The 43039-nt window shown below is 73.2% G+C and carries 35 protein-coding genes; 19 read left to right on the forward strand and 16 right to left on the reverse strand.

The window, feature by feature from the left end; genetic code table 11:
• Nucleotides 1–115: 115 nt before the first annotated feature.
• Nucleotides 116–838 (reverse strand): pyridoxamine 5'-phosphate oxidase, encoded by a 723-nt coding sequence (gene pdxH, locus ACN6LD_RS08330; protein ID WP_319194105.1) that lies wholly within the window; start codon nt 836–838, stop codon nt 116–118.
• 244 nt (nt 839–1082) lie between these two features.
• Between pdxH and ACN6LD_RS08335 the strand changes: the two genes are divergently transcribed.
• The gene (locus tag ACN6LD_RS08335) at nt 1083–2183 is read left to right on the forward strand and encodes a citrate synthase 2 (protein WP_319194107.1); all 1101 of its coding nucleotides are present in this window, start codon (nt 1083–1085) and stop codon (nt 2181–2183) included.
• 49 nt (nt 2184–2232) lie between these two features.
• Here the strand turns inward: ACN6LD_RS08335 and ACN6LD_RS08340 are convergent, their stop codons facing one another.
• Entirely contained in the window at nt 2233–3285 is a 1053-nt protein-coding gene (locus ACN6LD_RS08340) for an isopenicillin N synthase family dioxygenase (protein WP_445042810.1), read from the reverse strand.
• Between the two features lie 817 nt (nt 3286–4102).
• On the opposite strand from ACN6LD_RS08340, the gene ACN6LD_RS08345 reads away from it, so the two are divergent.
• Nucleotides 4103–5599, forward strand: coding sequence for a PAS domain-containing protein (locus ACN6LD_RS08345; protein WP_319197457.1), 1497 nt, complete (start codon nt 4103–4105; stop codon nt 5597–5599).
• Nucleotides 5600–5639: 40 nt separating this feature from the next.
• Here the strand turns inward: ACN6LD_RS08345 and ACN6LD_RS08350 are convergent, their stop codons facing one another.
• Nucleotides 5640–6386, reverse strand: coding sequence for an SIS domain-containing protein (locus tag ACN6LD_RS08350; RefSeq protein WP_319197455.1), 747 nt, complete (start codon nt 6384–6386; stop codon nt 5640–5642).
• A 307-nt stretch (nt 6387–6693) separates the two neighbouring features.
• On the opposite strand from ACN6LD_RS08350, the gene ACN6LD_RS08355 reads away from it, so the two are divergent.
• Both ACN6LD_RS08355 and ACN6LD_RS08360 read left to right on the forward strand, forming a co-directional pair.
• Nucleotides 6694–7386, forward strand: a complete 693-nt coding sequence (locus tag ACN6LD_RS08355; protein ID WP_057579021.1) for a metal-dependent transcriptional regulator — start codon at nt 6694–6696, stop codon at nt 7384–7386.
• 523 nt (nt 7387–7909) lie between these two features.
• On the forward strand, nt 7910–8812 hold the full coding sequence (locus tag ACN6LD_RS08360; RefSeq protein ID WP_319197453.1) for an alpha/beta fold hydrolase: 903 nt from the start codon (nt 7910–7912) through the stop codon (nt 8810–8812).
• 91 nt (nt 8813–8903) lie between these two features.
• On the opposite strand, the gene ACN6LD_RS08365 is transcribed toward ACN6LD_RS08360, so the two are convergent.
• From ACN6LD_RS08365 to ACN6LD_RS08375, 3 genes are read right to left on the reverse strand one after another with little or no spacing between them, the layout of a single operon-like run.
• Nucleotides 8904–10553, reverse strand: coding sequence for a transporter (locus ACN6LD_RS08365; protein ID WP_445042811.1), 1650 nt, complete (start codon nt 10551–10553; stop codon nt 8904–8906).
• On the reverse strand, nt 10550–11320 hold the full coding sequence (locus tag ACN6LD_RS08370; protein WP_445042812.1) for an ABC transporter ATP-binding protein: 771 nt from the start codon (nt 11318–11320) through the stop codon (nt 10550–10552). The genes ACN6LD_RS08365 and ACN6LD_RS08370 overlap by 4 nt, the downstream gene beginning before the upstream one ends.
• Nucleotides 11321–11371: 51 nt before the next feature.
• On the reverse strand, nt 11372–12034 hold the full coding sequence (locus tag ACN6LD_RS08375; RefSeq protein ID WP_445042813.1) for a bifunctional DNA primase/polymerase: 663 nt from the start codon (nt 12032–12034) through the stop codon (nt 11372–11374).
• Nucleotides 12035–12367: 333 nt separating this feature from the next.
• Here ACN6LD_RS08375 and ACN6LD_RS08380 point away from each other — a divergent pair, with 333 nt between their 5' ends.
• Together ACN6LD_RS08380 and ACN6LD_RS08385 are read left to right on the forward strand one after the other, a co-directional pair.
• The gene (locus ACN6LD_RS08380) at nt 12368–13753 is read left to right on the forward strand and encodes a transcriptional regulator (protein WP_445042814.1); all 1386 of its coding nucleotides are present in this window, start codon (nt 12368–12370) and stop codon (nt 13751–13753) included.
• A gap of 223 nt (nt 13754–13976) precedes the next feature.
• Nucleotides 13977–15869: a hypothetical protein gene (locus ACN6LD_RS08385; RefSeq protein WP_445042815.1), complete on the forward strand. Its 1893-nt coding sequence runs from the start codon at nt 13977–13979 to the stop codon at nt 15867–15869.
• A 70-nt stretch (nt 15870–15939) separates the two neighbouring features.
• Here the strand turns inward: ACN6LD_RS08385 and ACN6LD_RS08390 are convergent, their stop codons facing one another.
• Complete coding sequence (locus tag ACN6LD_RS08390; RefSeq protein WP_319196124.1) at nt 15940–17274, reverse strand: ABC transporter substrate-binding protein; 1335 nt, start codon at nt 17272–17274, stop codon at nt 15940–15942.
• Between the two features lie 118 nt (nt 17275–17392).
• Between ACN6LD_RS08390 and ACN6LD_RS08395 the strand changes: the two genes are divergently transcribed.
• Both ACN6LD_RS08395 and purU read left to right on the forward strand, forming a co-directional pair.
• Complete coding sequence (locus tag ACN6LD_RS08395; protein ID WP_319196122.1) at nt 17393–17893, forward strand: SCO4402 family protein; 501 nt, start codon at nt 17393–17395, stop codon at nt 17891–17893.
• Nucleotides 17894–17991: 98 nt separating this feature from the next.
• A complete protein-coding gene (gene purU, locus ACN6LD_RS08400; protein WP_319196120.1) occupies nt 17992–18876 on the forward strand; it encodes a formyltetrahydrofolate deformylase in 885 nt (294 codons plus the stop codon).
• 57 nt (nt 18877–18933) lie between these two features.
• Here the strand turns inward: purU and ACN6LD_RS08405 are convergent, their stop codons facing one another.
• Nucleotides 18934–20496, reverse strand: coding sequence for an immediate early protein (locus ACN6LD_RS08405; protein WP_445042816.1), 1563 nt, complete (start codon nt 20494–20496; stop codon nt 18934–18936).
• Nucleotides 20493–21083 carry an RNA polymerase sigma factor gene (locus ACN6LD_RS08410; protein WP_319193999.1) on the reverse strand — a complete coding sequence of 197 codons (591 nt, stop codon included), beginning with the start codon at nt 21081–21083 and terminating at the stop codon, nt 20493–20495. The genes ACN6LD_RS08405 and ACN6LD_RS08410 overlap by 4 nt, the downstream gene beginning before the upstream one ends.
• 343 nt (nt 21084–21426) lie before the next feature.
• Between ACN6LD_RS08410 and ACN6LD_RS08415 the strand changes: the two genes are divergently transcribed.
• Together ACN6LD_RS08415 and ACN6LD_RS08420 are read left to right on the forward strand one after the other, a co-directional pair.
• The gene (locus tag ACN6LD_RS08415) at nt 21427–21807 is read left to right on the forward strand and encodes an STAS domain-containing protein (RefSeq protein ID WP_319194000.1); all 381 of its coding nucleotides are present in this window, start codon (nt 21427–21429) and stop codon (nt 21805–21807) included.
• Nucleotides 21808–21985: 178 nt separating this feature from the next.
• On the forward strand, nt 21986–22498 hold the full coding sequence (locus ACN6LD_RS08420; RefSeq protein ID WP_319194001.1) for an EF-hand domain-containing protein: 513 nt from the start codon (nt 21986–21988) through the stop codon (nt 22496–22498).
• Here ACN6LD_RS08420 and ACN6LD_RS08425 read toward each other — a convergent pair.
• A complete protein-coding gene (locus ACN6LD_RS08425) occupies nt 22477–23994 on the reverse strand; it encodes a class I adenylate-forming enzyme family protein (RefSeq protein WP_319194002.1) in 1518 nt (505 codons plus the stop codon). The two genes, ACN6LD_RS08420 and ACN6LD_RS08425, sit on opposite strands and share 22 nt — an antisense overlap.
• 177 nt (nt 23995–24171) lie before the next feature.
• Here ACN6LD_RS08425 and ACN6LD_RS08430 point away from each other — a divergent pair, with 177 nt between their 5' ends.
• The 4 genes from ACN6LD_RS08430 (at nt 24172) to ACN6LD_RS08445 (ending at nt 28597) form a co-directional block, all read left to right on the forward strand.
• Nucleotides 24172–25368, forward strand: a complete 1197-nt coding sequence (locus ACN6LD_RS08430; RefSeq protein WP_319194003.1) for an amidohydrolase family protein — start codon at nt 24172–24174, stop codon at nt 25366–25368.
• 136 nt (nt 25369–25504) lie between these two features.
• A complete protein-coding gene (locus ACN6LD_RS08435) occupies nt 25505–26641 on the forward strand; it encodes an acyl-CoA dehydrogenase family protein (protein WP_319194004.1) in 1137 nt (378 codons plus the stop codon).
• Between the two features lie 10 nt (nt 26642–26651).
• Entirely contained in the window at nt 26652–27533 is an 882-nt protein-coding gene (locus tag ACN6LD_RS08440; RefSeq protein ID WP_319194005.1) for an acyl-CoA dehydrogenase family protein, read from the forward strand.
• Between the two features lie 551 nt (nt 27534–28084).
• Nucleotides 28085–28597, forward strand: coding sequence for an ATP-binding protein (locus tag ACN6LD_RS08445; RefSeq protein ID WP_319194016.1), 513 nt, complete (start codon nt 28085–28087; stop codon nt 28595–28597).
• A gap of 463 nt (nt 28598–29060) precedes the next feature.
• Here ACN6LD_RS08445 and ACN6LD_RS08450 read toward each other — a convergent pair whose 3' ends face one another.
• Entirely contained in the window at nt 29061–29987 is a 927-nt protein-coding gene (locus ACN6LD_RS08450; protein ID WP_445042817.1) for a cyclase family protein, read from the reverse strand.
• Nucleotides 29988–30089: 102 nt separating this feature from the next.
• Between ACN6LD_RS08450 and ACN6LD_RS08455 the strand changes: the two genes are divergently transcribed.
• The 3 genes from ACN6LD_RS08455 to ACN6LD_RS08465 all read left to right on the forward strand — a co-directional run bounded on the left by ACN6LD_RS08455 (nt 30090) and on the right by ACN6LD_RS08465 (nt 33396).
• Nucleotides 30090–31007 carry an SDR family oxidoreductase gene (locus ACN6LD_RS08455; RefSeq protein ID WP_319194008.1) on the forward strand — a complete coding sequence of 306 codons (918 nt, stop codon included), beginning with the start codon at nt 30090–30092 and terminating at the stop codon, nt 31005–31007.
• A 171-nt stretch (nt 31008–31178) separates the two neighbouring features.
• Nucleotides 31179–32327 (forward strand): acyl-CoA dehydrogenase family protein, encoded by a 1149-nt coding sequence (locus ACN6LD_RS08460; protein ID WP_319194010.1) that lies wholly within the window; start codon nt 31179–31181, stop codon nt 32325–32327.
• 19 nt (nt 32328–32346) lie between these two features.
• On the forward strand, nt 32347–33396 hold the full coding sequence (locus ACN6LD_RS08465) for a Zn-dependent alcohol dehydrogenase (protein WP_319194012.1): 1050 nt from the start codon (nt 32347–32349) through the stop codon (nt 33394–33396).
• 88 nt (nt 33397–33484) lie between these two features.
• Here ACN6LD_RS08465 and ACN6LD_RS08470 read toward each other — a convergent pair whose 3' ends face one another.
• Nucleotides 33485–34501 carry a GlxA family transcriptional regulator gene (locus tag ACN6LD_RS08470; protein ID WP_319194014.1) on the reverse strand — a complete coding sequence of 339 codons (1017 nt, stop codon included), beginning with the start codon at nt 34499–34501 and terminating at the stop codon, nt 33485–33487.
• Between the two features lie 119 nt (nt 34502–34620).
• Here ACN6LD_RS08470 and ACN6LD_RS08475 point away from each other — a divergent pair, with 119 nt between their 5' ends.
• Nucleotides 34621–35919: an MFS transporter gene (locus tag ACN6LD_RS08475; protein WP_319194017.1), complete on the forward strand. Its 1299-nt coding sequence runs from the start codon at nt 34621–34623 to the stop codon at nt 35917–35919.
• Nucleotides 35920–36132: 213 nt separating this feature from the next.
• On the forward strand, nt 36133–37707 hold the full coding sequence (locus ACN6LD_RS08480; RefSeq protein ID WP_445042818.1) for a multicopper oxidase family protein: 1575 nt from the start codon (nt 36133–36135) through the stop codon (nt 37705–37707).
• Between the two features lie 27 nt (nt 37708–37734).
• Here the strand turns inward: ACN6LD_RS08480 and ACN6LD_RS08485 are convergent, their stop codons facing one another.
• The 4 genes from ACN6LD_RS08485 to ACN6LD_RS08500 all read right to left on the reverse strand — a co-directional run.
• The gene (locus ACN6LD_RS08485) at nt 37735–38328 is read right to left on the reverse strand and encodes a flavin reductase family protein (RefSeq protein ID WP_319193144.1); all 594 of its coding nucleotides are present in this window, start codon (nt 38326–38328) and stop codon (nt 37735–37737) included.
• A 61-nt stretch (nt 38329–38389) separates the two neighbouring features.
• Nucleotides 38390–39181: an enoyl-CoA hydratase/isomerase family protein gene (locus ACN6LD_RS08490; RefSeq protein WP_319193146.1), complete on the reverse strand. Its 792-nt coding sequence runs from the start codon at nt 39179–39181 to the stop codon at nt 38390–38392.
• 103 nt (nt 39182–39284) lie between these two features.
• The gene (locus ACN6LD_RS08495) at nt 39285–41510 is read right to left on the reverse strand and encodes an acetate--CoA ligase family protein (protein WP_319193148.1); all 2226 of its coding nucleotides are present in this window, start codon (nt 41508–41510) and stop codon (nt 39285–39287) included.
• A 193-nt stretch (nt 41511–41703) separates the two neighbouring features.
• A partial coding sequence (locus ACN6LD_RS08500; RefSeq protein WP_445042819.1) for a flavin monoamine oxidase family protein occupies nt 41704–43039 on the reverse strand: 1336 nt, incomplete at its 5' end.

Here is a 43039-nt window from a genome sequence, read left to right on the forward strand (position 1 = left end):
TCGTTCGGCCGGGTCAGGGGCTGAGCTGCTCCACGCTGCAGGTGTCGTCGGGCTCCGCCATGCTCCGGGGGCCGAGCCGCTCTACACGCTCCGGGGGCGGTGTCGTTCGGCCGGGTCAGGGGCTGAGCCGCTCCACGCGCCAGGTGCCGTCCGGCTCCGCCACGTACCGCAGGCGGTCGTGCAGGCGGTTCAGACGGCCCTGCCAGAACTCGACAGACCGCGGCGCCACCCGGAAACCGCCCCAGTGCGGCGGCACCGGCACCTGCTCGCCCTCCGGGTAGCGGGCCGCCAGCTCGGCGTAGGAGGCGTCGAGACCGTCGCGCGAGGCGATCACCGAGGACTGCGCGCTGGCCCACGCGCCGAGCTGGGAGCCGTGCGGCCGGGTGCGGAAGTACGCCGCCGTCTCGTCGCGCCCGGTGCGCCGTGCCACGCCCCGCACGATGACCTGCCGGGCCATCGGATGCCACGGGAAGAGCAGCGAGACATGCGGGTTCGCGGCGAGGTCGCGGGCCTTGCGGGAGTCGTAGTTGGTGTAGAAGACGAAGCCCTGCTCGTCGAACTGCTTCAGCAGCACCGTGCGGGAGCTGGGCCGTCCCTCGGCGTCCGCGGTGGAGACGACCATGGCGTTCGGCTCGAAGAGGTGGGCCTCCACGGCCGCGTCCTTGAACCAGCGGGCGAACTGCTCCACGGGCGTCGCGGCCAGCTCGGCCTCGGCGATTCCCTCGACCCGGTACTGCTGGCGCATGGCGGCGGGGTCGAGCGCGGGACCGGGACCGGCACTGAGGCCCGGTCCGGGGGAGGCGGCGTCTGCGTCGGTCACACGGCCATCCTGCCGCATGGCCCGCGGAGGCGGACGCCCCACCCGGGCGGGCACCCAATGGCACTGAGTGCCGCGGACACTCCCCAAAGGTGGCACTCGCGGATAGGGTGAGATGCCACCCCGGTCGGGTGACCGCCGGCCCTTCGGGGCAACACTGGGGAGAGCGCCAGGACCGCGAGTCCCCGCACGTCGACCGGCTCGACGCGTCCAGGACCGCGGATCCGCCGGCGCCATCCGTCGCACACTCACGAGGAGCCGCCTGATGTCCGACTTCGTACCCGGACTCGAAGGAGTCGTCGCGTTCGAGACGGAGATCGCCGAACCCGACAAGGAGGGCGGCGCCCTGCGGTACCGGGGCGTCGACATCGAGGACCTGGTCGGCCATGTCTCCTTCGGCAACGTCTGGGGCCTGCTCGTGGACGGCGCCTTCAACCCCGGCCTGCCGCCCGCCGAGCCGTTCCCCATCCCCGTCCACTCCGGTGACATCCGCGTCGACGTCCAGTCCGCCCTCGCCATGCTCGCGCCCGTCTGGGGACTCAAGCCCCTGCTCGACATCGACGCCGAGCAGGCCCGCGAGGACCTCGCCCGCGCCGCCGTCATGGCGCTCTCCTACGTCGCCCAGTCGGCGCGCGGCCAGGGCACGCCCATGGTGCCCCAGCGGGAGATCGACAAGGCCGGCTCCGTCGTCGAACGGTTCATGATCCGCTGGCGCGGCGAGCCCGACCCCAAGCACGTGAAGGCGGTCGACGCCTACTGGACGTCCGCGGCCGAGCACGGCATGAACGCGTCCACCTTCACCGCCCGGGTGATCGCCTCGACCGGCGCCGACGTCGCCGCCGCGCTCTCCGGAGCCGTGGGCGCCATGTCCGGCCCGCTGCACGGCGGCGCCCCCTCCCGCGTCCTCGGCATGATCGAGGAGATCGAAAGGACCGGGGACGCCGACGCGTACGTCAAGCGGGCCCTGGACAAGGGCGAACGCCTGATGGGCTTCGGCCACCGCGTCTACCGCGCCGAGGACCCCCGCGCGCGTGTGCTGCGCCGCACCGCCCGCGAGCTCGGCGCACCCCGCTTCGAGATCGCCGAGGCCCTGGAGAAGGCCGCACTCGCCGAGCTCCACGCCCGCCGCCCGGACCGGGTCCTCGCGACGAACGTCGAGTTCTGGGCGGCCATCATGCTGGACTTCGCCGAAGTCCCGGCGCACATGTTCACGTCCATGTTCACCTGTGCCCGCACGGCCGGCTGGTCGGCGCACATCCTGGAGCAGAAGCGCACCGGCCGGCTGGTCCGTCCGTCGGCCCGCTACATCGGCCCCGGCTCCCGCAACCCGCAGGAGATCGAGGGCTACGGGGACATCGCGAACTGAGCCGGGCGGGGTGGCCCGCCCCGCCGCCCGGTGGGGGCCGGGCCGGTGATCACGCGGGGCTGAGCAGCTCCGCGTGATGCCGCTCGGCCACCAGCGGATGGGCGCGCAGCTTGCCCTTCAGCTCGTTGAAGCCGTACTCGGCGAAGAGCGGGTTGGCGGGGTCGTCGGTCACCCCGGGCGCGGCGGAGGCGTGCGGGAAGGGCAGCGGCTCGACGCGGGCGTCTAGGCGCGGGTTGTAGAAGAACGGCACGGAGTACCGCTCGACCGCGCTCGGCGGCGACACCACCCGGTGGTTGGTGGCCAGGAGGTAGCCGTTCGTCGCCACCTCCAGCAGCTCTCCGAGATTCACCACGAAGGCCCCGTCCAGCGGCGGGACGTCATGGAAGCGCCCGTCCTCGCGCTGCACCTGGAGCCCGCCCACCCGGTCCTGGAGGAGCAGGGTCAGGAACCCGTAGTCCTTGTGGGCCCCCACCCCCTGACCGGCCCCGTCCCCCGCACTCCCGGGATACCGCACGAGCTTCAGGTGCGGATGGGCACGCTCCCCGAAGACCGGGTCGTAGAAGTCCGCGGGCGCCCCGATGGCGGCGAGCAGCTCGTGCAGCAGCTTCTCGGCGACGGCGCTCAGCCGCTCGATCCAGGCGAGCGCCGCCGTGCGCAGCGCGGGCAGCCCGCCGGGCCACTGATTGGGTCCCTGCAGCCACCAGTACGCGGGCTCGTCCGGTCCCGGTGTCCGCGCGGGCCGCTCCGCCCCGATGTCGAGCTGGTCCCGCCAGTCCTGCCGGCCGCCGGTCCGCTCGTCGCCGGTCCGCGTGTACCCCCGGAAGTGCGGCGAGTTCACGTTGTCGATCGCGAGCCGCTCGGCCTCGGGCAGCGCGAAGAAGGCCCGCATGGCGGTCAGCAGATCCTCGGTCTCGCGCCGGCCGACCCCGTGGCCGACCAGCTGGAAGAAGCCCACGTCGTGGGCTGCGCCGTGCAGCTGCGCGTGCAGCAGTTTCCGCGCCCGGGGTCCGCGGTCGGCGGCGGAGAGATCGATGATCGGCAGTTGCCGGTAGGAGGGTTCGGCCTGGTCGGCGCGGTGCGGGAGGGGGGTCACGCTCGTCATGGTGCGTCCGTGGGTGTACGGGGCCCGCGGCCGGCGTGGGGTGGGCCGGCCCATGGGTGCCAGGTGGGCAGAGACGGGGAAACGCAGGACCGCGGAAAGATGCGGAGAAACGCGGAGAAACAGCGAGGAACGCGGGCGGCGGTGCGAACCGCGAAGGGGCCGGAAGGCTCAGAGGGAGCGTCGACAGCCCATGCTCGTGACGCGGACGTAGTCCACGTGGCGGCGTCGTACGAGCGAAAGCATGGCGCCAGAGTACTGCGCGACGGGAAATCCGTGCGTGGCGTGGATCACACGCCGAAGGACTTACGGGACGGGGTCGAGGCGCCGCCCCGCTCCGACCGGAGCGCGGACCCGGGCGACCCGCTGCGGACAGGCCGCGAACGCAGGCGACCCGCGAGTCTGGTCCTCTCCGAGGAGGGGCCGGCCGGACGTACCGGCGACTCGCGGGTCGGGTGACTGCGTTGGTCTGGCCGGCTGCGTGCATCGTGCACACGCGGGTCCGGCGCCGAACCGAGTACGACGACGGGCTGCTAGCCCGCAGTCACCTCTTCCGTCCGGTATCCATACATCTGCCGAACCACCTCCTTTCCGAAGTGCAGCCACTCTAAGAAGCCCGCCCGGCAGGCTCAAGCGTTTTTCCGGGACGGCGACGACGGGGCAGGTCCGGCGGGCGGAATGGGCGGACCTGCGGCTCCTGCCCCGAGGTGACCGCGGGCGGCGGCGCGACGATTCCCCGGCAATCTTGCGGGAATCATATGTGGGCTGCGTCACGTTCCAGTTGAATGAGGGCAAGTGAGCGAACCTGCAGGGGGTCCAGGTGAGTGCTTCCCGGCGTAGTGGGACCACCGACGAGCTGGGGCCGGACGAGCCCGAGCAGCCCGGGCGGTCGGGCGAGGACGGCCCGAAGACCCCGGACGGCACGCCGGACGAGGCCGCCCCCGAAGGCCCGGACGGAGCCGATCTGCTCGCCGCGCTGCTGGACGGGATGGACGCGGCGCTGTGCGCCTTCGACGGCGACGGGGTCGTCACCCACTGGAACCGCGAGGCGGAACGCATCCTCGGCTGGACCGCCGCCGAGGCCGTCGGCCGGCACGGGTTCGCCGGCTGGGCCGTGCGCGAGGCCGACGCCGCCGACATCGAGGGCCGGCTGATGTCCGCCATGCATGCGCCGGGCCGCCAGGTGCACGAGTTCGCGCTGGTGACGAAGGACGGCGGACGGGTCCTCGTGCGCACCCAGTCCGCCGCCGTGCCCGGCCCCGACGGCAAGGCCGCCGGACTGTACTGCGCTTTCAGCGAGGTGCACGCCCAGATCGACCTGGAACGCTCCATCGCGCTCAGCGAGGCCCTCTTCGAGGACGCCTCCTGGGGCGTCGTCCTCGTCGACGCCGACCTGCGCCCCGCCGTCGTCAACGCGCACGCCGCCCGCGCGCTCGGCGCCGGGCGCACGGCGGTCCTGGGCCGCCCGCTCGGCGAACTCCTCACCCGGGGCGCGGAGGAGCTGGAGAACGCGCTGACGCACGTCCTCGCCGAAGGCGCCCCGCCCGCGCCCGCCGAACTGTGGGTCGGGGTGCGCACCCCGGACGGCGAGAAACGGCGCTGCTGGCGCAGCGGCTTCCTGCGGCTGGCGTCGCCGCTCGCCGAGGAGCCGGTGCCGCTCGGCGTGGGCTGGATCTTCCAGGACGTCACGGAGGCGAAGCAGGGCGAGCAGGAGGCCTCGCTGCTGCGCTTCCGCGCCAACCAGCTGCACCGGGCGGCCCGCGCGGCCGCCGAGTGCGAGGACCCGTCCGAGGCGGCGACCGTCCACCTCGACTTCGCGCTGGCCGGGTTCGCCGACCATGCGCTGGTGGACCGGCTGATGGGCGGCGCGACCGCCGACCCGGAGGCCGCCGGCCGGCTGCGGCTGATGCGGGTCGCGGCCACGCCGACGGGCGGTCCCGGCCCCAGCGTCCTCACCGGGCACGCGGGTCTGCCGCTGCGCTACGCCGAGGGGCACCCGGCGCTGCAGTGCGTCGCCCGGGCCGGTTCCGTGCGCGCCGGCGCGGGATCGGCGCCGGCCGACGAGGCGCGGGAGTGGGCCCGGGCCCGCCAGTGGCCGGAGGGCACGGTGCACGCCCTGTGCGCGGTGCTGCGCAGCCGCGGCCGCACCCTGGGCGTCGTGACGTTCCTGCGCGGCTCGGGCCGCTCCGCGTTCGAGCGCACCGACGCGACGTACGCCGAGGACGTCGCCGGCCGGATGGCGGCGGCCCTGGACCTGGCGGACCTGGCCGCCGACGCGGCGAAAGCGGCGGGCCGGGGCGACACGGCCGGGGGCTGACCGACGCGCGTGGGTCGGCCGTGCGGCGTCCGCGGGGCGGTCAGCGGCCGTAGAAGATCCGGTCGCGGTACTCCTCCATGATCCGGGCGTTCCAGTCGAGGCCGCCGTCGACGTTGCCGGAACGCAGCAGCGGCGGCTCGATGCCGCGCTCGGCGAGGGCGCCGGCCGCGGTGGCCATGACGGCCTGCAGGAGCGCCGAGGTGACGACGGTGGAGGCGGGGGCGAAGGGCGCGGGAACGGTGTCCAGGGTGAGCTCGCAGTCGCCGACCGCGATCTTCGAGTCCAGGACGACGTCGCAGTGGTCCTTCAGGAACGTCCCGGAGACGTTGCGGGACTCCGTCTGCGAGGCGTAGGCGACCGACGTCACGCCAATGACCTTCACCCCCAGGCCGCGGGCCTTCCTGGCCATCTCCACCGGCAGCGCGTTGCGGCCGGACAGCGAGACGACGACGAGGGCGTCGCCCGCGCGCAGGGGCGAGGTGTCCACGACGGCGCTCGCGAGGCCGTCGACCCGCTCCAGGGTGGAGCCGAGCGGGCCGGACGTGACCTCGACGCCGGGCACCGCGAGGAGGTTCATCAGGGCGAGGCCGCCCGCGCGGTAGACGACGTCCTGGGCGGCCAGCGACGAGTGGCCGGCGCCGAAGGCGAAGAGCCGGCCGCCGGCGGCCACGGTGTCGGCGAGCAGCGCGCCGGCCGCCTCGACGGCGTCGGCCTCCTCGTCGCGGGCCCGCTGCAGCAGGGCGATCGCGGCGTCGAAGAACTGGGCGGCGAGCTTGCGGTCGCTCATCCGAGGGGCCCCTTTGCCGTGTCGGCGCCCGGTGGGTGTCCGGGTCGCTGTCCGGGTTGATGTCCGGGTCGATGTCCGTGCCGCGGATCACGGTGCGGTCTGGACCAGTGCGGTGTCAATACGGCGGGCGACGGCGGCCGACGGGGGCGGTGCGTCCGGGTCCCGCCGGTGTCGGTCGTCCTGAGGCAACCGTCCGGTTTCGACGGCACGGCACGCTTGTCAGTGGTATCCGGCAGAATTGGGTTCAGGGCCAGCGCACGCGCCGATGTGCCGTGGAGCCTTCGGCAGAGCTAATCGAGGGGCATCAATGTCCGGACTGATCGACACCACGGAGATGTATCTCCGCACCATCCTCGAGCTGGAAGAGGAAGGTGTGGTCCCCATGCGTGCCCGGATCGCCGAGCGCCTCGACCAGAGCGGGCCGACGGTCAGCCAGACGGTGGCGCGCATGGAGCGCGACGGCCTGGTCTCGGTCGCCAGCGACCGGCACCTGGAGCTCACGGACGAGGGCAGGCGGCTCGCCACGCGTGTGATGCGCAAGCACCGCCTCGCCGAGTGCCTGCTGGTCGACGTGATCGGCCTGGAGTGGGAGCAGGTGCACGCGGAGGCCTGTCGCTGGGAGCACGTGATGAGCGAGGCGGTCGAGCGGCGCGTGCTGGAGCTGCTGCGGCATCCGACCGAGTCGCCGTACGGCAACCCGATCCCGGGCCTGGAGGAGCTGGGCGAGAAGGACGGCGCCGACCCGTTCCTGGACGCGGGCATGGTCTCGCTGGCCGACCTCGACCCGGGCGCGGAGGGCAAGACGGTCGTCGTCCGCCGCATCGGCGAGCCGATCCAGACGGACGCGCAGCTGATGTACACGCTGCGCCGCGCGGGCGTGCAGCCCGGCTCCGTGGTGAGCGTGACGGAGTCGGCGGGCGGGGTTCTGGTCGGCAGCGGCGGCGAGGCGGCCGAGCTGCAGGCGGAGGTCGCGTCCCACGTGTTCGTCGCCAAGCGCTGAGCTGAGCGCCGTGCTCGCCGCGGTCGCGGCGGTCGCACTGCTCGCCGGGGCGGCCGGTGTTCGTCGCTCGAACGGTGGGCTTTGGCCAACTCCCGAGACGCGTGGGGCAGTTGTGGTGTGGTGTCGATCTCGTCGAATCGGGGATCGCCTGTGTCGAATCGCAGCGATCCGACGCGTCCCGTGCCAGGCTGTCGCGTGGGGCATATGACCTGAGGGGGCGGGATGATGTGCCGCGGAGCAGCGGAGGGCCCCGGCCCCGGGGCCTGTCCTCCCCTGTGCTGACCCGGAGCCCCGAGCTCCCAGGGTCATTCCCCTCGGACCGTTTTCCCCGAGCGGTCCGCCTCCCGGTGAGAATCTCCCCTCGGCGGCGGGGATCATTCCCGGAGGACGGTCACTCGAACGAGCGGTGTTGTGCGCGGAGAGTGCAATTCTCGAAAGGGCATTCGATAGCCTGAGGTGATTGAAGGCAGTACGAAGGCATCGGCAGCGCAGCGGTACGACGGCTAGGGGGGTGCCAGGACCTATGGCGCGACGCATCGACGTGACCGGGGCGGGTGGCGTACGTCTCGCGGCTTGGGAGTTCGGCGACCCGCCCAAGGGGATCCCGACGCAGTCCACCGGCGGGCGCGAGGAGCGCGCCGAGTCCGAGCAGGCCTCCGGCGTGCTGTTACTGCACGGCCTGATGGGCCGGGCCTCGCACTGGGCGTCCACCGCCCGCTGGCTCTCCGAACGGCACCGCGCGGTCGCCCTGGACCAGCGCGGTCACGGGCAGAGCGAGAAGCCGCCGCAGGCCGCCTTCACCCGCGAGGCCTACGTCGAGGACGCGGAGGCGGCGCTCGAGCAGCTCGGACTGGCCCCGGCCGTCCTCGTCGGGCACGCCATGGGAGCGCTCACCGGATGGCAGCTCGCCGCCAAGCGTCCCGACCTGGTGCGCGGCCTGGTGGTCTGCGACATGCGGGCCTCCGCGCTCGGCGCGGCCTCGCAACGGGAGTGGGGCGACTGGTTCGCCTCGTGGCCCGTCCCCTTCGCCACGCTCGCCGACGTCCGCAAGTGGTTCGGCGAGGACGACCCCTGGGTGGAGCGACCCAACCCCTCCCGGGGCGAGTTCTACGCCGAGGTGATGCAGGAGTCGTCCGACGGCTGGCGTCCCGTCTTCGAGCCCGAGCAGATGCTCAAGTCCCGCGAGACCTGGGTCTACGACGCGCACTGGGAGGAGCTGACGCAGGTCCGCTGCCCGGTACTCGTCGTCCGCGGCCTCGACGGCGAACTCGGCCGGGCCGAGGCCCAGGAGATGGTCCGGGTGCTGCCTCGCGGCGAGTACGCGGAGGTGCCCGACGCGGGGCACCTGGTCCACTACGACCAGCCGGAGGGGTGGCGCGCGGCCATCGAGCCGTTCCTGGACGCCGTGCTCGCCGAGTCGGGCTGACCGCTCCGCCGCCCCGCGCACCCCCGCCGCCGGCCCGTCCTCATCGCCGTCGGCCCGCAGGTACGGCCGCCCCCGGGTACCCCCGCCGCCGTCAGCCCTTGCTCACCGCCGTCAGGATCTCCGGCAGGCGGGACGCCGTGCGGGGCGCCGCCAGCCGCAGGCCCAGCAGGGTCACGGCGGCGCCGTAGGCCGTACCGCCCGGCAGCAGCGACCAGGTCCAGGCGGCGCCGCCCTCGGTGACGTGCAGCCAGATCGTCACCGCGAGGACGGGCGCACACAGCAGCGCGGCCGAGACCATCCCGCCGAAGATCGCGATCCAGGCGAGACCGGCCTGGCCGGGGGCGACGTTCTTGTAGCCCTCCTGGGGGATCGAGTAGGGAAAGCGCGCCGACGTCCACGCGCCCGTCGCCAGCATCGCGCCGAGGAGCGCGAAGGACAGGCCGAGCGCCTCGGGGAGCTTCGGCCAGTCGCCGAGCATCGCCGTGGTCAGCACGGTCACCAGCGTCGCGTAGGGCAGGGTGATCACCAGCAGGGCCAGCGCCCGCGCGCGCAGCTCGTCGTAGGCGTCCCGGCGTGAGGAGATGGTCATGGCGACCATCCAGAACGCCGAGGTGTCCTGCCCGAACTGGTTGTACATCTGGATGCCGAGCATCCCTGCGGCGAAGCAGGCGAAGTAGATCGAGCCGGTGCCCTGCAACGCGTTGAAGACGGGCACGATCAGCCCGATCCCCAGCGAGGTCACCCACGCGGCCTTGGTCTTCGGGTCGCGCCAGATGTAGCGCAGGGTGCGTTCCATCACCGTGCCGGTGCGCCCGCCGGGCAGCAGCCGCCCCAGCCCCGCCGACCTCCGCCGCTCGCGTGCGGCCGGCTCAGCCGCCTGCAACGTGGAGCCGTCGGGCGCGGTCATCAGCCGCGTCAGACTGCGCGACCACGCCGTCACCAGCAGCACCAGCGCCGCGACGCTGACGGCGAGCTGGGCGACGGCGACCCCGTACGCGCCCTCGCTCACCGAGTCGACCGCGCCGAGCGCGGAGGCGGGCGGCAGCCAGCGCAGCACCTCCCCGACCGGTTCGAGCTCCCCCAGTCCGGACGTGCCGAGCCGCTGCGCGCCGAAGTTGACGGCCTGCGCCCCGATCGCGATGACGAGACCGCTCAGCACCGCCAGATCGCGGCCCTTGCGGCTGCTCAGCAACCGGATGTTGGCGGCGGCCACGGCCCGCGCGAACGCCACGCACACCAGCAGCGCCAGGGGGACCGCGAGCACCCCGACCGTCCAGGCGGCCGCCCCGTGCGCCACCGAGATCACCGACCCCACCAGCAGCAACAGCGTGAACAGCGGTCCGATGCCCACCAGCGAGGCCGCCAGCAGCGCCCGCACCAGCGGCCGGGGCCGCAGCGGCAGCATCACCAGCCGGGTCGGGTCCAGGGTCTCGTCGCCGCTCGGGAAGAACAGCGGCATCACCGCCCACCCCAGCCCCAGCACCGCCACCAGCAGCACGACCAGGGAGACGGCGTGGTCGTGGCCCCGCAACGCGATCAGTCCGAGCAGCTGCAACGCGGCGAACAGCAGGGTGACGACGGCGGAGGCGACGTACGCGGCCCGCCGCCCGCCCGACTGCCGCAGCCCGTTGCGCAGCAGCGACAGCTTCAGCCGTACGACGGTGGCGACGAGGCCCGGAGCGGGGGAGGGTGCGGAGGAGGCCGGAGCGGGGGAGGCCGGCTCGGGGGTCAGCTCGCTCACCGGCCCGCCCCGCCGCCCAGCCAGTCGAGGTCGGAGCCGGTGACCCGGCCCTGCGCCCCGACGAGTTCGAGGAACGCCTGCTGCAGCGAGGGCGCCGACCCGCGCACCTCCTCCAGCGTCCCGTGTGCCCGGATCCGCCCCGCCGCCATCACCGCCACCCAGTCGCACAGCGACTCCACGAGCTCCATGACGTGCGAGGAGAACACGACCGTCGCCCCGGACGCCGTGTACCGCTCCAGCACGCCCCGGATGATCTGCGCGGAGACCGGATCGACCCCCTCGAACGGCTCGTCGAGGAAGAGCACTTCGGGGTTGTGGAGCAGGGCGGCGGCGAGGCCGATCTTCTTGCGCATACCGGTCGAGTAGTCGACCACGAGCTTGTGCTGGGCGCCGGCCAGATCGAGGACGTCGAGCAGCTGCGTGGCCCGCTTGTCGACCTCGGCGCCGGGCAGCCCCCGCAACCGCCCGCTGTAGCCCAGCAGTTCACGTCCCGACAGCCGCTCGAACAGCCGCAGCCCCTCCGGCAGCACCCCGATCCGGGCCTTCACCTCGACCGGGTCCTGCCACACGTCGTGCCCGACGATCTCGACGGACCCCTGGTCGGGCCGCAGCAGGCCGGTCACCATGGACAGCGTCGTCGTCTTCCCCGCCCCGTTGGGGCCGACGAGGCCGATGAACTTCCCCGAGGGGAGGTCGAGATCGATCCCGGCGACGGCGACTTGCTGGCCGAACCGCTTCCAGAGGTTACGCACGCGTACGGACGTCATGCCCGAACCCTACGGCGGGCGGGGCGGTCGACGAGGGCGGAAGGCCCCGGGCTAACGGTCCCGTCCGCAGGCGTAGGCGAGCGGCGAGATCAGCTCCTCCGCGTCCGGCAGCCAGCGGTTCGCGGCGGTCGGCCGGCAGGCCCACTGCACGGCACCGCGGGTTCCGTACCGGGTGGGCGGCGCGGCGACGTACGTGCCCTCGCCGAGCGTCACCAGGTCGAGGGCGGCCGGCGACCAGCCCAGCTTGCGCACCAGGTCCGGCACCTTCGCCGTGGCGCCCGGCAGCACGAAGAACTGCATCCGGCGGTCCGGCGTCAACGTGACCGGGCCGAGCGTCAGTTCCATCCGCTCCATCCGCGCCAGCGCGAGGAACCCGGCCGTCTCCGGCACGGAGATCGCGTCGAACGTCCGCCCGGTCGGCAGCAGGATCGAGGCGGTCGGCTGTTTCTGCCACATCCGGCGCGCGACGGTCGCGCTCCCGGTGGCCTGCGTCGCCCAGTCCGGCCGAGTCGGGTGTGCGCCCGGAACCTCGCAGGCCGCTTCGCCGCAGGAGCAGCGCTGCATCCCGCCGACGGCTTCCAGCCAGGCGCCGGGGAACACGTCCCAATGACGTTCCTCGGCGTAGCGAACAGCGGTCTCGAGCAGCGATTCCCCGCGCTGCTTCGGGATTTGAGTGGCGTCGGCGCCCGCGATGGTCTCTTCCACGATGAACACAACTCTAGCGGTCACCAGGGGTTACGCCCGCCCGAATGCGCGGGGGAGGAGCATCGATTCCGCGTCCGGGGCGCATGGGTGCATGAGCGGGGGCGCGCGGGAGGAACGGGCGCGGGAGCGGGTAACCAGGGTGAGGGGGGCGGCTTCCGCCAGTAACCCGGCAATTCCTGTATTGCTCGGCAAACAATAGCAATCCGCTCATGCCTCGCATTTTCGGTGCGACCGTGGGGCATCGATCTTCTCGGCCGGAACTTTTCGGTGGAAGACACGTCAACCCGGTGTGTGGGCAGGCACCCGCCGCCCCGGTCACCGCAGCCACAGGGGGTAGTGCCCATGGCCGCAAGGCCGCTAGTCGCGCGGCAGCCGAACGAACGGCTGCAGGCGCTCATCCAGGAGGCGGGGTGCTCGAACGCCGGGCTCGCCCGCCGCGTCAACATGTGCGGCGCCGAACACGGCCTCGACCTGCGCTACGACAAGACGTCCGTGGCGCGCTGGCTGCGCGGACAGCAGCCGCGGGGGCGGGCCCCGGCGATCATCGCGGAGGCCCTCGGCCGCAAGCTCGGCCGTACGGTCACGATCGACGAGATCGGCATGGCCAACGGCAAGAACCTCGCCTCGGGCGTGGGGCTGCAGTTCTCGCCGACGGTACTGGGGGCCATCGAGCAGGTCTGCGAGCTGTGGCGCAGCGACGTGGGCCGACGGGACTTCCTGTCCGGCTCGTCCGTGGCCGCCTCGGCGCTGGTCGAGCCGAGCCGTGACTGGCTGATCTCCTCGCCCGACGCGCAGGTCGCGCGGTCCGCGGGGCCCCGGGTGGGGCTGTCCGACGTGGCGGCCGTCAAGGCCATGACGCAGGCGCTGGTCGACCTCGACCACCAGTACGGCAGCGGGCATGTGCGCCCGGTCGTCGTGCACTACCTCAACAGCGTCGTCTCGGGCCTCCTCGCCGGCTCCTACCGGGAGGCGGTGGGCCGTGAACTCTTCGCCGCCGTCGCAAGACTGACGGAGCTCGCCGGGTACATGGCCGTCGACACCGGCCAACCCGGCCTCGCCCAGCGCTACTACATCCAGGCCCTGCGGCTGGCCCAGGCGGCGGGCGACCGGGGATACGGCGGATACGTGCTGGCCGCCTCCATGAGCCACCTCGCCGCGCAGCTCGGGAACCCGCGCGAGATCGCGCAGTTGGCGCGGGCCGCGCAGGAGGGCGCGCGGGGGCGCGTGACACCGCGTGCCGAGGCGATGTTCCTCGCCGCGGAGGCGCGCGGACACGCCCTGCTGGGCGACGCCCGGAGCACCCAGACGGCGGCCGGACGGGCCGTGTCCGCGCTGGACGCCGCCGACCCGTCCGCCGGGGACGACCCGACGTGGATCGCTCACTTCGACGAGGCCTATCTCGCCGACGAGTTGGCGCACTGCCATCGCGACCTGGGGCAGGCCGAGGCGGCGGCGCGCTGCGCCCAGGAGTCCCTGGCCGGGCATCCGCCGGGCCGTGCGCGCCGGCGTGCGATCGGCTATGTGCTCCTCGCCACCGCGCAGGTGCAACAACGCGAGATCGAGCAGGCCTGCAACACCGGCGTGAAGGCGGTCGAGTTGCTGGAGACGCTCCGCTCCAACCGGGGCGCGGAGTACCTCGACGACCTCCAGCTGCGGCTGCAACCGTTCCGCGACGAGTCGGTGGTAAGGGAGTTCGGAGCGCGGCTGGAGTTGCAGACCGCGGCGTGAGCTGGGGCGTGATCACGGGGGCGCCGCCGGGTGAACGGACGGAAACGACGAGGTCCCGCACGGAAGGCGGCGAACCCGGCGCGGCGCTCCGGATCGGTCGCGGACGTCACCGGCGATCCCGGTGGGCGGGGAGATCACGTTCGTGAGCTGCGTGGCACGGGGTTCCGGGGACCCGGTAGCGTGAACCGACGATTCCGAAGGTCCCCCATCAGTAGGAGTCCCGGTGACGCAGAGTGGACAGGGCGAGGAGCCCTCGGCGCAGCCCGCGCGCGAAGGCATCGTGCTGCCCTCCGACGGCGGGGAACCCCTGCTGCCGGGAATGACACCGGACGTGCGGCGCCCGCCGGCCCGGCCGCAGCCACAGCCGGGCGCGGCGTCGGAGCCCCACCCCGGCGGGTACGACGGCGGCCCGTACGGGCAGCAGCCGTACGGGCAGCCGGCGGGAGGGCAGCCTTACGGCCGGGCGGAGGGGCAGCAGCCTTACGACGGCCGGCAGCCGTACGCCCAGCCCGACGGGCAGCCGTCGTACCAGCCGTACGCCCAGCCCGACGGGCAGCAGTCCTACGGACCGCGGGACCACGGGCAGCCGGCGGAGTACGGGCAGCCGGCGCCGGCCGGCGGGCAGACCTGGGGACAGCCCTGGGGTCCGGACCAGCAGTCGCCGGCCCCGCAGCAGCCGGACCAGAGCTGGCCGTTGCCCCCGGACCAGGCACAGCCGCAGCACCGGCCCGAGCACCAGCCCCAGCACAACCAGTGGGGCGTCCCGCAGCAGGACCCGTGGGACGGCGGCCGGCAGACGGGCGCCGGGCCGCTCCCGCCCGAGGGCGCACCGGCCCCGGCCGCCCCGGCGTACGGCCAGGGCAGACCGGGCGGGCCCCTGCCGCCGGTCGCGGCCGCCTCCGCGCCCGTCGACGAGGGCGCCACGCAGTACATACCGCCGATACCGGCCGCGCCCGCCGACGAGGGCGCCACCCAGTACCTGCCGCCGATACCGGCGGCGCCCGCCGACGAGGGCGCGACGCAGTACCTGCCGCCCGTCGTGCCGGGCGCGCTGCCGCCCGAGGCCCCGGCCGAGTCGACCCACTTCCTGGGCCGCACGCCGCAGAACCCGGGCCCCCGGCACACGCAGGGCGCTCCCGGCCCGGTGCCGGGCGGGCATCCCGACGCCGAGGCCACCCAGTACATTCCGCCGGTCGCGGCACAGGCCGGCGGCGACCGGCAGCAGCCGCCCGCCGGGTTCGAGAGCCTCTTCCGTGACGAGCCGGCCGGCGACGGCCCGGCCGGTTCCACCCAGCTGCTGCCGCGTTTCGACGAGCCGGACGTCCCCGTGCAGGCCGGCCGGCCGGGCCAGGGCGGCGGTCCCGCCCCCCGCTCCGCCCGGACCGGTTACGCCCCGCCCGCCTACACCCCGCCAGGCGACCCGTCGGCGGGCGGCCGACGCGGGACGCGTGACGACGACGGCGGCGGTCGCGGCCGGCGGGACGGCACCGGCTCACGGGTGCCGTTGTTCGCGGCGATCGGCGTGGCGCTCGTGGTCGTCGGCGTCGGAGCGGGCGCGATGCTCGGCGGCGGGGGCTCGGACAAGGCCGACGACAACAAGACGGTGGCCGCGTCGGCGCCGGCGACCGGGCAGTCCGGGTCGGCGTCCTCGGACGGGGCCCGGGAACAGGCCGCGGAACTGGACAAGCTGCTGGCGGACAGCGGCAGCAGCCGGGCCAGCGTGATCAGCGCGGTCGCCGACGTCAAGGCGTGCGGCGACCTCGCCGGGGCGGCCACGGATCTGCGGGACGCGGCGAAGCAGCGCACCGACCTCGTCACCCGGCTGTCCGGGCTGAAGGTCGACCGGCTCGCCGACCACACCGCGCTGACCGCCGCGCTCACCAAGGCGTGGCAGGCGTCCGCGTCCGCCGACGACCACTACGCGGCCTGGGCCGACCAGGTCGCCGGGAACAAGAAGAAGAACTGCAAGAGGGGCTCGGCCCGCACCACCGGCGAGACCCAGGCAGGCAACCGCGCGAGCGGCACCGCGAGCGCCCAGAAGGCGCAGGCCGCGAAGTTGTGGAACGCCGTCGCCCGCAAGTACGGGTTGACCGAGCGCCAGCCCACCCAGCTGTAGCGGTGCGGGCCGCCGCCCCCGCGAACGTCACCCGACGCCCGCGGCGGCGGCCGGCCGGCACCGGTCGGCGTCAGTCGACGTGCGCCTTCTCCAGGGTCCCCGTCACGTCGACGAAGCCCCGCGCGGCGGCCACCAGACGGCCCTTGCGCACGGTCTGGAGGGTGACGTCGGCGTTGACCAGGCGAGGGAAGCCGATGGAGGCGAGGCGGTCGGTGAACCGCCAGCGCAGGGCCGGCGTCAGCCCGCCCGTGTCGATCTGCAGTCCGTCGTCCAGCGCGTGCCGCACGGTGTCGGCGGTCACCGCGCCGCCGTCCAGCGACTCCACGGCCTGGCGGAGCACGTTGTAGGCGATCCAGGTGGTCTGCACGCCGGTGTCGGCCGGGTCGATGCGGGTGTCGGAGAACGCCTTCTCGCTGATCACCTTCTTCATCGGAGCCCAGGCGGGGTCGCTCGCCACCGGGTACCAGCCGGTCACGTACGCCCCCTCGAACGGTCCCGAACCGGCCCCGGCGGCGTTGATCACCGTCTGGTCGACGCTGCCGAGGATGGTGGCGGTGCGCACGCCGGGGTAGTCCTCGCGGCTGCGCCGGAAGGAGTCCATGAAGGTGCCGGTGCGGTCCCCGAGCTCGGTCACCACGCATCCCCGGCCCTTCCTGGTCCGGCCTTCGCCCTTCGTCGCCGTCTTCAGGGCGTCCTCGGCCTGGGCCGTGTACTCGGTGGCGTCCTCAGGGGCCGGCTGGTCCGCGGACGGGTCGTGGCCGCCCGCCGTCAGTCCGGCGTCGAGCATCACGGGCAGGGAGTCGCCCGCGATGGTGTCGGGGCGGACGAGGGAGACCCGGCCGCACTGCGGGGCCAGTTCCTTGCCGAGGCCGGCCAGGAGACTGGACCGGCCTCCGTTGACGGGGTAGGACAGCGGGCTGGTGAACTCGGCGTTCGTGACGCCGAAGCCCCCTATGTACGGGATGCCGGCCCCCTCCAGATGCGGGAAGAAGGCATCGGAGTGCTGGCTGTAGGAGCCGACGACGGCGACCGCGCCCTCCTTGACCGCCCGCCGGGCGCACTGTGCGGCGGCGACGGTGTCGTCGCGGTCGTTGCAGGTCAGCACCTTGAGGTCGCGGCCGTCCAGGCCGCCGTTCGCGTTGAGCCAGCGGGCGTAGGCGCGGGCGAAGGCGGGCATGCCGGGTTTGTTGGTCGCGGACGTCCCCTCGGGAGCCCAGGTCATCACGATGATCGGGCCGTCCCCGGAGCCCCCGGCGGCGCCGGGGACCACCCCGCAGGCGACGGCGAGCGACGCGCAGGCGGCGAGGGCCCCCGCGGACAGGGCGGTCGCTCTGACGGACCTGGTGAAGCGGAAGGATCGGGGGAGGAAGGTGCTTCGCGTGGACGTGCGTCGCCTGCCGGTCATGGACACGCACGATTCCGTCACATGGCCAACCTCGGAGTGACCTTCGCTCAACGCTGGGTGACCGGAAGGTGAATTGCGGGGGTCCGTGACGCTCGCGGGGCACGGAAACGTACGATCGGTGACCGTGCAAGGTTCGGAGAACTCTTCCCGTCGCGGCCGTCGCTCCCCCACCATGGGCGGCATGCCACTCAACGACATGCCGTGGTGGCGCTGGCGCAGCAATGTGCGCTCCGCGCTGCACATGCTCTCCGATCCGGCGTTCCAGCAGAACGTCTGGCTGGCCGGCGTCGAGGGGTACGGGGACGTCACCGACGCCGTGTACCGCCTCGTCGAGGACACCTGGCTCGACAACTGGTCCGCCGAGAAGTACGTCGGCACGATCTTCCGTGACTCGCAGGAGGCGGCCCTCGTCGACACCGCCGTGCTGCGGGTCCTGCGGATCATGCACCAGGTCGGGCCGGACGCCCCGGTCTCCGCGTACGTCGACAACCAGGGCTGGCCGGACGCGGTGCGGGCGGCGCGGGACGCGCACGTGCGGATGGCGACGAGCGACGGGGACGACCCGGACGCGCCGCCCCGCACCCTCGAAGTGCTCCGGATCATGACGCGGGCGGCGTAGACCGCGACGGCGTGCACGGCCGGCGTGCGCACGGCCGGCGTGTTCCGGTCCGCGGGACGATTGCCAAGGGCGGGAGGCGGTGTGCGACCCTGTCGGGCATGAACGCGCAGCCCGCCCGAGCCGCGGCGACCCCCGCCGACCAGTACGTCCTCACCCTGTCGTGCCCCGACAAGCAGGGCATCGTGCACGCCGTGTCGAGCTACCTCTTCATGACCGGCTGCAACATCGAGGACAGCCAGCAGTTCGGCGACCACGACACGGGTCTGTTCTTCCTGCGCGTCCACTTCTCGGCCGAGCCCCCGGTGACGGTGGACAAGCTGCGGGCCAGCTTCGCGGCGATCGGCGACTCGTTCCACATGGACTGGCAGATCAACCGGGCCGACGAGAAGATGCGCATCGTCCTCATGGTCAGCAAGTTCGGGCACTGTCTGAACGACCTGTTGTTCCGCGCCAGCATCGGCGCGCTGCCGGTGGAGATCGCGGCCGTGGTGTCGAATCACACCGACTTCGCCGAGCTGGTGGGTTCGTACAACATTCCCTTCCACCACATTCCGGTGACGAAGGAGAACAAGCAGCAGGCCGAGACGCAGCTGCTGGAGCTGGTGCGGGAACGGGACGTCGAACTGGTCGTCCTGGCGCGCTACATGCAGGTCCTCTCCGACGACCTGTGCAAGCAGCTCAGCGGCCGGATCATCAACATCCACCACTCGTTCCTGCCGAGCTTCAAGGGCGCGAAGCCCTACCACCAGGCGCACGCGCGGGGCGTGAAGCTGATCGGGGCGACGGCGCACTACGTGACCGCCGATCTCGACGAGGGGCCGATCATCGAGCAGGAGGTCGAGCGGGTCGGGCACGGCGTCACGCCGGACCAGCTGGTCGCGATCGGACGGGACGTGGAGTGCCAGGCGCTGGCGCGAGCCGTCAAGTGGCACGCGGAGCGCCGGATCCTGCTCAACGGGCGGCGGACGGTCGTCTTCCCCTGACAGCCCCTCCCGACGGCCTGGAGAGGGCGGGCAGCGGCGGGATCCGCCCCGCCCGCACTACATCCGGCTGAGGCTCGCCGCCGCGAACAGCACGTCCCTGATCGCGTCCCGGTCGCCGACCTGCCCCGCCGCCGCCTCCTCCGGGGACACGTGGCCGGCGGCCAGGCGGCAGAACTCCACGTCGTCCATGGCCACATGGGCCACCTCGTCGTCGGCGGGGCCCGCCGCGCCGCTGGGATCCCCGGGTCCCGCCGCCACCGGCCGCGCGGGAGAGTCCAGCGGGATCAGCCACTGGCCGCCGCCGGAGCCCTCGATCTCCAGGCGGAGGCTGCGGCCGGGCCGGCCGGCGGTCACCAGACGCCGGGTGCGTGCGGGCGAGGCGAGTCCGGCGCGACGGCGGGCGGCGAGCGTCTCCGGCAGCAGCCGCGCGGCCAGGTCGATCATGCCGTGGAGATGGCGCGGCGCGGGCGGCGCGTACGGGTAGTCGACCGCTTCCGCGATGTCCTCGGCGTGCACCCAGCACTCGAAGGCCCGGTCCAGCATCGCGTCCCGCAGGGGGAGTTCGAAGCCGCCGTACGACACCGGCATCCCGCCGGGACCTCCTCCGGCGAAGGACACCGTGCGCACCAGGGCGTGGGTCTGCTCGCGCCACGGGCCGCGCACCGAGCGGGTGGGCGGGAAGTGCGCGCCCGCCCAGAGGGCCTCGGTGCGCTGGGCGGGCGTCCGCGTCCGGCTCTTCGACCGGCCCGTCGCGTCCCGCTGCTCCGCCGTGTCGCCCGCGCCCGCGTCCGCACCCGGGGCCAGGGGGTCGTCCAGGCCCAGGGCGACGGCGATCAGTCCGTCCACCGCCAGCAGATGGGCGATGACCCCGGCGACGGTGGTCCGGCGGCTCGCCGCGCCCTCGTCGCGGAACCAGCGCAGCCGCACGGGCGCGTGCCATTCGGCGTCCCCGAAGTCCTGGAGCAGGGCGTCCAGTCGCGCGGTCTCGGCGTCGTACGACGCCGCCCAGTCGGGCACCGGGATGCGCGGCGGACGCCGCTCCAGGCAGCTCTCGAGGACGCGGGTGCGCAGGGCGGGGTCGAGGTCGAGGGACTCCGAGCGGTGGAGCAGGCCGACGGCCTCGCGCAGACGCCGTGCCTCGTCCGCGCAGGCGCCGCAGTCGCCGAGATGCATCTCGACGGCGTCCGTCTCCTCGGCCGAGCAGGCCGCAAGCGCCCATGCGCCCAGCAGCGACTTGAGGATCGGATGCTCGAGCCTGACCGGTTCCGGTTCCGGTCCGGCCGGCTCCTCGAGGGCGGGCAGCGGCAGCCCGCCGTCCTCCACGGAGACACGGGGGAGGGGGATGCGGAGGGCGGGCGGGGGCGCGTCCTCGGCGCGCGCGTCCCCGGCCGCCTCGCCCGCGCTGCCCGCGCTCTCTGCGTCCGGTGTGCTCCCCACGTTCTGCGTGCTCCCCGCGCCCGTGCCCGTCTGCTCCGTGCCTGCCGTGTCTGCTGTGCCTGCCGTGCCTGCCGTGTCTTCGGCTTCCCTGTCCTCGTCCCTGCCTCTGCCTTCGTTCCTGTCCCTGCCCCTGTCCTTCTCGTCCTCGCCGCCGTGCGGCCCGAAGCCGTCCGCATCGCTCACGCCGCACCTCCGTAGCCGGGGGGTGCTCCGGGGGCGGCCGTGTCGTGGGCGGTGGAGAGCAGTTGCAGGCCGAGGCGGAGCCGGCGGCGGGCCTCGTCCTCGGTGACGCCGAGGTCGGCCGCGGTCTGGCGGTAGTCGCGGCGTTGGAAGTAGGCCAGCTCCAGGGCGGCGCGCAGCGGGGCCGGCATGGCCTGGACGATGTAGTCGGCGCGGGCGGCGACGGAGGCGTGCCGCACCCTGCGCTCGAGTTCCGCGGTCGCCTCCGCGCAGCCGCGGCCGGTCTCGGCCAGCGCGGCGGTCTCGGTGGCGCGCAGCCGCTGCACGGCGAGCCGGTGGGTCACGGCGGCGACCCAGGTGCGCAGCGGGCCCTGGCCGGGGTCGTAGTCGTCCGGGTGTTCCCAGACGTGGGCGAAGACCTCGCGGGTGACGCCGTCCGCCGCCCGTTCGTCTTCGAGCACGCGGTGGGCGAGACCGTGCACGAGTGAAGCGAACCGGTCGTAGAGCTCGCCGAGGGCGGCCGCCTCACCGCGCGCGAGCCGCTGCTGCATCTTGCGGTCCCAGCGGGGCGGTGCGTCCCTCTTCGCCATGCGTCCCCCTCACCCGTGTGCGTCCCGTACCTGCGCGCTCGTGCCCGTGCTCGTGTTCAGCGTGCGTCCACCGCCACCTCGAATGTAGTCGGCACGCAGGACGACGCACGCCCCTTTGTTTCAATGTGCGCCCCCTGTCCGCGGAAGGGTGGTATGGGCCCGCACCTACCCGACAGACATGGATCGAACCGGACTGCATATGACAGAAACAAGCCTCTTTCTCTTGGTTTCTGTTTTTGCTTCGGAGTTTCGGGGCACGGCCGCTGGGCAGCCGCGCTGCAAGGAAGCGAAGGGACAGCTTCCGTTTACTGCGAGCTACGGCCGGCAACAGCGAGCGAAAGGCGTGGTGGTGGCCTTCAATGTGACCAGCGGCGAGCAGGGTGGATGGGCCGTGCTGCAGGTGTCGGGCGAGCTGGACCTGGTGACGTCGCCGGTGCTGCGGCAGCGGGTGCACGACGAGGTGGCCGAGGGCCGGCACAGTCTCGTCCTCGACCTCTCCGAGGTGTACTTCTGCGATTCCAGCGGCGTCGGCGTGCTCATCGCCGCCCGCCGCCTCATCCGCTCCTGCCGGGGACGGCTGCGGCTGATCCTGCCCGCGCGCGGCGCGGCCGAGGGCTCCCACGTGAACCGGGTGCTGGGCGCGCTCGGCGTGCGCCGCCTCTTCGACGTCTACGCCGATCTCGCGGACGCCGTGGACGACGGGACGGAACCGCTGTCGGCGTGAAGCCGTCGTTTCGCCACACGCTCGTCCCGAATCGTCCCCGGTCCGGGCACAGGAGCCCCTTTCCCGCTGCCCGGACGCCGTCCGCGTCGTACGCTCCCTGCCGGAAGCACTCTTCGCAGGGTCTTCCAGCGCAACTCCCACAGCACCTCCGCGACGACGTAAGGCGGCCCGAGAAGACATGGTCAACAGCGAGTACGAACGCAGGATCGCCGCCCGGTTCGCCACCTTCGACCAGGACGGCAACGGCTACATCGACCGTGCGGACTTCGCCGCGGCGGCCAAGGCGGTCCTCGCCGAGTTCGGCGTCGCCGCCCGTTCCGACAAGGGGCAGGCCGTCTACGCGGGAGCCGAGGCGTTCTGGCAGGGCATGGCCGGCATCGCCGACCGCGACGGCGATCAGCGCATCACCCGTGAGGAGTTCGTGACCGGCGCGGTCAAGCGCCTGCGCGACAACCCGGATCGGTTCGCCGAGATCGCCCGCCCCTTCCTGCACGCGGCCCTCGACGTGGCCGACGCCGACGGCGACGGCCGGGCGACGGTGGAGGACACCGTCCGGGTGCTCCGCGCCCTCGGAGCGCCCGAGGAGGTCGCCCGGGGAGCCGCCGCGGTGCTGGACGCCGACGCCGACGGCAAGGTCGGCGAGGCGGAGATCGTCCCGGCGTTCGCCCGTTACTTCACGGTCCCCGAGTAGCGTTCGCGCAGCTTGTACTTGAGGACCTTGCGGAGCGTGTCGTTGCGCGGCAGGGCGTCCACCAGCTCCAGCTGCTCGGGCAGCTTGTGCACGGAGAGTCCCGCCGCGCGCAGATACGCCGTGACCGCCTCCAGGGTCAGCGCCCGCGCCCCGGGCGGCTGTTCGACGACCGCGCACACCCGCTCCCCGCGTTCGGCGTCGGGCAGGCCGATCACGGCGACGTCCCCGACGCCGGGGTGGGCGGCCAGCAGGTCCTCGATCTCCTTGGCGGAGACGTTCTCCCCCTTGCGGATGATGACGTCCTTCAGCCGCCCGGTGAGCACCAGGTGCCCGCTGTCGGTCAGCCGCCCCAGGTCGCCGGTGCGCAGGAAGCCGTCCGCGTCGAAGGCCTCGGCGCTCTGGCCCGGATCCAGGTAGCCCCGGCACACGGCCTCGCCGCGCAGCCGCACCTCCCCGTCCCCGGCGACGCGTATCTCCATGCCCTCCGGCGGCCGTCCCTCCGTCGTCGCGAGGTTCTCCGCCGTGTCGTCCGGCGCGCCCATGGTGATCATCGGCACCTCGGTCATCCCGTAGCCGTGGGTGAGCTGCACGCCCATCTCGCGCACCACGGCGTGGTACACCTCCGGCGGCTTGGGCGCGCCGCCGCCCGCGAGCAGCCGCAGCGTGGGGATCACGGGGACGCCCGGCTGCTTGCGCTGTTCGGCGAGGAACATCGAGTAGAACGCCGTCGATCCGCCCGCCACCGTCACGCCGTGCCGCCGGTACTCCTCCAGCGCGTCCGGCAGCGCGAAGTGCTCGAACATCACCGCAGGGAAGCCGTACAGCAGGAGCATGACGGTGTAGTCGGGGCCGGCGATGTGGGCGTACGGGAAGGCCATGGAGCCGACGTCGTCCGCTGTGAGGCGCAGCGCGTGGGCCAGGCAGGAGCCGCCGGCGATCAGCGAACGGTCGGTGTGCAGGACGCCCTTGGGGTCGGACGTGGTGCCCGAGGTCCAGTAGATCCAGCGGACCGAGCCACCCTCGGCGGGCGGGGCGGGGAGCCCTGCGGGATCGCCCTCGGGCAGGTCGTCGTAGGCCTCGAAGACGCCCTTCGCGCCGAGCCGCCGAGCCATTTCGGTGTGGTCGAAGCCGCGCCAGACGCCCGGCGTCGCGAAGAACTCCGCCTTCGACTCGCGCAGCGCGAAGCCGACCTCGCGGTCGCGGTAGAACGGGATGACGGGGGTCTGCACGGCCCCCAGGCGGGCCAGGGCGAACGACAGCACGGCCGTCTCGAGGCGGGTCGGCAGCTGCCAGGCGACGACGGTGCCGGGGCGTACGCCCATGTCGTGGAGTCCGGCCGCCGTCCGTTCGGCGCGCTCGCGCAGCTCGCCGAAGGTCAGGGAGCGGTCGCCCTGCAGGAGGACCCGGCGGCCGGGGGTGAGGTCGGCGCGGCGGGCGAGCAGCTCCCAGAGGGTGCGGGAGGCGCTCAGCTGGTGGGCGGTGTCGGTGTCGTTCACGTCGGCCCCCTGACGTAGCTGACGGACAGTCAGATCTGGGCAGAGCGTAGGCCCGGTCGCCTTGTCGGTCCAGGGGGTGCGGGCTAGCCTGCAGGGAGAACAGATCTGACGACCCATCAGATAATGCGTCGGGCCGTCCACCGGACCACCGGCGTTCCGCCAGGCGGAGGGGAAGCCATGAGCACCGAACTGCCGCGCATCGTCAGCGTGGACGACCATGTCATCGAGCCCGCGCACCTCTTTGCGACCTGGCTTCCGAAGAAGTACCGGGACCGGGGACCGCAACCCCTCACCGCCGGGATCGGCGAGCTCGCCTACGTCGCCGGCAAGTACCAGATCACGATGGACCCGGACGGCCCGCCCACCGACTGGTGGATCTACGAGGACCTGAAGTTCCCGTACAAGCGCAACATCGCCGCCGTCGGCTTCGACCGCGACGAGATGACCCTCGAGGGCATCACCCGCGAGGAGATGCGGCGCGGCTGCTGGGACCCGAAGGCCCGGCTGGCGGACATGGACCTCAACCACGTCGAGGCCTCACTGTGCTTCCCGTCCTTCCCGCGCTTCTGCGGGCAGACCTTCGCCGAGGCGCACGACAAGGAGGTCGCGCTGGCCTGCGTGCGCGCCTACAACGACTGGATGGTCGAGGAGTGGTGCGGCGGCAGCGGCGGCCGGCTGATCCCGCTGTGCCTGATCCCCCTGTGGGACATCGGCCTGGCGGTCGCCGAGATCCGGCGCAACGCGGCCCGCGGGGTGCGCGCGGTGACCTTCTCCGAGATCCCCAGCCACCTCGGGCTGCCGTCGATCCACTCGGGCTACTGGGACCCGTTCTTCGCGGTGTGCGAGGAGACGGGCACGGTCGTCAACATGCACATCGGCTCGTCCTCGCAGATGCCGGCCGCCTCACCCGACGCGCCCCCGGCCGTCCAGGCCTCGCTGTCGTTCAACAACGCGATGGCCTCGATGATGGACTACCTGTTCAGCGGCGTCCTGGTGCGGTTCCCGCGCCTCAAGCTGGCCTATTCCGAGGGGCAGATGGGGTGGATCCCGTACGCCCTGGAGCGCGCCGACGACGTCTGGGAGGAGCACCGCGCGTGGGGCGGCGTCCGCGACCTCGTCCCCGAGCCGCCGTCGACCTACTACTACCGGCAGATCTTCTGCTGCTTCTTCCGCGACAAGCACGGCGTCGCGTCCCTGGACGCGGTGGGCCGCGACAACGCGACCTTCGAGACCGACTACCCGCACGTCGACTCCACCTTCCCGCACACCAAGGAGATCGCCCTCGACCACGTCAAGGGCCTCGACGACGAGACGGTCTACAAGCTGATGCGCGGCAACGCGATCCGCATGCTGGACCTGGACCTGGACAAGTAGCCCGGGACGGGACCGGGCGGCCGTCGGCACCGGGCAGGGATCAGGACCGGGCAGGGATCAGGACCGGACAGGGATCAGGACCGGACAGGGATCAGGACCGCGCAGGCGCAGCAGGACCAGGCAGGGGGATCAGGACATGGACCTCTCGGACAGCCCCGAGGACGCGGAGTTCCGGGCCCGGCTGCGGGAGTGGCTGGGCAAGGCGCTGCCCACGCTCCCGCCGAAGCCGTCGCCGGACGACTGGCCGGGCCGCCGCGCCTACGACCTCGGCTGGCAACGGGCGCTGCACGACGCCGGATACGCCGACGTGCACTGGCAGGCCTCGCCGGGCGTGCGCCTGATCTTCCTGGAGGAGACCGAGAAGGCGGGCGCGCCCTACGTGGGCGCGGGCTTCGTCGGGCTGCTGCACGCCGGTCCGACGATCGCCGCCGAGGGGACGCCCGAACAGCGGGCCCGCTGGCTGCCGCCCATCCTGCGCGGCGAGGAGGTGTGGTGCCAGGGCTTCAGCGAGCCCGACGCCGGGTCCGACCTCGCGGCGCTGCGCACGCGCGCGTGGCGCGACGGCGACGCCTACGTGGTGAGCGGGTCCAAGATCTGGACGTCGCACGCGGAAGTCGCCGACTGGTGCGAACTGTTGGTCCGCACCGATCAGGACGCGCCGAAGCACCGGGGCATCAGCTGGCTGGCCATGCCCATGGACGCGCCGGGCGTCACGGTCCGCCCGCTGCGCACCCTCGCCGGGTCGGCCGAGTTCGCCGAGGTGTTCCTCGACGAGGTGCGGGTGCCGGTCGGCAACCGGGTGGGGGCGGAGAACGACGGCTGGCGCGTGACGATGGTGACGCTGTCCTTCGAGCGCGGCACCGCCTTCGTCGGAGAGGTCGTCGCCTGCCGGCGCGTGCTGGGCGAACTCGCCCGCCGGGCACGGCGCACCGGACGCTGGGATGACCCCGTCCTGCGGCGCCGGCTGGGATCCCTCAACGCCGAGTTCCGGGCGCTGTGGCGGCTGACGCAGTGGAACGTGAGCGCGGCGGAGGCCGCGCACGGCGGGGTGCCCGGCGTCGGCGGGTCGGTCTTCAAACTGCGGTACTCGCAGGCGCGCCAGGAGCTGTACGACGCCGCCGCCGAGGTCCTGGGCGACGCGGCGCTCGACGTCGACCACCCGTGGACGGCCGACCGGCTCTCGTCGCTGTCGTACACCATCGCGGCCGGCACGTCGCAGATCCAGCGCGACATCGTGGCCGAGCGGATTCTGGGTCTGCCGAAGGGGAGGTGAACGGTCCGTCATGCGATTTCGACTGACGGAGGACCAGCGGGCGCTCCGCGGCGGAGTGCGGGAACTGCTGGCGCGCCGGTTCGACCGGGCGGCGCTGAGGGCGGCGGTGGACCGGCCGGGGGTGCTGGACCGGGCCCTGTGGCGGGAGCTGGGCGAGGCCGGATTCTTCGCGCTGCGGCTGCCTGAGGAGGACGGCGGGGTCGGACTCGGGCTGCCCGAGTCGGTGCTGGTCTTCGAGGAGGCGGGCCGGGTGCTGCTGCCGGGCCCGCTGGTGGCCACGCACCTGGCGGCCGGGCACGTGCCGGGTGCGGCCGAGGGCGAGACGGTCGTGGCGGCCGCCGACGGCGGAGGGCTGGTGGAGTGGCTGGCACAGGCGGACGTCGTGCGCGGGGACGCCGACGGGGCCGTGCCGCTGCGGTCGGTGGACCCGCTGACGCCGCTGCACGCCGTCCCCGCGCGGGGGACGGCCGATCCCGCCGCTGTCCTCCTCACCGCGGCCGAGCAGCTCGGCACCGCCACACGCGCGTGCGAACTGGCCGTGCAACACGCCCGGGCGCGTGAGCAGTTCGGTCGGCCGATCGGGGCCTTCCAGGCGGTCAAACATCTCTGCGCGGAGCTGCTCGTGCGGGTCGAGACGGCCCGCGCTGCGGTCTACGCGGCCGCCGTCACCGCCGACCCGGCCGACATCGCGGCGGCCCGGCTGCTGGCCGACGAGGCCGCCGTCCGCGGGGCGCGCGACTGTCTCCAGGTGCACGGCGGCATGGGGTTCACCTGGGAGGCGGACGTCCACCTGCTGCTGAAACGGGCCTGGGTGCGCACACGACGTGCGGGTGGAGTCACGGAGAGTGAGGAGTTGCTCGCGGCCGATCTGCTGGCCGAGGCGGACCGTTAGCGGTCCCCGCCTGCGCGGACGGCCGACGTGGCGGACGGACGGCCGCTCGGGTGTCGCGGATCGTGGCATACCGGAATCACGGAGCGTTGATATCGGGTTGTGTCCGATGCGTGACCCGTCACGGCCCGGAGTCGGCGGGCCGCTCCGGTACCTTCTGTGGGATGCGAGCGGTTCCGAGCATGAGCCATGCCGGCGGTGCCCCTGGGGCGATGCCGGATCCGGCGGTGCGCGCCGCCGCTCGCTGGGCGGACGGGCTTACGGCCCCCGCCTGTTCGACTCCCCGCAACGAGCGTCGCACAGTATGCCGCACGGGTAATCCTTCGCGCTGGAATATGCCCGAAGCGCTTGTTGAGGTGACTGTACGTCAACCAAGCTGTCTTGTAAGGGATTCACGTTCCGTCACCCTGCCTCTGACTGTTGTTCTGGTCATGCAGAAAATGGCTACGATCGTGGCCCCCGTCGTCATGGTGCACACGCGGCTAGCGTGGCTGGCGTGGCGTACGGCCATGTGTCCGCCGGTTCGGATGGTGTGAGCGGTGCAGGTGCTTCAAGTGCAGCTGGAGATCCGGCCCGACCCCGCTGAGGTGGGGCGCGCCAGGAGGTGGGCCCGTTCGCGCCTCGTCGGGTCCGGGATAGGGGACGAGGAGCCGCTCGCCGAGACGTTGATCCTGCTCGTCTCCGAGCTGGTCACCAACGCCGTGGTGCACACCGGCTGTCCGGCCGTGCTGCGGCTCTCCCTGCCGGGCGGGGCGGCCGAGCCCTCCATCGTCCGGCTGGAGGTGGCCGACTCCAGCGACCGGGCCCCGGTGCCCCGCTGCGCCGGCGACGAGGCGACCGGTGGGCGCGGCCTGGCACTCGTCGACGGCCTCGCGGACCGCTGGGGGTGGAGTGTGGAGGGCGCCGGCAAGCGCATCTGGTGCGAGCTGGACCGCTGTGCGGCCCCGGTCGAGGTGGCGGTGGACCGTGGCGGCGCGGCCGAATGCATGGGCGCGGCCGACCGCGCGGGAGGCGTCCGCAAGGAGCCCCGGCCGGCGTACGGCGGGCGGGCCTACGAAGCGGTCTGACGGACCGACGGCGGCGCACGGCGCACGGGTGCGGATGCCCCGGCAGTGGTGGGGCGAGGGCGCAGAAAGCGCTGTCGGTCCGGGCCGGTCCTGGATCGGTGCGCCCGTCGTGCTTCCGTGCGCGCCCATCATGAATGGGGCATAAGCAATAAATCGCCTTCAGGGTGTTGACGTCCGTTGTCCGTTTGATCACGCTTGTGGTCAGCGATTCGCCGCGAGGGGACGGCGAGGGCCTCGGTGACGGAGGTCCTTGCCGGGCGCGGATCGTGATTCGGCGTCGGTTCCCTCGGGGGGCGAGGGGAGTCGACGGGGGTCCTCCGCCCGGGCGCAGTCGCGGGCGGGGAGACACGCCGAAGTCGGATGGCGGTGCGCGGTGCCGTGCTCGGGGCGGGCAGCCGCGCGCCGTCGACCGACGCGCTTCCTCGTCCTCCGGTCCTCGACGCGCCTCCTCGTCCTCCGCTCCTCAGAGAACCGCCACCGGGGCCACCGGCGTCCCCGTCCCGCCGACGAACGGCTCGGGCATCGCCGACAGCAGGAACGCGTAGCGGCCCGCTTCTCCACAGGCTGTGGACAACTCTTCGAGATTCCAGTTCTGGCCCTGCAGCATCCCCATCTCGACCAGGTCGAGCGCGTGCACGGGCAGCCACAGGTCGTCGATCTCCGGCGGGAAGACCTCGAACGTGAGGGTGTCGTTGGCGACGGCCGCCACGTCGCGCGCGTGGAACCACTCCGGCGTGCGCACCGACAGCCCCGGCGACGGGAACCCGTACCCCTGCCTGTCGCCCGCCAGATAGACCTGGACCTGCCCGGTCCGCACCAGCACGATGTCGCCGGCGCGCACGCGCGTGCCGGCGAGCTCCTCGGCGGCTTCCAGGTCCTCCGGCGTCACCGACTGTCCGCCCGCCAGCCGGTCGACGCCACGCGCGCGTGCCACGTCGAGCAGCACCCCGCGCGAGACGACGTGCCGCGCCTTGTCGATGCCGCTGAACTCGGCTCCGCCGTGCGCGGTGACACTCGCCGCCGGACGGCCGTTGTAGAGCTTCCCCGAGTGCGACACATGGGTCAGCGCGTCCCAGTGCGTGCCCGCCTGCAGGCCCATCGTCACGGCGTCGTCGCTGCACGCCACCGTCCCCGGACCGAAGATCTCCTGGTTGATCTGCACCATGGTGTGCAGCGGGTTGATCCGCCCCGGGATCAGGCCGGTCTGCACCCCGTCCTCCCTCAGGGGGAGGGCGAGCGGGACGCGACGCCCGGAGCGGATCTCGGCCGCCGCCGCGCGGACGACGTCGTCGGTGACGAGGTTCAGCGTGCCGATCTCGTCGCCCGCCCCCCAGCGCCCCCAGTTGTTGACGCGCTTCGCGATGTCGTGGAACTCGGCCGGCAGTGTCATTCCGTGCCTCCCCGGGGCTTGTCCCCGACTGTCCGACAGGTCAATCTGGTCCTCGCGTCTAGAATCTAACGGACCGTCAGAAACTGCGGGAGGGGGCTGGGCATGGGGAACTTCCTGGCCGGCAGGACCATCGCCGTCACGGGTGCGGGACGAGGCATCGGGCGGGCGGTGGCGCTCGCCGCCGCCGCGGAGGGCGCGCGGGTCGTCGTCAACGACTACGGCGTGGCGGTGGACGGGGCCGCGCCCACGAGCGAGGTCGCCGAGGCCGTCGTCAAGGAGATCGAGGCGGCCGGCGGGGAGGCCGTCGCCGTGGCCGACGACATCTCCACGATGGCCGGCGGCCGACGGCTGGTCGACGTCGCGGTGGAGTCGTACGGGCGGCTCGACGGGGTCGTGTGCGTGGCCGGCATCCTCCGCGAGCGGATGCTGTTCAACATGTCCGAGGAGGAGTGGGACCCGGTCGTCGCCACCCATCTGAAAGGCACCTTCACCGTGTTCCGCGCCGCCTCGGCGGTGATGCGCGAACAGCGCGGCGGCACGCTGATCGGCTTCACCAGCGGCAACCACCAGGGGTCCGTGTCGCAGGCCAACTACAGCGCGGCCAAGGGCGGGATCATCTCGCTGGTGCGCAGCGCCGCGCTCGGCCTGCACAAGTACGGGGTGACCGCCAACGCGGTGGCCCCCGTGGCGCGTACGCGCATGTCGGCCGGGGTGCCGACGGAGCTGTCGGAGATCGGCGAACCGGAGGACGTGGCCGCGTTCGTGGTCTACCTGCTGTCGGACCGGGCACGCGAGGCCGGGATCACCGGACAGGTGTACACCGTCGCCGGGCCGAAGATCGCGGTGTGGGCGCAGCCGAGGGAACTCCGTTCGGTCTACGCGGAGGGGGGTTCCTGGACGCCGGAACGGATCGCGGAGTCCCTGCCGGCGTCGGTGGGGGTCGATCCGATGCCGATGCTGGCGCGGCTCGAGGAGATGGCGCGCGCCGCGCGGGAGGGGAGCCGGCCCAACGCCCGGTAGCGCGGGGATGCGCGTGGGTCGACGGATGCGGATGCGGATGCGATGTGGGTGCGGAAGCGGATGCGGATGCGGGTGCCTCGGGGCTGGCCGCGCTCACGCGGCGGGCCCGCCAAGTCGATACGGCCCGCGCCCCTGAGGTACGTGCGGTCGCCCCTTCTCGAGGAGGTCAGCGTGGATTTCGGTTTCACCTCGGCGGACGACTCTTTCCGCGTCGAAGCACGGGAATGGCTGGCCGCACACGCGCCGCAGGCCGCCGGCCGGCGGTCCTGGGAGAGGGCTCTCGGGGCGGCCGGGTGGATCGGGCTCGGCTGGCCGGAGAGCGGGTACGGCAACCGGACCGGGAGCCTCACCCAGCAGGTCGCCTGGGCCGAGGAGTACGCCCGGTCGGGCGCGCCGCCGCGATCCGGGCACATCGGGGAGAACCTGCTCGCGCCCACTCTCCTCGCGCACGGCACGGACGAGCAGAAGGCGCGCTTCCTGCCGCCGGTCGCCGCAGGCGAGGAGCTGTGGTGCCAGGGATACAGCGAGCCCGGCGCCGGCTCCGACCTCGCCGGCGTCCGCACGCGTGCCGAACTCGCCCCCGACGGACGGTCGTACCGGGTCACCGGCCAGAAGATCTGGACCTCCCTCGCCCACGAGGCCGACTGGTGCTTCGTCCTCGCGCGCACCGACCCGCACGCGCGGCGGCACCACGGCCTGACGTTCCTCCTCGTGCCCATGGACCAGCCGGGCCGGATCGAGGTACGGCCGATCCGGCAGCTGACCGGCACCAGCGACTTCAACGAGGTCTTCTTCGACGGGGCGCACGCGCGCGTGGACCACGTCGTCGGCGCGCCGGGAGACGGCTGGCGGGTCGCCATGAGCCTGCTCGGCTTCGAGCGGGGGGTGTCGACCCTCGCCCAGCAGATCGGCTTCGCCCAGGAGTTGGGGCGCGTCGTGCGCGCCGCCGTGGAGACGGGCGCGGCCGGCGATCCCGTCGTGCGCGAGCGCCTGGTGCGGCTGTGGGCGGAGCTGCGGACCATGCGCTGGAACGCGCTGCGGACGCTGGGCGGCTCGGGCGGGCCGGGCGCGCCGAGCGTGGCCAAGCTGCTGTGGGCGGGCTGGCACCAGCGGCTGGGAGAGGTCGCCGTACAGGTGCGGGGCGCGGCCGCCAGCGCCGGGCCGGCCGACTGGACGCCCGCCGCGCCGTACGAACTCGACGACGCCCAGCACCTGTTCCTGTTCTCCCGGGCCGACACGATCTACGGCGGCTCGGACCAGATTCAGCGCACGATCATCGCCGAGCGCGTGCTCGGCCTGCCCAGGCAGCCCAAGGGATGAGGCAGAGGGGAGCAGCGTGATGCGAGGCGTGGTGTTCGACGGTGAGCGGGTCGAGGTCGTCGACGACCTGGAGGTGCGGGACCCGGGAGCGGGCGAGGTGCTGGTCGCCGTCTCGGCGGCCGGGCTGTGTCACAGCGACCTGTCGGTCGTCGACGGGACGATCCCCTTCCCCGTGCCGGTCGTCCTCGGGCACGAGGGCGCGGGGGTCGTGGCGGCGGTCGGCCCCGGGGTCACGCATGTCGTGCCCGGCGACCATGTCGCGCTGTCCACGCTCGCCAACTGCGGCGCCTGCGCGGAGTGCGACCGGGGCCGCCCCACCATGTGCCGGCAGGCCATCGGGCGGCCCGGGAGACCGTTCACGCGCGCGGGGCGGCCCCTCTTCCAGTTCGCGGCCAACTCCGCCTTCGCCGAGCGGACGGTGGTCAAGGCCGTGCAGGCGGTGCCGATCCCGAAGGACGTCCCGCTGACGTCCGCCGCGCTGATCGGGTGCGGGGTGCTGACCGGCGTCGGGGCCGTGCTGAACCGCGCGCGCGTGGGCCACGGCGAGAGCGTCGTCGTCATCGGCACGGGCGGGATCGGGCTCAACGTGTTGCAGGGCGCGCGCATCGCGGGCGCGCTGCGGATCGTCGCCGTCGACGCGAACCCGGCGAAGGAGGCGGCGGCCCGGCGGTTCGGGGCCACGCACTTCCTGACGTCGGCGGACGGCGTGCGGGACGTGCTGCCGACGGGCGCGGACCACGTCTTCGAATGCGTGGGGCGGGTCGAGCTGATCCGAACGGCCGTCGACCTGCTCGACCGGCACGGGCAGGCGGTGCTGCTCGGGGTGCCGCCGGCGACGGCCGAGGCGTCGTTCCGCGTCTCCTCGCTGTTCCTGGACAAGTCGATCCTGGGCTGTCGCTACGGCGCCTCGCGCCCCCAGCGGGACGTCGCCCTGTACGCGGAGCTGTACCGCGAGGGGCGGCTGCTGCTCGACGAACTCGTCACCCAGACCTATCCGGTCGAGGACTTCGAGAAGGCCGCGGCGGACGCCGAGGCGGGACGGGTGGCGCGGGGAGTGCTGACGTTCTAGGACACGCCCCGACGCGCGACCGGGGCCGGGCCGCGAGTTGTCCACAGGCTGCGGAAAAAGCCGGGGGCGTCGGAGTGCGGGGCGGAGTTCACTGCACGGTGTCGGTTCGGGTGCCGTCGGCTGCGCGGAAGGTGCGGCGGTAGGCGGTCGGGGTGACTCCGAGTGCGGCCTGCAGGTGCTGGCGCATCGACTGGGCGGTGCCGAAACCGGCGTCCCGGGCGATCCGGTCGACGGACAGGCCGCTGGACTCCAGCAGGTGCCGGGCTCGTTCGACCCGTTGCCGGGCGAGCCACTGGCCGGGGCTGATGCCGACCTCCTCGCGGAAGCGGCGGGTGAAGGTCCGCACCGACATGGCCTCCCGCTCGGCCATGTCGCGCAGCTGGATCGGCTCGTGCAGGCGGCCGAGCGCCCACGCGCGGGCGCCGGTCGTCGTCGCCTGCTGCGGGTCGGGCACCGGTCGTGCGATGTACTGGGCCTGACCGCCGTCGCGGTGCGGGGGCACGACCGTGCGGCGGGCCACGTCGTTGGCGACGGCGGTGCCGTGGTCGCGGCGGACCATGTGCAGGCACAGGTCGATGCCGGCGGCGACGCCGGCCGAGGTGAGCACGTCGCCGTCGTCGACGAACAGCACGTCCGGATCGACCTTGATCTGCGGGAAGAGCCGCTGGAGGTGTTCGGCGTCGGCCCAGTGCGTGGTCGCGGGACGGCCGTCGAGGAAGCCGGCCGCGGCCAGCACGTACACGCCGGTGCAGATGGAGGCGAGCCGGGTGCCGGGCCTGACGCGGTCGAGGGCGGCGGCGAGTTCGTCGGTCAGCACGCCCTCCTCGAAGACCGGACCGAGCTCGTAGCTGGCCGGAACGATCACGGTGTCGGCGGTGGCCAGCGCCTCGGGACCGTGCTCGACCATGATCGCGAAGTCGGCGTCCGTCTCGACGGGGCCCGGCGGGCGCACCGAGCAGGTGACGACCTCGTACAGAAGCCGTCCACGGGCGTCCTTGGGGCGGCCGAAGATGCGGTGCGGGATGCCCAGCTCGAAGGGGAGCAGGCCGTCCAGGGCGAGCACGACGACGCGATGGGGACGGGGGGCGTACTCGACAAGACCCATGGCCCGATCCTAGTGAATGCTGTCCTTCAGGCCAATCGTCCGTCCCGCCCGGATGCCCGAAGCTCGGTGACGTGCATCAGACGAGCGAGACCCGGGAATCCGCCGGGGAACAGAAGCCCGTGTCCGACCGCGTCCACGGCCGCGTGTCCGGCCGTCGCCGGATCCGGATCCACCGCGCCTGGTTCGTCGCCGCCGTCACCTTCGTCACGATCATCGGCGCGGCGGCCTTCCGCTCGCTGCCCGGTCTGCTCATCGACCCGCTGCATGCGGAGTTCGGATGGTCGCGCGGCACGATCGGCGCGGCGGTCTCGGTCAACCTGGCGCTGTACGGCCTCACCGCCCCGTTCGCGGCCGCCCTGATGGACCGGTTCGGCATCCGCCGGGTGGTCGCCGTGGCGCTGACCGTGATCGCGGCCGGCTCGCTGCTGACGGTGTGGATGACGGCGGCCTGGCAACTGCTGCTGTACTGGGGCCTGCTGGTCGGCCTCGGCTCGGGCTCGATGGCGCTGGCCTTCGCCGCGACGGTGACCAACCGCTGGTTCACCGAGCGCCGGGGACTGGTCACCGGCATCCTGACCGCAGCCTCCGCCTCCGGCCAGCTGATCTTCCTGCCGGCGCTGTCCTGGACGGTCCTGCGGTACGGGTGGCGCCCGGCGGCCGTCACCGTCGCGCTGGCCGCGCTCACCGTCGTCCCCTTCGTGTGGCTGCTGCTGCGCGACCATCCGGCGGACGTGGGTCGCAAGCCGTACGGCGCACGGGAGTTCACTCCGAAGCCGCCGCCGGTGCGGGGTGCGGCCCGGCGCACCCTGCGGGTCCTGTCCTCGGCCGTGCGCACCGGCCCGTTCTGGCTGCTGGCCGGCACCTTCGCGATCTGCGGCGCCTCGACGAACGGCCTGGTGCAGACCCACTTCGTGCCCGCGGCGCACGACCACGGCATGCCGGTGACGGCGGCCGCCTCGCTGCTGGCCGTGATCGGCGTCTTCGACGTGGTCGGCACGGTCGCCTCCGGCTGGTTCACGGACCGGTTCGAGCCGCGCCGGCTGCTGGCGGTGTACTACGCGCTGCGCGGCATGTCGCTGCTGTTCCTGCCGGTGCTGCTGGCTCCGTCCGTGCACCCGCCGATGGTCTTCTTCATCGTCTTCTACGGGCTCGACTGGGTCGCCACCGTGCCGCCCACCCTCGCCCTGTGCCGCGAGCGGTACGGCGAGGACAGCGCCATCGTCTTCGGCTGGGTGCTGGCCTCCCACCAGCTGGGCGCGGCCCTGGTCGCCTTCCTGGGCGGCCTGGCGCGGGACGCCTTCGGCTCGTACGACGTCGTCTGGTACGGATCGGGCGCGCTGTGCGCGGCGGCGGCGCTGATGGCCCTCGTGATCCGTCGCCGGCCGGCCACGGCGGCCCTCGCGCCCGCGACGCCCTGAGCATGCGGGCGTCCCCTCAGGCGGGCGTCCCCCGGGCGGGCGGGCGGCGGCTCCCGCCCGGAGCCCGGAGCCCGGAGCCCGGAGTCGGCGGGGCGTCCGCGCTGCGCAACCGCTCCCGGGCGGCTACTCCGCGTACTGTATGGCTACATTCAGTGACGGGTGGTCGGGGATGCTGAGCGTCGTCCCGCCGTCCGCTGTCCGTGGAGGCGATTGATGACGTCGTTGGCCCGTCGTGACGTGCTGAAGTGCCTGCCGGTCGTGGCCGGCGCGGCCGTGACCGCAGCGGCGGTGACCGGGACGGCGGCCGCGCGCGGGGCCGCCCCGCGCGGGGCGGCCGTGCGCCCCCCCCCCGACGCCGGGTTCCCGCAGCCGGAGACGCGCCGGGCGGACCCGGACACGGGACGGCTCGCCACCCGGCTGACCGTCGCGTTCACCGAGCTGGCGGTCCCCGGCGTGGGCAGTGTGCTCACCCGCACCTACGAGGGGTCGGTCCCGGGGCCGACGCTGCGGGTGCGGCCCGGGGAGACCCTGGAGATCACGCAGGTCAACGCGCTGCCGCCGAACGCCGATGCGAGGCGGGCAGGGCACGAGGACATGAACGTCCCGCATCACTTCAACACCTTCAACCTGCACACCCACGGCATGCACGTGGACCCCTCGGGCGAGGCGGACAACGTCTTCCGTGCCTTCGAACCCGCAGACGCTCCGGGGACCACGACCGCCCATCGCAGCGTCGTCGACGTCCCGGCGGATCATCCGGCCGGCACCTTCTGGTACCACCCCCACCTTCACGGATCCACCTCGAGCCAGCTGCTGAGCGGGATGGCGGGCGTGCTCGTCGTCGAGGGGGACGTCGACGAAGTCCCCGAGATCACCGCGGCCAAGGAGGTCGTCGTCTGCGTCAGCGAGCTCAAGGTGTCCGGCGGACGGGTGCCGGATCTGACCTCGCACGGCGTCTGGGACGACATCCCCTCGACATTCCTGGTCAACGGGGTGAAGAACCCCGTTCTGACCATCGCCCCGGGGGAGATCCAGCGCTGGCGTGTCGTCAACGCCGGAGCCCTCACCGCTCACTTCCTCAGCCTGGGCGGCCAGGAGGTGCACCAGATCGCCTGTGACGGCGTCACCTTCGTGGAACCCGTCGCCACCACCGGCGTGACCCTTCCCATGGGAGGACGGGTGGACCTGCTGGTCCGCGGCGGCAGGCCCGGCACCTACAAGGTGACCGGCGGGGGGCCCTCCCAGCACCTGCTGACGCTCGTCGTCACCGGCGCCCCGCGCACGATGGCGCTGCCGGCCGCCCTGCCCGGCCGGCCCACCGAACTGCCCGAGCCGACCCGCACCCGGACGCTGACCTTCCGCAGCTACGAGAACGTCTTCTCAGGCGCCTTCCCGAACGCCTACCGGATCCTGGGCGACGGGGAGACGCCGCCCGCCGACCCCCGGGCCGGCCGTGAGGATCCCGCCTGGGGCCGTCTCTCCGCCGACTACGTCAACCAGCGCGTCCGGCTGGGCGAGGTCGAGGAGTGGACGATCGTCAACGACTCGCACTCCCACGCCCACAGCCATCACCCCTTCCACCTGCACACCAACCACTTCCTGCTCACCGCCGTCGACAACCGGAAGCTGGCCACACCGGTCTGGCACGACACCGTCGCCGTCCCGCCGAACGGTTCGATCACCTTCCGGCTGCGCGCCGAGGACTTCACCGGACGGTCGATGCTGCACTGCCACCAGCTCCAGCACGGCGACGAGGGCATGATGCAGATCGTCGACTACGTGCGCTGAGCGGCCCGCCCGCCCGCCCGCCGAGGGTCAGCGGAACCGGCCCCGGTGGAACAGCAGCGGCGGCTCGTCCGCGCCGCTGTCGGTCCCCAGGGCGTTCACCCGCCCGACGACGATGAGATGGTCGCCGCCCGTGTGGACCGCGTGGATCGTGCAGTCGATCCACGCGAGGGCGCCGGCGAGGCGGGGAGCGCCCGAGACCGGCGCCGGATCGTGGTCGACGCCGGCGAACTTGTCCGTGCCGCTCGCCGCGAAGGCGCGGCACAGCGCCTGCTGGCCCGCGCCGAGGACGTTGACGCAGAAGACGCCCGCGCGGGCGATCCTCGGCCAGGTGGCGGACGTACGGCCGACCATGAAGGCGACCAGGGGCGGGTCGAGGGAGAGCGAGGAGAACGACTGGCAGGCGAAGCCGGCGGGCGCGCCGTCCCCGTCGGCGGCGGGCGCCGTCACGACCGTCACGCCCGAGGCGAAGCTCCCGAGGACGCGGCGGAACTCGCCCGCGTCCACCGGCGCCCGTTCGTCCTCCCGGACACAGCGCAGCTCGGGCCGCGGCAGCGGTTCGACCGGCCGGCCCTCCGCCCGCAGATACCGCACGGCCGCGGCCGCCATTCCCGCATGTCCCATCACCTCCCCATTGAAGCTGACAGTTCGTCAGATAGGAAGGGGTGTGCGGACGCCCGGGCGGTCAGCGGCCCCGGAAGGCCGCCGCACGGCGTTCGGTGAAGCTCTTCACGCCTTCCTGCGCGTCCGCCGTCGTCATGTTGATCTCCTGGGCGGCGGCCTCGGCGGCGAAGGCGGTCGCGCGGTCGGCGTCGAGGGAGGCGTTGACGAGCTGTTTGGTCAGGGCCAGGGCGCGGGTCGGGCCGGCGGCCAGCCGGGCCGCCCACTCGCGGGCCGTCTTGTCCAGTTCGCCGTCCGGGACGACCCGGTTGACCAGGCCGAGGCGTTCCGCGTCGGCAGCGCTGAGCGCGTCGCCGAAGAACATCAGTTCCTTGGCCCGCTGCGGGCCCACCAGACGGGGGAGCAGATAGGCGCCGCCGCCGTCGGGTACCAGGCCGCGGCGGACGAACACCTCGATGAACCGGGCAGACTCGGCGGCCAGCACCAGATCGCAGGCGAACGCGAGGTGCGCGCCCAGACCGGCCGCCGTGCCGTTCACGGCCGCGACGACCGGCTTCTCGCAGTCGAGGACCGCGGCGATCAGGCGCTGGGCGCCCACCCGGAGGGTGCGGGCCACGTCCCCGGCGATCCGCTCGCCCGCCGCCGTCCCGCCGCGCAGGTCGGCCCCCGCGCAGAACCCCCGGCCCGTGCCGGTGAGGACCACCGCCCGCACCTCCGGGTCGGCGGACGCTTGCGCGAGCAGCGTGATCAGACGGTCGCGCTGGTCCGGGGTGAGGGCGTTGAGCGCCTCGGGGCGGTCGAGGGTGAGACGGGTGACGTGGTCGTCCGTGGTGCTCAGGATCGAGGGGGCGGGCATGCGTGTCCTCCGTTTCGGCAGGGGCGGACCGCCGGGCGGCGGCCCCGCCCCTCGTCTCGGCGCCGGCCAGGACAGGACCTGGGCCCAGGCCGCGCGGCGGACCTCACCGGCACACCGCCAGCGCGTCCAGGGCCACCGCGCCCTGCCCGCACGGCAGCACCACCAGCGGGTTGATGTCGAGCTCGGCGAGGTCGCCGCCCAGCTCCAGGGCCATGCGCTGCACCCGCAGCACGACCTCGACCAGCGCGTCCACGTCCGCCGGCGGACGGCCGCGGACGCCGTCCAGCAGCGCCCGTCCGCGCAGGTCGTCGAGCATCGCGCGGGCCTGGTCCTCGCCGAACGGCGGCACCCGCACGGCGGCGTCCCGCAGGACCTCCACCAGCACCCCGCCCAGCCCGACCGTCACCGTCGGCCCGAACAGCTCGTCGTGGGTGACGCCGACCACCGTCTCCACGCCCCGCTCGACCATCTGGCACACCAGGACGCCGTCCAGCGAGACGCCCTCGTAGCGGGCGATGTCGGTCAGCTCGCGGTAGGCGTCGCGGACCTGGCTCGCCGAGGTCAGGCCGATCTTCACCAGGCCCAGCTCGGTCTTGTGGGCGATCTGTGCGCCGGACGCCTTCATCACCACCGGGTAGCCGACCAGCCCCGCGGCCCGCACGGCCGCCGCCGCGCTGGTCACCAGCTGCTCGCGCGGGACCCGGATGCCGTACGCGCGCAGCAGCTGCTTCGCCGCGTGCTCGCTCAGCTGCTGTCCGGGCCGCATCAGCAGCTGCGCCTTGCGGTAGGACGGCGACAGAGTGCGGGGGGCCTCGTCGAAGGGCGAGCGGTAGTCGCTCACGAAACGGTGGTGCCGCAGATGGGCGCGGACCGCCGTGATGCAGTTGGCGAGGGTGCGGAAGGTCGCCACCCGGGAGGACCCCAGCAGCACGTCACGGTAGGCCGGTTCGGTGCCCACCGGGGATCCCCAGACCACGCACACGAGCTTGTCGGTCTGCTCGGCCGCGTCCACCAGATCCCGCACGAGACGGTCGCTCAGCGGCGGGAACGGGCCGGTGATCGGACAGATCAGGACGCCCACCTCGGGGTCGTCGAGGATCGCGTCGATGATCTTCCGGCCGCGCGCGTCGCCGACCGGATGGCCGCCGTTGTCGACCGGGTTGGCCACGTTCAGATACTCGGGGATCCACTGGTGCAGCTCGGCCTGTTTCGCGGCCGACAGGGCCGGCAGTTCGAGGCCGGCCGCCGTGGCCAGGTCGGCCGCGTGGGCGCCGGTGCCGCCGGAGATGGAGTAGATCACCACGCCGGACGCCCGCGGCGGCCGGGCGCGCGCCAACAGGGCGGCCGTGTCCTGGAGTTCGTCCAGGCCGTCGACCCGGATCACGCCGTACTGCCGCATCGCCGCGTCGACGACCTCGTCCGCGCCGGTCAGCTTCCCGGTGTGGGTGGCGGCGGTGCGGGCGCCGTTCTCGGTGCGGCCCACCTTGACCGCGACGACCGGCACCCCGCGCCGGGCGGCGCGGTCGGCGGCGAGGAGGAAGGAGCGGCCGTCCTTCAGGCCCTCCACATAGCAGGCGATCGCGCCGACCTCCGGGCGCTCCGCGAAGTAGGAGAGGAAGTCCGCGGTCTCCAGGTCGGCCTCGTTGCCGGTCGGCGCCCAGTGGGAGAGACGCACGCCGAGCTCCTGCAGCGCGAACACCGGGCGGCCCTGGTGTCCGGACTGGGTGATGAGCGCGATCGACGGTCCGGTGAGATCGTCGCGGAACCGCTCGAAGGCGTTGAGGTTGGTGTTCGGGCCGAGAAGGCGGATGCCGGACCGCTCGACGGCCGCCGCCAGACGCTCCTGCTCGGCCGCCCCCGCCTCGCCCGTCTCCGCGAAGCCGGAGGCGAAGACGACGGCGAACTTCACCTTAGTCTCGGCGAGCCGCTCGATCACCGGCACCGGGTCGGCGACCAGCAGGACGGCCAGATCGACCTGTTCGGGCAGCTCGGCGACGGAGGGGAAGCAGGGGATGCCGAAGACGGTGGCACGGGTGGGGTGCACGGGATGCAGCCGCGCACCCACCCGCTGGGCCCAGTCCACCAGTTGCCGGGTGACACCGGTGTTCGGTCGGCCTTCGGCGTCCGAGGCGCCGACGACCGCGACCGACTCGGGCCGGAAGAACCGGTCCAGGTCGGGGACGTCCGCGTAGAGCGGACGGCCGCTGACGTCGAGGTCGTCCGCCTGGGCCGGCCGGCCGTGGACGGCGGGTCCGGGTTGCTCGCCGCACGCGATGACCCGGGCCCGGCGGGAGTCGGTGGTGAGGGTGCCGTGGGTTGATCCAAGCATCGGTCCGCCCGCTCCTGTGTGACTGCCATGGGTGACTGTCAAGTAACTGACGCTCTGTCAGATTACATACCTGACGGACCGTCAGGAATGGTCGTGCACACAGTCGTCCACACACGTCCGCACAGTCGTGCCCACCGGAGCGGACGGAGACGGCCGCACCGGACCGTCTCCGCCGTGCCGTGGCCTCGCCGTGCTACAGCGCCGCCAGCACCTCCTTGGCCACCCGCTCGCCCGAGCGCACCGCTCCGTCCATGAACCCCATCCAGTGGACGGAGGTCTCCGTGCCGGCCCAGTGGATGCCGCCGACGGGCCGCCGCAGGGCCGGACCGTACTGGGTCAGCACGCCGGGCGCGCCGATGGAGACGGGGCCGCCGCGGCTGTAGGCCTCGTTGTTCCAGCGTTGCAGGACGAAGGAGGTGGGGGAGGCCGCTTTCGCGCCGAAGTACGTCACGTAGTCCTTCAGCACCGCCGCCTTGACCTCGGCCTCGCTCGCCGCGTCCAGCTTGCGGGCCTCGTCGGCCTCGATGAAGCCCATCAGCGCGCCGTACGAGGCGTCCGGCGGGGAGTTGTCGAAGGTCGAGCTGATCACGCCGGTGTCGCTGACCACCTGGCCGTTGAGGCCGTCGGCCCGCCAGAACGGGGTGTCGTAGATCGCGATGGCCTTGCCCACCGAGGCCATCGGGAGGCGCTGGGTGAGCTGGTCGCGGCCGGCGGGCAGCAGCGGGTCGTACGTGATGCGCGCGGCGAGGGGCGGCGGCACGGCGACGACGACGCGCTTGGCGGTGACGGTGAGGCCGTCGGCCGTGACGACGTACTTTCCGCCGGACCGGCTGATCGTGCGCACGGGCGCGTTCAGCGCCACCCGGTCGCCGAGCGTCGCCGCGAGCTTGACCGGCACCAGCTGGGAGCCGCCCACGAAGCGCTGCTCCTGGGCGCCGTTCGCGGTCTCGGTGAGGCGCTCGAGGGTGCCGGGGGTCGACTCGTTGCCGGCGGCGGCGATGTAGAAGAGCACGAAGAGCAGTGAGAGTTCGCGGGGCTCGGCCGAGAAGATCGAGGTGCAGGCCACGTCCAGCAGGAACTTGGCGGACGGCACGACGGCGTTGGCGCGCAGCCAGCTCTCGAAGGTCTGCCGGTCCCACTCCTCGGCCTTGGCCGCGGTCCAGGGCGCGTCGACCGGGACCGTCTTGGCCATGTCGTCCAGCGAGGCCTGCACGATCGCCGCGTTGGCGAGTCCGGCGGCGTCGACCGGCGGGACCGAGCCGAGCAGGCCGTCGGTGGCGTACGGGGTCTTCTTGCCGTCCTTGTAGAGGAGGTTCTTGCCGGTGTTGTAGGTGGCGAAGGTGGCCACGCCCAGGGAGTCGGCGAGCGCCTTGATGCGGTCCTGGGTCGGGCCGATGAACTCGCCGCCGCCCTCGGTCACCCCGCCGTTCGCCAGGGGCAGGTTGACCACCCGGCCGCCCACGCGGTCGCGGGCCTCCAGGACGACGACCGTGCGGCCCGCGGCCACCAGATCGCGGGCCGCGGTGAGG

It is taken from the genome of Streptomyces sp. SAS_272 (assembly GCF_052543235.1).

Coding starts and splice junctions, on each gene's coding strand:
- ACN6LD_RS08495 (WP_319193148.1), bottom strand. CDS start 41,510: ATGCTTGGATCAACCCACGGCACCCTCACCACCGACTCCCGCCGGGCC.
- purU (WP_319196120.1), top strand. CDS start 17,992: ATGAACGCGCAGCCCGCCCGAGCCGCGGCGACCCCCGCCGACCAGTAC.
- ACN6LD_RS08430 (WP_319194003.1), top strand. CDS start 24,172: ATGAGCACCGAACTGCCGCGCATCGTCAGCGTGGACGACCATGTCATC.
- ACN6LD_RS08455 (WP_319194008.1), top strand. CDS start 30,090: ATGGGGAACTTCCTGGCCGGCAGGACCATCGCCGTCACGGGTGCGGGA.
- ACN6LD_RS08435 (WP_319194004.1), top strand. CDS start 25,505: ATGGACCTCTCGGACAGCCCCGAGGACGCGGAGTTCCGGGCCCGGCTG.
- pdxH (WP_319194105.1), bottom strand. CDS start 838: ATGCGGCAGGATGGCCGTGTGACCGACGCAGACGCCGCCTCCCCCGGA.
- ACN6LD_RS08335 (WP_319194107.1), top strand. CDS start 1,083: ATGTCCGACTTCGTACCCGGACTCGAAGGAGTCGTCGCGTTCGAGACG.
- ACN6LD_RS08490 (WP_319193146.1), bottom strand. CDS start 39,181: ATGCCCGCCCCCTCGATCCTGAGCACCACGGACGACCACGTCACCCGT.
- ACN6LD_RS08450 (WP_445042817.1), bottom strand. CDS start 29,987: ATGACACTGCCGGCCGAGTTCCACGACATCGCGAAGCGCGTCAACAAC.
- ACN6LD_RS08380 (WP_445042814.1), top strand. CDS start 12,368: ATGGCCGCAAGGCCGCTAGTCGCGCGGCAGCCGAACGAACGGCTGCAG.
- ACN6LD_RS08340 (WP_445042810.1), bottom strand. CDS start 3,285: ATGACGAGCGTGACCCCCCTCCCGCACCGCGCCGACCAGGCCGAACCC.
- ACN6LD_RS08370 (WP_445042812.1), bottom strand. CDS start 11,320: ATGACGTCCGTACGCGTGCGTAACCTCTGGAAGCGGTTCGGCCAGCAA.
- ACN6LD_RS08390 (WP_319196124.1), bottom strand. CDS start 17,274: ATGACCGGCAGGCGACGCACGTCCACGCGAAGCACCTTCCTCCCCCGA.
- ACN6LD_RS08485 (WP_319193144.1), bottom strand. CDS start 38,328: ATGGGACATGCGGGAATGGCGGCCGCGGCCGTGCGGTATCTGCGGGCG.
- ACN6LD_RS08355 (WP_057579021.1), top strand. CDS start 6,694: ATGTCCGGACTGATCGACACCACGGAGATGTATCTCCGCACCATCCTC.
- ACN6LD_RS08360 (WP_319197453.1), top strand. CDS start 7,910: ATGGCGCGACGCATCGACGTGACCGGGGCGGGTGGCGTACGTCTCGCG.
- ACN6LD_RS08410 (WP_319193999.1), bottom strand. CDS start 21,083: ATGGCGAAGAGGGACGCACCGCCCCGCTGGGACCGCAAGATGCAGCAG.
- ACN6LD_RS08420 (WP_319194001.1), top strand. CDS start 21,986: ATGGTCAACAGCGAGTACGAACGCAGGATCGCCGCCCGGTTCGCCACC.
- ACN6LD_RS08350 (WP_319197455.1), bottom strand. CDS start 6,386: ATGAGCGACCGCAAGCTCGCCGCCCAGTTCTTCGACGCCGCGATCGCC.
- ACN6LD_RS08480 (WP_445042818.1), top strand. CDS start 36,133: ATGACGTCGTTGGCCCGTCGTGACGTGCTGAAGTGCCTGCCGGTCGTG.
- ACN6LD_RS08470 (WP_319194014.1), bottom strand. CDS start 34,501: ATGGGTCTTGTCGAGTACGCCCCCCGTCCCCATCGCGTCGTCGTGCTC.
- ACN6LD_RS08465 (WP_319194012.1), top strand. CDS start 32,347: ATGCGAGGCGTGGTGTTCGACGGTGAGCGGGTCGAGGTCGTCGACGAC.
- ACN6LD_RS08440 (WP_319194005.1), top strand. CDS start 26,652: ATGCGATTTCGACTGACGGAGGACCAGCGGGCGCTCCGCGGCGGAGTG.